The organism is Paenibacillus sp. sgz302190 (assembly GCF_059820445.1).
In genome coordinates, this window is the sequence record NZ_JBZYAO010000008.1 from 173015 (window position 1) to 229290 (window position 56276).

A 56276-nucleotide genomic window follows, 5' to 3' on the forward strand; every position below is an offset into this window, starting at 1 on the left:
ACCGCAAAAGCTAAAACCCTACATCGGGCAAATCGGCAGCATCCTCAAGCAAAAGGGCAGATGGCTCATCACTTCCTTTTTCGCCGGTTCATTAGCGTTGTTTATTTTGTTCGGCGTCCTGTTCTATTTATCCGACATCTTGGAAGGCGCGCCATACAACATTGACGGTGTGAAAAAAGGCCTTGTCCTCGCCATCCCGCTGCTGGGCATGGTCGTCACCTCGTACACAACCGGGGCGCTGATCAAAAAAAACGGCACCTTAATGCGCTGGCTGATGAACATCGGGCTTTTGATGATGACCGTATCGCTCGGCCTGACCATATTCTTTTTCTCCAACCTGTATGTATTTATCGGTTTATTGACCTTAAGCGCCGTAGGCACAGGCTTGCTGCTGCCCTGCCTGAACACGATGATTACCGGCTCGGTCGAAAAGGAGCAGCGCGGCATGATCACATCCATCTACAACAGCCTGCGGTTTATTGGTGTCGCTTTCGGGCCGCCGATTTTCGAATGGCTGATGAAAATATCGAATCAGACCGTTTTCATCACCGTTTCTTCACTCTCGCTGATCACGCTGGGCCTCGTCTTCTTCCTGATCAAACCGCAGGGCAAAATCAGCTAGGAGTATGCACAAAAGTAACTCCGTCGGACAGACTCCCAGTCAGGCTCCCCGCTCCCCCGGGAGTCTGTTTTTTTTGATGCCAACCTTGTATAATGCGTTGTATCAGGAAGGAGGGATAGCCGATGCACGTCCGCATCCAAAAAAGCTTATACGAACATCTGATCGCCACCTGCAAAAAAGCGCTTCCAAACGAAGCGTGCGGTTTCCTGACAGGCATTCGCTTGGCGCACGGCTTCGAAATTTCCTCCATCATTCCCGTCAGCAATCAAGCCCTGCAGCCTGAGCGCCGTTTTGAGATGAGTCCCGCGGAAATTATCCCCCTGCTGCTAAAACCGGATGCAAATGTTGTCGGCATCTATCACTCCCACCCCGCAGCTCCGGCCGCGCCTTCGCAAGAAGATCTGTCCACGCTATGGCATACCCTGCCTACGTATTGGATTATATCGCTGCAGGACGAACGCAAGCCCGAAATCGGCGTGTTTCAAATAAAAAAAGCCGCCCCGATCTCCTTTCACAAACTTGCGTTTGCGATCGATCAGTGATGGCTTAACAAAGCGTACAAATCTCCGAGCGTGTCGACATCTCTGGAGCGGATTTCTTCCATAAACCTGGACCACAGCTTCGCCGTCATCAAAGAATCCTCAAGCGCATGATGGCGCTGGGTAACCGGAATTTCGTACGCATCCAGCAGAGCGTCGAGGCTCAAATCTTTCCGCTTCGGCATCAGCCATTTGGCGATCATCATCGTATCCAGCACCCGGTGGGAAAGGCTGACTTTGGATGTTCTCCATAAAGCCGCATTCAAAAAGTTTTTATCATGGCCGGTCGCATGGGCGACGAGCACTTTTTGCCCGACAAACTCTAGAAAATCCCGCAAAACCTGGATCAAATCCGGCGCATCCGCGGCCATTTCATTCGTAATTCCGGTAAGCCGTATGATGTCATCCGGTATTTTTCTTTTGGGATTGACCACACTGTAAAAAGTTTGATCCTCCATAATTTGACCGCCAACTACGGATACCGCGCCAAAAGAAATAATTTCGTCCCCGTTATAGGGCGCAAAACCGGTCGTCTCCAAATCAAACACAACGAGCTCCATCGAATGAAGCGGCATATCAAAAAGAGAATTTTTCCGCTGCTCCTTGAGCATCGAGCGAATAAACGCCATCTGCTGCGCACTTTGCACATCAAACATGGACGTAATGGCAGGCGTCAGGCCTCCCATTTTATACAAATGCCACATACGACCCGCAGGGCGCATGTCCTTCATCGCAATTCACTCCTTTCCGCCTTATCCGATCCGTATATCTAACCCTTTTCTCTCTCTATTTGCGTTTCAACCGACTTTTTCACATATTTTTGCAATTCCATTCCGACCCGCAAGCACTGCTTCAGCTCCTGCTTACGCTCTTTGGTAAGCTGCTCCGCGCCCAGCTTGCTCCTTGTCGTATACAATCCGTTGTCGATTTGGAACGGCGTCAAATCCCGAAGCTTCAAAGCAATCGCAAAAGCTTCGCGCCATCCCTTGGCCGCTTCCTCCGTTACGACGCCCGCTTCCGTCAGCCGATCTATCCTCTCCAGCGTAGATGAGGGATGAACAGCGAATTGTATCGCTAACAAACGAATCCCGTTCACAATCGGAATATAGGCCCCGTATTTAATATCGAACCCGCCTGCATCTTCGCCGTAGCGCTCCGTAATTAAATGACCGAACACGCCTAACGAAATTTTGTGATGCAGCGTATTGGACAGCAAAAACCGAAGTATGGGCGGATGCGCCCCCACATAATCCAAAAACTCCGCCTTAAGCTTGTTCACCAGCGCCTCCGAGCCGTAAATGCAGCGCATATCCGCAACAATGAGCAAATACCGGACATGCTCCCAGGTCGGCTCTCCGAACCACCCGTTCAGCATGTTCACGTACTGGGACAGAGGCTTCCGCCACTGCTTGTTGCTTGACACGACATTTCCTTGACAAGGAGGATAGCCTAGCACATGCAAGCCTTGAAGGATGCAATCCACCAGTTGAGAAAAATACAGCTCCAACTCTTCCTCGGAATGTTCGGGGCTATCTTCGTAAATAAATCCGTTGTCCTGGTCGCTCCACAGCGTTTGCTCGCTTCTGCCGCCGCTGCCGAACAACATAAACGCATAAGGTACCGGAGGACGGCCCAACCCTTGATCTTCCAAAATTTGTTCAGCCAATTGAACGGTTCTGCAGATCAGGGCATCATGAACCCTGTTGATATCCATCCCCAACTGAGAGGAATAGGAGAAAAGGAGATGCTCCCGAAACATCTCATGTACCTGATCCCTGGTAATCCGCATCTCATCGAACTGTTCGGATTGATGAATGCGTTCCATGATCTGTTCCATTGAGAGATGTTTCATGTTGCATCCCCTTTGCCTAGTAAGTAATCGTTCTTTTTATACGGAAACACCGCTTTGGTTCGCTTTTTTCATTTGCTCCGGATAGCCGTAGGAACCGTGTTCCGACAAGTCCAGACCGATGATTTCTTCTTCTTCCGTTACGCGGAGGCCTACAGTGGCTTTCACGATACCCAGAATAATGAAGGAAAGTACGAGAACGAATATGAATGCGCCGAACACGCCGAGCGCTTGAACTCCCAATTGGTGGAATCCGCCGCCATAGAACAATCCGGGTCCGCCGACCGCAGCTTTTGCAGCCAGTTCCGGCGTAGCGAACAAGCCTGTGGACAGCGTTCCCCAAATACCTGCGATACCGTGTACGGAGAATGCGAAGATCGGATCGTCGATGCCTAATTTTTCAAACCATTGAGACGTGAAGAAAGTAATAATACCGGACAAGGCGCCAATTACGATAGCTGCCCAAGTATCAACGTAGGCACAAGCAGCCGTAATCGCTACAAGCGCTGCAAGAACACCGTTCAACATGCTTGGAATGTCGGCTTTTCCGAAGTACATCCAGGAGATAACCAAGGCTGCGACACCGCCTGCCGCGGCAGCCATATTCGTAGTCAGCGCTACATAGCCGAAAAAGCCGTCGCCCATTGCGCTTACAGTACTTCCTGCATTGAATCCAAACCAGCCGATCCAGAGAATAATAACGCCGAGTACGGACAAAACTTGGTTATGGCCTGGAATCAAATTGACCGTTTTATCTTTATTATATTTACCAATACGAGGTTTCAGCAAGATCGTGGCGACAAGAGCGGCAGTCGCGCCTTGAAGATGGACGACCGTCGAACCTGCAAAATCCTGCATGCCAAGTTGGGCCAACCAGCCGCCGCCCCATACCCAGTGAGCGACAATCGGATAAATGACGATCGTAAACAGGATACTAAAGATGAAGTAAACGGAAAGCTTCGCTCTTTCGGCAAAACCGCCCCAAGCGATCGCCAAAGATACGCCTGCAAAAGCTAATTGAAACAGGAACTTAATCGATACCGGAACATCGACAGCTGCCAGCGAGCCGAACGCCGCTTTCGCTTGATCTTCCAACCCGGAAACGAAAAATCCCGTTTCTCCGAAGAAGGCGTTGCCGTCGCCAAAGGCAAGACCGAACCCTACGGCCCAGAAGGCGATCGCGCAAATGCCGAAGGTCAAAATCGTTTTGCCGGCGACATGCCCCGCATTCTTCATTCGAGTCGAGCCTGCTTCAAGAAGCGCAAAACCCGCTTGCATGAAGATAACCAGAATAGCTGCCAGCATAACCCAAACTGCGTTCACCGCACTTTGCAGTTGAGGAGTAGTCGGATCTTCCGCAAATGCCAGAGTAGGGAACAACAATGCCATGATGCCAAAAGCTAACAAAAACTTCTTAACCACACGACCACTTCCTTTAATGTTAGATTAAATAACATATAATGAAATTCTTAATGTCATTATATACAGGAAGATACGGTTTGACAATAGGATTTTCTTTAAAAAAACAAAAAAAAACGAAAAATAACCTCACATCTGACATTCATAATTCGTGTTTTACCATAATATATAAAAATCAATGTTAGGGAATGTATCGAACAAGCTGTGCAGTTTTGTATATTTGATGAACTGAAGCATTACGTTTGACTGTATGGTTTGCAATCAGGTATCATATTTCTATATGGTAATTTCGAAGAAAACGTGGAGCAGAGGTGATTGATAGTGGGAAATAAGCTCTATAAAATCGGAGAATTAGCAAGACTGGCCAATGTCAGTCCCCGGACCATCGATTACTACACCAAGCTGGGATTGATCGAACCTGAAACAAGATCGGATACGAATTATCGACTATACAGCGATGAAACTTTGAACTTGCTCAAACGTATTGAAAAGATGAAGAGCGAGAAGTACAGCCTTGAGGAAATCAAAGCGAGCTTGCAGCAATTGAATAAAGTGTCTCAGGACGATACGGTGAGAGATAAGCTTACATCGATGCAGCTTCATTTGGAGCAAGTCGCCAAGGAAGCCAAAGAACTCGGACCGATCATTCAGCAGCTCAAACCGAATCAGCTGAAAAAACTTTATAAAATCTTAACGCAGCCAACTGCTGCCTGCATTGAAGCGCTTGTGATCCTGCTGGGCAAAAATCCATTCTCATAATTGAATATGGAGGAATGCGTATGTTTTTTCACCCGATGGATTTTCTCATTATAATTGCATTCGGACTTTCCTTGTGGGCTTCGTTTCGCGTAAGGGGGACGTTCAACAAGTGGTCGGAAGTTCCCGTATATTCCGGAATGACCGGCGCTCAAGCCGCCAGAAGGATGCTCGATGCCAACGGACTCTACGACGTGCCCGTAGAAGCGGTTCAGGGAACGCTCACCGACCATTACGACCCGATCGCCAGAGTAGTTCGGCTGTCGGAGCCCGTTTACTACGAAAGCTCGATCTCGGCCGTTTCCGTCGCCTGCCATGAAGTCGGCCATGCGATTCAGCACAAAGTCCACTACCCGATGCTCGTCATGAGACATCAGATGTTCCCTGTCGTCAACTTCGCTTCCGGAGTTGCGCCAATCCTGATCCTCGCCGGATTCTTCTTCCAGCAGATTCCTTGGCTTCTGGGAATCGGCATTTTGTTCTTCGCGGCAGCCGTAGCCTTCCAGTTGGTTACTTTGCCCGTCGAGTTCAATGCAAGCTCGCGAGCCCGCGAACTGATGGTTGCCGAAGGATTCATCTCCAACGAGGAAGAACACGGCGTAGCCAAAGTACTGAACGCCGCGGCGCTCACCTACGTAGCCGCAGCCCTGATCTCCGTGCTGGAGCTGCTCAAGTACATTATGATATTCAACAGCCGCAGCAATGACGATTAACAAAAAAGGACGAAGCAAAAGTTACAGCTGCTTCGTCCTTTTTTTGTGACTCCGCCGCTGGAGCTGAGCCCACCAGTTTGGCAGCACACGAAGAAATCCTGTAAGACTCCCCATGACGTCTAAGCACCACCCCGACAGTAGGCAAATAAACAGGTCTACTGCGTTCCATTTTCGTATAAAGAGCGCCCGTAGCGAAACATTTTTGCACATGTGAGACTGCCCAGCCCCCCACGTCAGAGCCGGTCGTACATTCCACCTGTTTGCACGAAAAAACCTGCAAAAGTACAGTTTTTGCTCGATGGATACGCTGCCCACGACATATTCCTGCAAATGTGCAGGCTTTTCGCGGCGAACATGGGCTCAGATCCATTTTCATTGAAAATTCCTGCACAATCGCAGGCTTTTCGCCCGAATGAACCATTTTCACGAAAAAACCTGCACTTTCGCAGTTTTTTCCTTACCAAGCCGCCCTATCCCCCCACTTCAGCTCCCGCAACCCATGCAGCAGGAAAGGTGGGTCGGAGAACAGCGGCTGCGCCTCTTCCGATTCCTCTACCCCGTCACTTTAGTAATCTCATTCTTGCGGGTGTTCTACGCGTTAATAGAGATGTGCCTCTCCAGCGTTGCGTTTTCTCAACAGCCTGGACTACGCAGGTTTTTCCGCTAATACATAGACTCAGCCCCATTCCAATTGGGGAATGCTACACCTTTATACGAAAATAAACACAGCAGGCCTGATTATTTTCATTTATGCGGGGTGACGTCCACGGCGTCTTGAGAGTTTTCGCAGGTTTTCTGTCGCAGGACGGTCATTTTGTCGCCAAAAAAAGACGCCTCCCCACAAATACGGTGGTTACGGAGACGCCTTTTGGGGCATGCTAGCGCTCTCAACAGGATAGCGCTTTATTATTTCTTGATCTGAAAATACTCGTTCAGAAACCGGCTGAACACATCGGCGACAAGCGGCAGCTTTTCCCCGCTGCGCTTTATTAAACCGACCGTCCGGGTGACCTGCGGGTCCGTAACGCGGATTTTCGCCGGCTGGAGCGCTCCGCCTTCGACCAGCGCCATGGCCGGCAGCAAGCTGACGCCCATGCCTGCAGCGACAAGACCGCGAATCGTGTCGGTCTCTTCCCCTTCAAAATCGATTTTCGGCGTAAAACCGGCTTTCAGGCACGCTTCCATTACAATCGACCTTAGCGTGTACTCTTCCTTGAACATGACGAACGATTCGTCCTTCAACTGCTCCAGCCGAATCGAGTTATATTCCGACAAAATATGGTTGGCCGGCAAAATGGCGTAAAGCTCCTCCGTCAGCAAAATTTCACCTGTTACCAGCTCGTGCGTTTCCGGGAAAGGTGAAATAAAAGCAAGATCCAGCTCGCCCTTCGTCACATCGCGAATCAGGCTGTTATATGTGCCCTGGCGCAGCCTGAACTTCACATTCGGATGATCCTTTTTAAAAGCCGCGATGACCGACGGCAGCAAATTGATAACCAGGCTGTGCGGAAAGCCGATGCGGATTTCCCCCGCTTCAGGATCGAGAAATTCGTGAATTTCCCCGACAGCGCGCTCCAAATCGGTCAAAATGCCTTCAACTCTGCTCAGAAACAACTGACCTACGGAAGTCAGATGCAGATTGCGGCCTTTTTGTACGAACAAACTTACACCCAGTTCCTGCTCAAGCAAATGAATTTGCCGGCTGACGGCAGACTGCGCCACGTGCAACTCCTCAGCGGCCTGGGTAACGTGCTGTTTTCTGGCAACTTTCACAAAATATTGCAGTTGTCTTAGCTCCACGATTTTGCTTCCCCCAAATGTAATGGCAGCATTCACTGCACGTTCCGTTCGCATACTCGGCTTTAATTATAGCCTTATAAAACCGATTGGACAACCTAACTTCAAAAAGCTTATAATGAAATAGTTGATACTTGGCATGGAAAATAAAGGAGGAAACAGTAATCATGGCACAAGAACGTACAGGTGTGGCTACCTTTAAAAGCAATCCGATTACATTGATCGGACCGGAAGTCAAAGCAGGCGACAAAGCGCCTGACTTCAAAGTCAACAAAGATCTGATGACACAAGTTTCCCTCGCGGATTATGCCGGCAAAGTGAAACTGATCAGCGTTGTTCCATCATTGGATACAGGCGTTTGCGACGCGCAAACCCGCCGTTTCAACGAAGAAGCAGCGAACCTTGGCGACAATGTTATCATTCTTACAGTCAGCGTTGACCTGCCATTTGCCCAATCCCGCTGGTGCGGAGCGGCAGGTGTAGATAAAGTAGTAACCCTGTCCGACTACAAATCCAAATCGTTCGGCGAAGCTTACGGCGTACTGATCAAGGAATTGCAGCTTGATATGCGTTCCATTTTCGTCATCGACGCTAACGACACGGTTCAATATGTAGAATACTTGAGCGAAATGACAGCTCACCCTAACTATGAAGCAGCTATCGACGCTGTGAAAAAACTTCTCTAATTTCAACATACGAAATAAATAAAAACAGCAAGGAGGCCAAGCTTCCCTGCTGTTTTTATTAACCGTCAATTTTATATGAAGCGAGCTTCCGGTCCAATTGTTTGTAAATATCAAGTATCGTACGATAGTTCGAACCGAGATCTCCCATAGAGCCGCGGGAGGCGGAATAAATATCAACAGCGGTTTTAACCGGGTTAATGGCAAACAGGGTCAGCGTAACATCCTGCGTCCTGCCGAGCATCGTTCTTCGTTCAGCGACGATCTCACCGACATTTTTCACTTCATGCAGCAGCTTGTATCCTGGCGTTTTCTTGAGCATTGCGGTAATCTCATCCCAAACCTGATCTTTGGGCAGCTTGTAATACCTTGTTTTGAGCAATGGATCTCTGGCTCTCTCTCCGGTCGTTTCGTGGCTGCGAACCAACCCAATTAAAGTTCTCTTTAGCAAAAGCCTGCTCCCCCTTCAATGAAGTGTATAGACCGCTTGCCATTTCTACACTAACCACTATCTTACCACTGATTAAGCCCAAGCAAAAGAGGAAAAATGAAAAGCAAATGAAAAAAGCAAGGATGCAAACACCCTTGCCCGATTTCTATAAATATGCGATTATCCGAAAAAAGTTCTGTAAAGCAGATAAGCATTTAGCCCTGCTATCACAATGGCTACGAACCAACTGAGCACGCGCATCCACACCGGAATGACGAGTTCGCCCATTTTCTTGCGGTCGGAAGTAAATTTGACAAGCGGGATGACGGCAAACGACAGCTGCAAAGAAAGAATAACCTGGCTAAGAACGAGCAAATCGGTAGCGCCTTTTTCGCCGGAAATGGCGATCACAATAACGGCGGGTACGATCGCGATCATGCGCGTAATCAAGCGGCGCAGCCATGGGGTTAGCCGAATATTCAGGAAGCCTTCCATCACAATTTGTCCGGCTAGCGTTCCGGTTAAGGTAGAGTTTTGCCCTGAAGCGAGCAGCGCGACTCCGAACAAAATGCTGGCGGCGCCGGTTCCAAGCATCGGGCCCAACAGCTTATAAGCGTCTTGAATTTCCGCCACTTCTTGGCCTGCCGAATGAAACGCCGCGGCGGACAAAATGAGAATAGCGGCATTCACGAACAAAGCGAGCATAAGAGCAACCGTCGAATCGATCGTTGCAAAACGAATGGCCGAGCGCTTTCCTTCCACAGTCCGTTCGTAGTCGCGGGTTTGGACAATGGAGGAGTGCAGGTACAAATTATGCGGCATCACGGTTGCGCCAAGAATGCCGAGCGCGATGTACAGCATCGCAGGATTCGTCACGATCTCGGTTGTCGGTATAAAACCGGCGGCGACGGCTTGAAACTCGGGTTTTGAGAAAATCATTTCAAATACAAAGCAGATCGTGATGACAGCCATCAGACTGATGACCATCGCTTCAATATAACGGAAGCCTTTTTTCTGAAGCATAAGTACGATCAAAACATCAACGGCAGTAATAATTACGCCGTATACGAGCGGGATGCCGAACAATAAGTTCAGGGCGATCGCCGCGCCGATCACTTCGGCCAAATCGCAGGCTGCAATAGCCAATTCGCATAAAATCCAAAGAACGAATGAAACAGGTTTGCTATAATGATCCCGGCATGCTTGCGCCAAATCCCTGCCCGTTACAATGCCCAGACGGCTGGATAAAGCCTGCAGCAAAATCGCCATCAAGTTCGATATTAAAATGACCGAAAGCAGCGTGTAGCCGAACTGCGATCCGCCGGCCAAATCGGTTGCCCAGTTGCCGGGGTCCATGTATCCGACGGCCACAAGATAGCCCGGTCCTATGAAAGCAAGCAGCTTACGAAAGAAGCCGGCCTTTTTCGGCACTGCCAAGCTTTGGTGCACTTCAGGCAAACTCGGCATAGGTGAATGTCGTTTCCATCCGCTTGACTCCTGTTTTTCAGTTTTGTAAGCCACTTCCATGTTGAATCCCTTCTTTCTCTCGACCAATAATGTTGTCCCCGGGAAACTTTCTATGGTCATTATACTACACATTTTCAAATTATGCTACAGGCAAAAACTTATGTGAATGCGAAAAAAAGTTTCCCTATGGAAACATTATTGATCTCGACAAAGGCGATCTCGGCAATGAAGCTCAATACGATCATATGAAAGGAACTGTGTTGATGTGCGAGCGGCAATTTCCTTCTTTCAAAAAGAAGGATTTCTGATGAAAAGTGCGAATATACTATACCAGTTATCTTTGTATATTCACTAAACAAACAAAGGTCGTGCAATTGAACATGACTGCACGCTTTTCCAGGAGGTATTGGCTATGCCGTATTTTTTAGGGTTGGATTTGGGAACTTCCGCGGTTAAATGCATTCTTGTCGATGACTCCGGCCGGGTTATCGCGAGCCACAGCGTCGAATATCCGCTGCAGCAGCCTCATCCGGGATGGGCCGAGCAGCATCCGGAGGATTGGTGGAACGGCACGGTGCAGGGCATCCGTGCCTTACTGGACAAGACCGGCATCCCCGGCAGCGAGGTGGCCGGAATCGGCTTCTCCGGCCAGATGCACGGGTCGGTGTTCCTTGACGAAGCGCAGCAGGTCATCCGGCCTGCGCTGCTGTGGTGCGACCAGCGCACGGCGGAGCAGTGCGCTTATATCGAAGAGGCGGTCGGCAAAGACGAGCTTGGCCGCCTCACCGGGAACCGGGCGCTGACCGGCTTTACAGCGCCCAAAGTCATTTGGCTCCGGCAGCATGAGCCGGAGCATTACGCGCGCGTGCGGCACCTGCTGCTGCCGAAGGACTACGTCCGGCTGCGCCTGACGGGCGAGTTCGGCATGGACGTCGCCGACGCCAGCGGCACGCTGCTGCTGGACGTGGCCGGCCGCCGCTGGTCGCAGACCGTGGCCGAGCGGCTCGCCATTCCGCTGGAATGGCTGCCGCCGCTCTTTGAGTCCGGCGACGTAGCCGGCCGGCTGCTGCCGGAGGCAGCCAGCCTGACCGGGCTGGCCGCAGGCACGCCGATCGTCGCCGGCGGCGGCGATCAGGCCTGCGGCGCCGTCGGCGTCGGCGTCGTGCGCCAAGGCATCGCGTCCGTGGCGCTCGGCACTTCCGGTGTCGTCTTCGTACACGACGACACCTATCAAGCCGATGAAACGTACCGGCTTCATTCGTTCTGCCACGGCGTGCCGGGCAAATGGCACCGCATGGGCGTTATGCTCGCCGCCGGGGGCTCGTTCCAGTGGTGGCGCAATCATTTTGCGCACGAGGAACTCGAACGGGCGCAGCAGGAAGGCAAGGACGTCTATGAAATTTTGACGTCCGAGGCCGCGACCGCTCCCCTTGGGAGCGAAGGGCTGATTTTCCTGCCCTACTTGTCCGGGGAGCGCACACCGCATCCCGATCCGAAAGCGCGCGGCGGCTTTATCGGTCTCAACATGCGGCACGGCAAAGCCCACCTGACCCGCGCCCTTCTCGAAGGCATTACCTTCGGGCTGTTGGATTCCATGCAGCTTATTAAGGAGTCCGGTATTGAAGTGACCGAGCTTCGCGTGAACGGCGGAGGCGCAAGAAGCCCTTTCTGGCGCCAAATGATCGCCGACATCTTCGGCATCCCCGTCGTCACCGTTAATTCGACCGACGGACCGGCTTACGGCGCCGCCATCATGGCCGCATCCGGCGTGCTCAACGAAGACATCACATCCCTTTGCGACAAATGGATCCAAATCGTCGACCGCGTCGAACCAAACGCCGAAAACCACCTGCAATACGAAGCTTACTACCAAATATACCGCAGTTTATACGGAACTTTGAAAAGCACTTTCCATCAATTAAGTGACTTGGTTCAGCAATAAGAATATCACAGCCCTTGCCTAATTTGAGCAAGGGCTTTTTTTACTAAATCTTCTTTTACAATTGTCTTGTTTCATGTACTATTAATAGATACACTCGTAAAATTAAGGAGAACTAGATGGTACAGGACGGAAAAAGAAATTACCTTATTATTTTAATTGTTTACATATGCGCAACCGTACCTACCTACTTCACTTTAAACAAGTTTATGGTCGTATATGTTCCGTTGTTTACGCTTACATTAACTATGTACCTTTTGCGTAATGAATATGTAAATCTGAGCATTAAAGAAGTTTTTTCGAAAAATTCCTTAGGCAAGTGGATACAAATAGGCATCTTAATCCCACTGACATTAGAAATTGCATTTAATTTGTTTATAACAAGCACACAAATATCTGTCCCCCATCAACTTATGCTCCAATACCCGATAATGTCTGTACATATGCTGCTAAATGCGCCAATTGTCGAGGAAGTTGTTTTTCGAAAAATTATATTTGGCCAACTCTCCAAAAGAACGAATTTCTACATTGGTTCTTCTGTCAGTTCATTACTTTTTGGCATGCTTCATAATGATTGGCAAGGTTTTATGCTTTATTTCATGATCGGCGTCATTTTCTGCCATATATACAAAAAAACAAATTCTATCATACCTTCACTGTTAGGCCATTTCGTACTGAATTTAATTTTCATATTGAACATATCTTCGCGTATGTAAACAATATGGTATTAAAATTAGTCGATTTTTGTCGTAATTTGTAGTATATTAGTACTATATTACTAATTCGTATATTAAGGCACACGTTTAGCAAAGAAAAATAGTTATTTGAAGCATCGAAACTTAATAAAACAAAATCAAATATTGAAATGACGGTGGGTGCCATTATGAATTTTGCGATAAATATCTTGTTTTCCTTTATCGAATTTTTGGCGGGTCTATCGTTCGCAGATGTTTTATTTAGATTGCCGATTGAAAAGAATAAAAGATTGAAGCATGTCATTATTTCACTTTTTCTTGCTGTAGAATCTGCTTATTTCTCTACATATTGGCACAATGCACTAATCACATTCATGTTCACGCTATTTTTATGGGTCATATCATTGGTTGTATTTTTTCAAATATCAATATGGTTCAGCATGCTGATCGGTATTATTTCAGGTCTTTTGGGCGTTGGCCTAGAGCTAGTCGGATTTATGATCGGTAATTTGATTACAACCGTAAATTTACATGAAATAACCGAGCTCACCAGAAATGTAGTTCTTTTCTCTGCCGCAGCTGCGCTTTACTTAGCTTCATTTTTTCTCAGCCGTAAAAAATTCGGATTTCTGATTCCGAACATATACAGCAACCCGCCTCTGAACAAATTATTTTTTATTGTTTCTTCTTGTATGCTAGCGTCACTAATGGTAGCTGTGTTTACTACATATTTGTATACTATGGATATAGGAATCTTCCATTTTATTATTGCAATTTGCCTGTTGATATGTATATTTTTTATTGTCTTCTATTCTTACAAATTTAATAAAAAATTGTTAAAAGACAAATACAACAGAAACGGAAATACTACATGGATATAGTGAACAAATGGATTTATCAAATTGCCGATTATTCTGTAAAAAACAATCCTCAGTCGCCTTCCAGAGAAGTAATTGTTTTTGTTTTTCAGGTGCTGGCTAACATTATTGTCAGCTTTATGGTGACTTTAATTGTTTGTAGTTTTACGGGTCATTTCAAGCAAGCACTTATTGTTATTGCTTCTACAATAATCATCAAGATGTTTATTGGAAGCTTGCACTTTAAATCTGTTGTTTTATGCATGATTTATTCGTCTGTTGTCATGATATCCTTATCACATATAGAAATTTCCAGTTTCACTTTGAAATGTGCACTATCTTTGATCGCTCTAATTTCAGTATATCTATATGCTCCCAAAAATGTTGTCGTATTTTTCAAATTTTCTCAAGAAAAAATTAAACATTTAAAGTGGATTGCAATAGTTCTCATTTTATTAAGCGTATTTTTTCCAACTCCTCTTGTTAATGCTACTTTTATTTATCATGCTATTTCTATCACTCCTTTATTTGATAAGTTATTTAAACTCGTGGAAAGGAGGACAAATATATGAAAAAACTCGCGTTAGGCGCAATCTCTCTCGTAGTCGCAGCTGTAGCTATGATCGTACCTTTGGCTGGACCTTTGAGTTGGACAGCAAACTCCCCAGAAATTCCACAAGAACTAAAAGACAAATGGAGCAACTAAAATTAAAAAGGACTATCTCCGGAAACAAGCTGGAGATGGTCCTTTTTACGTTCTCGTTTAAAATTCTTTCTGGTTCGCTTTTGCCCAGTCTGCCGTGAACTTCTCGATTCCTGCATCTGTCAGCGGATGCTTCATCATGCTCTCGATGATTTTGTAAGGCACTGTCGCGATGTCCGCTCCGAGCAGTGCTGCTTCGATGACGTGTGCGGAGTGGCGGACGCTTGCAGAAATGATTTGGGATTCGATTTTATGTACCTGGAAAATTTGGCTGATTTCTTGAATCAGATTCATTCCGATCTGGTTGATATCATCAAGCCGGCCGATAAACGGCGAAACGTAGGTGGCGCCTGCACGTGCAGCCAGCAATGCTTGCGTAGAGGAGAAAATGAGTGTCACGTTTGTCTTGATTCCCAGGCTTGTGAAGATCTTGGTTGCTTTCAGGCCTTCCGCTGTCATCGGAACTTTAATGACGATGCCTTCGCCTAATGCAGCAAGCTTTTTCCCCTGCTCGACCATCTCAGGCGCTTCAAGCGATACGACTTCCGCGCTGATCGGGATATTGCCTACAATTCCGATGATTTCTTTGAGCGTTTCAAAGAAATCTCTTCCTTCTTTTGCTACGAGCGATGGGTTTGTCGTAATCCCTGAAATGACGCCAAGTTCAAAGGCTTGTCTGATTTCACTTACGTTTGCTGTGTCGATAAACAATTTCACTGTTCTCCACCACCATTTTTCATAATATATAGGCACAAAAAAAACCCGCATATGCCGTCCGGTTTTGGCGTTTCAAACCCGCTCTCGCAGGTGGGTGACCGCAGAATCGTTTTTGAAGTCCCTTTTCGAGGGCATGACAGCCGCGCTTCTATATAGGTCTCCCTAGAAACAGTCATTGGTTCAAAACAACTTAAAACCGAGACGTACATCGCAGGATTCTTTTGTAGTTCTTATTATAGTCCCGTACCCGCGGTTTTTCAACTGGTAGGTTTACTATTTAGTCTTCTCATTTTTGTCAGGATTATGCATTTCTTCCGCTGCCGTATTTGAAAGGGCTTCCGGTCCCTCTTCATTCTCAGTCTGCTCCTGATTTTGCTGCTCTTTTTCCTCCAGCTCCTGCTGCTTCATTTGCAGCTTCGTAAAGCTGCGGTTAAACTGCCAAAAAGAGAAGGTCGCCATAACGCTGCCCATAAAAAATACGACAAGGAAAAAGTTCATCTTCGTTAAGCAAATATACAAGATAGCTCCGTTGCACAGGATCAGCACAATGGAATTGATCGGGCTGCCGATCGAAATCAGAATGGAGTTCTTCACGATTTGCAGCACTTTCATGTGAAGATGCACCATAATTGAAAAGAAATTGAAAATCGCGATGGCGATCACTACCGAGAAGGCAATGAACAGAACGGACAGCAGCCGAAGCGAACTGCCTTGTGTGATGTAAAAGCGGTAGTTCACGATAATGATCGCGATAACGATAATAAAAATAATTCCGCCAACCATGCTTTGCACATAGTTTTCTTTATAGCCGCGGAAAAATGTTTTTAGTAGAGGTACATCCTCTTCCCCGGTAACCCATTTCCGGGCCACAGTGAACATTGCAGCCGTAGCTGGAAATAAAGTAAACGGTGCCAAAATAGCTATTATGGGAAGAGTGGAAAACAATGCATCCGGAGATTGACTGATCAATCCCATAAATCCAAAAAAGAAAACCGGCACAGAGCACAAAATCCAGAGTATGTTGATCACCGATAGCCGCATGATCCATTCTGTTATTCTGTACAAACCACCCATAACTCCTCTAAACTCCAAAACTGCGCCCTCCTTAGCGGTTGTAATGATACCATTATAGCCTATTTTCGTGTGCATAGGTAGCCGTTTAGTCCCACTAGGCTTTATGACATATTATAGTATTGTCAAAGATATTTGCTCTAATCACCAGGCAAACTCAATTTTCCTTCAATTATGTAAAAGGCGAGGATCTATGAATGATCTTCGCCTTCCTTTGTTATCGTATTAAAAATTAGTTGTTAACAAGAGTTTCCTCGTTTTTGCGCGGAGTTTTAGAACGATCGCGGTTTCCGCTGTTGTTGTAGTCGCGTCCGCGGCCCGAAGAACTGCGTCCTTCACCGTTGTCGCGATAATCGCGTCCGCCGTCTCTGGAGCCGTAATCCCGGCCGCCGTCTTTACGCGGATAACGCGAGTTGGAGCCGTAGCCGCCGCCTTGACGGTCGTTTCTGCGGTCGCCGGAACCATATCCGCCGCCGCCAACGCGTCTGCCCGAGCTGCGCACGTCGAATTTTTTCTTTCTTGCGCGAATCGGTTCTTCCGGCGTAAGCTCGATATCCACTTCTTTCTTCTCGCCTGTCAGAAGCTTCATGGCTGCGGCAAGCAGATTGACGGAGTCGTATTGCTCCAGCATTTGAATTGCCAAACCTTTGAATTCGGAATGACCTTCATTTTGCATAATGTCAAGAATGCGCTCGGCCGTCATTTTTTGCTTGCCTTCGATTGCGTCAGCCAAGCTTGGAAGCGGCTTTTTGCTAATTTTATGACGAGTTACTTTCTCGATAAAATGAAGATGGTCGATTTCTCTAGGTGTTACGAAAGTCCATGCAGTACCTTCTTTACCTGCCCGTCCGGTACGGCCGATACGGTGAACGTAGCTTTCCGGATCTTGCGGAAGGTCAAAGTTAACGACATGCGTAACTCCGGATACGTCCAGGCCCCGTGCTGCCACGTCCGTAGCAACGAGGACATCGATGCTGCCGTCGCGGAATTTTCTCATGACGTTGTCGCGTTGGTTTTGGGACAAGTCGCCGTGCAAACCTTCTGCCGCGTAGCCTCTTTTTTGCAGCGCTTCGGCGAGTTCGTCGACTCTGCGTTTGGTTCTTCCGAAAATAATCGCCAGCTCCGGCGCTTCCATATCGAGCAAACGGCTAAGCGCTTCGAATTTTTGCTTTTCGTGCAATTCGATGTAGGCTTGATCGATAAGCGGCGCGCTGACTTGTTTTGGAATCACGGATACATGCTCAGGGTTGTTCAGGAACTGCTGCGCAAGCTTCTGAATGTTAGCAGGCATCGTTGCGGAGAACAGCATGGTATGACGCTCATCCGGCACCAGGCTCAAAATGGATTGGATATCTTCCATAAAGCCCATGTCGAGCATTTCGTCCGCTTCGTCCAGAATGACCGTTCTCACGTCGTCAAGCTTGATCGTTTTGCGGTTGATATGATCGAGCAGGCGTCCAGGCGTTCCGATAATAATTTGCGGTTTTTTCTTCAGCGCCCGGATTTGCTTGACGATATCCTGTCCGCCGTAAATCGGCAAAGATCGGATTCCTTTGAATCTTCCCAGCTTTTCGATCTCTTCGGCAACCTGGATCGCAAGCTCCCTTGTAGGGCACATGATCAATGCGGAAATGCGCTCTTCCGTGATGTTGATTTTGTTGACAAGCGGAATGCCGAAAGCGGCCGTTTTGCCCGTTCCGGTCTGTGCTTGACCGATTAAATCGCGGCCTTCCATTGCGAGAGGAATCGTTTTTTCCTGAATCGGGGTGGACTCTTCAAAGCCCATTTCGGTAATTGCGCGCAAAATTTTTGGCTCTAATCCAAATTCTTGAAATGTTTTCAATACATTCAATCTCCTTTTGTACAGGGCAGGCGAATGCCTTGTTTCTTTTTTACCCTTAAGTACGACTTCCTATCCGTGTCTATAGTTTTAAGTGGAATACACTTTCGATTCACATCATCCATGATCCAACCGGCCGCCCTTAAGAATATCTCGAATATTATATCACAGATTGCAAGAATATTTCCAGAGGATCTTTGCTGATGTTAACGAAACCTAACGCATACCCTAAACGTATAACATATAAGAACCTATACGATTAAGAGGAGCGTTTTCTTATGTCCATATTTAAACGAGTGAGCAACATTTTACGAAGCCAAAAACAAGAACCGGCGCCTGCCGCGTCAGCGAATCCCCTCGAAGACGCGCGCGTCGGCGATATTGTTAATGTAGATCTCGAAGAGTACGTAATTTCTGGAAAAGTTGTTTACTTTGACCGCGGATTTGCGCCTCACCGCTACGCATACTATTTACAAAGCGGCAAAAACATTCAATGCCTGATCGTGGAAAAAGGCCGCACTTACGATTGCTTTATTTGCAGCTTTATCGAGGGCGCGCTCGACGATCCGAACGATGTGCCTTCCCGTCTGGAACTTGACGGAGATGCCGTCTTTGAGCTTGAACATTACCGCGGCGATGTGTCCCGGACGGAAGGAAGCACCGATTTCCGGAGCGGCGACGACGTCATGTTCTGGCGCTATTTCGGACCTGACAACCGCTTTTTCTTCCTGCAGTGGCAGGACGGCAAATTCGTCGCCATGGAAGGCGAACGCACTCCGGGCAATCAGATCAAGTTCTTAAAATCGACGCCTTGATATTGCCGAGGCGCGGTTTAACTATACGGAAGGGAGGGATACCGGTATGAAAAAGTGGACGGCATGGGTCGCATTTGTGCTTATCATATCTCTTCTGACTGCCTGTGGAGACGCAGGAAAATACGTGAAAGACCAATATCCTCTTGTAAGTGCGGACGGTAAGGGAAGCAATCTGCAGAAGGTTTACTCGGTGGAAGGCAAGAACGTTCCCGCAGTCGCAGCCGAGCTGGCCGCTCAAGAGACCCCGAAAGAAAAGAGCAAGGAATCCGAAGATCAGATGTTCCTGCTCTATAACGATAAAGTGATTAACGTGCAAAAAGACCCGAAGGACAGCAACAACACGCTGGTTGAAGTCGACTCGGTTCAATACGCCAAGGAGCATTATGACTCCTCGTTTCTTCAGGGCTTTTTGACGGCGGCGCTGCTGCAGTCGGTAATGGGCGGCGGCTGGTTTAACAGCCACCGCGATTACGATTACCGCGGGTATACCCGGACCCCGACGTACAGCTCGGGAGGCGGCACGACTGCGAATCCGCCGACAACGGATAATTCGAAAGCGAAGCAGCCGACGACGTCAGACCGGACCGGGAGCTTCAAAACGGGTACGGGTTCTTCGGGAAGCACGTCCGGAGTGAACCCGGGCGGGGAGAACAGCGGCAGCAGCTCTACGTCGCGCAAGAACGACGGCTCGACTCAAAACAAGGTAACGAAGCCTTCCGGCAGCAAGCCGAGCACAAGCACGCGTTCAGGCTCTTTCAAAAGGCGTTGATTCATGTACCAAAGCTGCGTCTCTATTCTGAGACGCGGCTTTTTTGCGCAATGAATGATACTTGCTTGATGCCGCATACTATCGTAGAGGTGGTTGTTTTGAAAAAAGCGTTCGACGCTGTCGTCATCCTGCTCGGCGCGCTGCTGATCGCCGCGGGCTTTAACCTGTTTCTCATCCCTCACCAACTGCTGAGCGGCGGCGTATCCGGGGTAGCGATGCTGGTCGGATATGTGACGCACTGGAATATCGGGATGTTATACCTGCTGTTTAATATGCCGCTTATCATTTGGGGGCTGCTCGCGATCGGCAAAAGATTCATTGCAATCAGCGTCATCTCCGTCATTATGACGACCTTAATGATGCAGGCCGTGCCGACGAGCTCAATGGCGCAAGCGCCGATTCTCGGCGCTGTGTTCGGAGGCGTGCTGATCGGAATCGGCAGCGGCATCACGTTGAGAACCGGCGGATCCACCGGCGGCTTCGATATTATCGGCTCTATTTTGACCCGCAGATTTGATTTTCCTCTCGGTGCGGTCATCTCCTGCCTGAACGGTCTTGTCATCGTTGTGCTCGGTTATTTGAAGCAGGACTGGGATCTTGCGCTGTATTCGATGCTCGCCATTTATATCAGCGGCAAAGTCGTCGATACCATACATATCCGGTACGTTAAAGTAACTGCCTTTATCGTCACGATGCGAAAGGAAGAGCTTCTCAAACGGCTGCTGCTGCTGGCGCGGGGCGTTACACTGATTAAAACCGAAGGCGCTTATACCCATAAGCAGCACGACATGCTGATGACGGTCACGACGCGCTACGAGCTGGTTGAACTGAAACGGATCGTCAAGGAAACCGATCCGAAAGCTTTTGTCAACATCGTTGAAACGGTCGGCGTTCTTGGAGAATTCCGCAAACCCGGGTAGTTTTTTGAAACCATTGTGAAAGCAGCCTCTATCTACAAACGCAATTTTCGTGCTATAATATGAATTGTAATTTCATATAGTTCTGGTTTGATCACAACGATTCAGGCGTAAGTCATTTTCTAATCTTCTGATTGGAAGGGTGATGCTTGTGGAGACTGTCAAGTTGTCCAGGATTGTGATGAAATTAACGCCCGAGTTGTACCCCTTTCTCACCAGCAATGAGCTGGAATCCGAGATCGTACTGCGGTACGGATTAGAGGCGCTCGACGCGGAAGATGTGATGGAAATTATTCAATTCAGCATTACGGAACACCACAAAGACGCCTTTTACCACTAAGGGGCGTCTTTTTTTGCGCAATGTGCTGCGGATGTTCGAAGAAAATTTGATTTTTGCAATAAATAAAGTGTATAGTTTCCGGCAAGATCGTGGTATGATAGGATCAGACGAAATTTGGAGGTGTTATCATGGGTGCTTTTTCTCCATGGCACGTCATATTGATTGCAATTGTAGCACTGCTTCTGTTCGGGCCTAACAAGCTGCCTGAGCTCGGTCGCGGTTTCGGTAAAATGTTTCGGGAGTTCAAAGACGCAACGAGCGGAAATAACGGCAACTCTTCAGAAGAGCAGCAGCCTCGCAAAGAGATCAACCCCGCTGAAGTATCGCATTCGCAATCGCAACCCGAATCGGGACAAGTTCAAAAGTAAAGACAAACACCCGGCTTTTCTGCTATCCGGGTGTTTTTGTTTTTTTAGCGCATGTTTCTCCAAAGCTCTACAAATTTCCTCTGTGCGGAAAATCTTGCTTGCATTATAATAGTAACTAGATTGATAGATGGGAGAGGACTTATTCTTCATGGAAATTTTACTCGCTTCGCTAGTGATGCTCTGGGGCAATGTAGCAACCGCAAACCCGAATGCCGACTTTGAACAACTGGTTCAGGCTTCTCTTGATGCCAAGAACGCTGTCGTTCAAACCGCGCCGCAGCAAGGAACCGATCCCTTAATTCCCGTCAACAAGCAAGATCCGCAAAAAAACGCGCCGAAAGTAAAAGGCATTTACGCTACCGCTCACAGCGCCGGAGGCAGCCGCCTGAATACGCTCGTCAAATTGTTGGATGACACCGAACTAAATTCTCTCGTCATTGATCTGAAAGATGATTGGGGCTACATAACCTGGGAAACCGGCAATCCCGATCTGGATGCCATGGGCACAACGCAAAAGATTATTCCCGATATGCCGAAGCTGATGGGCACCCTGAACGAACATAACATTTATCCGATCGGACGCATCGTCGTCTTCAAAGACACCTTGCTGGCCAAGAAAAAACCGGAGCTTTCTTTCGTCAATCCTGACGGAACGCTATGGGGCAACGGCAAAAATCCGCCGGACAGCTTTGTCAATCCTTACATGAAAGAAGTATGGGATTACAATATTGCCGTTGCAAAGGAAGCCGTGAAAGCCGGATTTAAAGAAATTCAATTCGATTACGTGCGCTTCCCGGAAGGTTTTGAGAAAAGAGCTGATACTCTCAAGTACACGAAAGATGACCGGCAGCGCATCGAAGCTGTCGCATCCTTTGTCAAGTATGCCAAAGAACAGCTGCAGCCGTTAGGCGTCAGAGTTTCCGTAGACATATTCGGCTATGCGGCTTCCGTTCCCGCAGCGGAAGGCATCGGCCAGGATTTCGAGAAAATTTCGCAAAATGTCGATGTCATCAGCCCGATGATTTATCCAAGCCATTACAGCACCGGCTGGTTCGGAAGCAAGGTTCCGGACGCGGCGCCTTACGCCACCATCAACGGCGCTTCCATCGATACGAACAAGAAGCTGGAAGCTATCGACAAGCTCGGCCTGAAGCCGATCATCCGGCCATGGATTCAGGATTTTACCGCTTCATGGGTTCCGGGCCATATCAAATACGGCAAAAAAGAGGTGGAAGAACAGATTCGCGCCCTTAAAGACAACGGCGTCGATGAATTCCTCCTGTGGAACGCCAATAACAACTACACGCCTGACGTTAATTACTAAACGTCCAATATCAAACACCCTGAACGGCTCGCTAAAGCTTTCAGGGTGTTTTTTGCGCATTATTTCATATTGCCGGGATTCGCGATGCGACGGACGCCTCTCATATAAGGCCTAAGCGCCTCGGGCACATGCAGCGAGCCATCGGCCTGCTGATGATTCTCGATAAGCGGGATCAGAATGCGGGGCGAAGCCACCGCCGTATTGTTGAGCGTATAGGCGTACTGCAACGCGCCGTCGCGATCCCTGTAACGGATGCCACTCCGTCTTGCCTGATAGTCAAGCAAGCTGGAGGCCGAATGTGTTTCTCCGTAATGTTGGCGGCTCGGCATCCACGTCTCGATATCGAATTGCTTATAATTTTTTGCCGCCAAATCCCCTGCGCATACGGCCACGATGCGGTAAGGGAGCTCCAGCAGCCGCAGAATTTCTTCCGCGTGCCCGACCAATTGCGCCAACATTTCTTCGGCGGCGTCCAAATCATGTTCGCAGAACACCACCTGCTCCACTTTGGCGAATTGATGAACCCGGTATAAACCGCGGACATCTTTGCCCGCCGAGCCGGCTTCCTTTCGAAAGCAATTGGAAACTGCTGCCAGGCGAATCGGTCCACCGGACAAGTCGATCACTTCCCCCGCAAAATAGGAAATGAGCGGAGCTTCCGAAGTTCCTGCGAGCCATTTATTTTCATCCTTCAGCTCGTACGTCTGATCTTTGCCCGCCGGGAAAAAGCCGGTGCCCACCAGCATCTCCTCGCGAACCATCAACGGAACGTCCATAACCGTGTACCCGCGGTCCGCCAAATAATCCAGCGCCAGCTGCTGAACGGCTCTGTGCAAATACAGTCCCATCCCCTTCAAATAATAATTGCGCGTACCGGCCGTCTTTACACCGCGGGGAATATCGAACAGATCCAGTTCCTCACCAAGCCGGACATGATCTTTCGGTTCAAAATCAAAAGCCGGGAGACTGCCGACAACTTTGACGACCGTATTATCCGCATCGGATGCCCCATCCGGCGTATCTGCGGATATGACGTTCGGCGCCGTAAGCAGCCGCTCCCGCAACTCTTGCTCCAGGCTGCCCAGTCTCGCCTCATAACCGGCTAAAGTCATGTTCAGCTCCTTGACCTGCGCCTTGGCGAGCTCAGCCGGCCCGGTTTGCTTCCCGGCGAGCAAGCCCGCTATGTCGGCCGACAGCTTGTTGCGCCTGGCGCGAAGCTCTTCCACATGGACGAGCAGCTCTCTCCGCTCGTCATCCAGGGCAAGCAAAGGCTTGATCGGGAAGTCCATTCCCCTGCGCTTCGCAGAAGCCGACAATTCCTCCCGATGTTTGCGAATCCATTTCATGTCCGTCATGTACACCGCTCCTTTTCTAAAAAAGACAAAGAACGCTCCTCTCCGATTGGGACGAGGAGCGTTCTGCTCGCGGTGCCACCCAACTTGATGAACAGAATCGCGTTCTGTCATCCGCTTGGTTTCCGCGATAACGGGCGGTACCGGCTTATTTAGAGAACGGCATGAATGCGGCTGCCGTTCCGGTCATGAGCGTCTCCGAGTTGGAAGCTCTTCATTGACATAATGTCGATTTAAAAATGATTAGATTATTATAGCGGAACGCTGCCTTATTTTCAAGCTTGCTGTTGCTTATTAGTCAGTCGTTTATTGGGACAAACGTTGAGCCAACTCGTACAATTCCGTATTAAACTGCCGTTTCGTATTGACTACAAGATCGATGTCCGTCGCTACCAGTTCGCCCTTGATGACGCCGCATGCTTTGGACGAGTCGCCTTCCATCAGCTTACGGACGGCAAAGTCGCCGAGCTGGCTGGCCAAAATGCGGTCGTTATGCGTAGGCGTGCCGCCGCGTTGAATATGACCGAGCACCGTCACGCGCGGTTCGATGCCGTTGCGGTCCGTAATTTGCCGGGCGATGCCTTCACCGGTTCCGGCGCCTTCCGCAACGAGGATGATGCTGTGTCGCTTGCCGTGGGAGAAGTTCTCCTTCATCCGGCTCGCCACTTCATCGATGTCGAATGGCACTTCCGGAACGAGAATCGTCTCCGCTCCGCTGGCAAGACCCGCATACAGCGCGATCTCTCCGCAATGACGGCCCATTACCTCGACGACCGAAGAACGCTCGTGGGAAGTCATCGTGTCGCGCAGCTTGTTGATCGCGTCAACAACGATGCTGACAGCCGTATCGAATCCGATCGTGAAATCGGTGAACGGAATGTCGTTGTCAATCGTTCCGGGCAGCCCCATCGTTTTGATGCCGAGCTTGCTGAGCTTGTTCGCTCCTTGATAAGAACCGTCTCCGCCGATGACCACCAGACCGTCGATGCCCCGCTTGCGCAAGTTTTCGGCGCCGACCTGTTGGCCTTCCAGCGTCAAAAACTCCTTGCAGCGGGCCGTTTGCAATATCGTTCCTCCGCGCTGGATAATGTCGCCGACACTGCGCAAATCCATTTTGCGGATGTCATCGTTGATGAGTCCGCTGTACCCGCGCTGGACGGCATATACATCGAGCCCGTGGAACAGTGCGCTCCTGACGACGGCGCGAACGGCCGCATTCATCCCCTGTGAGTCGCCTCCGCTTGTTAATACTGCTATCGATTTTACTGCTGACATTTCTTTTCCTCCTCCGAATTATCCATCTTTCATGATGTCGTTCTTATATACATGCTATTTAGCCAGAAAAATAACCGAGTGAGCGGACTATTTTTCATAAGACGCCTGGATATTTGTTGCACTTGCCGCTGGCTCCTAACCTTCGGATCAGACAAATAGAGGGCAAGCAAGCCCTCAATTATCATACGATGAAATCGCGGATGTTCCAAGCACAAAATTTTATCCCTCGCTTCCTGGGCAATGAACGCAATGCGCTCCACAGTTGCGTCCATCGAAGCGTAATAGCTGCAGAAGTTCAGGTCCCCGCCTGCCAGATCCTCTTCCTGATCGATCAAATAATCGAGCAAAATGTGCAGCCCGCACACATAAGGAAAGTACGCCTCGCGAATATGTACGACCTCTTCCCGCTTCAAGTGAGGCTCGCAGGCAGCCAGAAAAAACATAAATACGCCGAGCGTAGATCCGGTTGCGGCGGCAAATTCATTCCAGTCCAATTGTCCGTAATCGGCCCGGTGCTTGTCCCACCAGCCCAGCAGCTCGGACTCCCGAAGATCTTTGCGAATATGCTTGTACACCTGCAAATCGCAATACAGCCCGACGAGCAGCCGAATTTGATCGGCGGCAAGCGAATAGGAAGGCAGCAGGCAAATGCACGATTGGCACGTCTTGACCAGTTCGGACAAGTATCCCCCGTCTTCTTTCTCCTTGCGGAAAGCATAGTAGTCGTGAAGCGGTGCCGACGGGTCAATCGCATCCAGCATCGACTGGTGCAGCTGCCGGAAGTCTTGGGGATCGAGCGATGTGCTGCGGTCGCACAAATTGTCCAAATAATCGCTGATCGTCTGGAAAGCGACAATTAAAGGAATTAAAATATGCCGCATCGGCAGGTTGGCTGCAGCGTACACGGCTCCGCCCTGACAGTGAAACCGCTTGGCGGCAATGCTGGCCATAGCTTGAGTACGCAGTTCCTGATCGGGAATTTGCCCGGCGGCTTGCCGCCAAATCGCGAGCTGGCCTTCCACCTCGGGCAAGATGTACCTGTACACCCTGGTCATCAGTTTGAACGGCCCTTGCGGAACTTTCCTCTTATTTCTGTCCAATTGCTTCAAGCAAACTTCCTCCACAAATTTGTTCATAGCCATACTGCAGCAGCAGCTGCATTTCGTAACGCTGGATGTGCCTTAGCCAATCTTCGACAGTCGGGTTCTGCACATGCGCCACCTGAAGCTCGACCGCGTCGGTGAACACATACGGATTCCATACCGGCGAAGTAATGAGCACTTCCAGCTTGCTTCGCAGCGCCTCATTTTCCATTTCCGCCAAATCTTTCAAAGCCAGATGATTCCTTACACAATTCGTAAGCTGGGTAAAAATAGGATGATGGCCGGCATCGTTGAACCAGTACTTCGCATTGCTGTAATCGCCTTCCATACGGTGCATCAAGCCGTGCCAGTAGCTTCCGGTAGCGTTCGTAATTTCCTGGGCAATATCGTGCGATTTGTCGAGACTTTCATTCAGCAGATGAAGGCCGGCTTTGATCGCCGGTGCGTATGAATCCTTATCTATGTGTCCTTTGGTAATTTTGTCCAATAATAACGCTTCAATACGCGTATCCAGCTCCGCATCCCACATTTCTGTCGGATAAAGAGATGGGAGATGCTCCAGCAACGGCTTCGCAATCGAGTCCAGCCAATCTTCTTCCGCTTTTTTGCTATGCATGTAAGCTACTCCTTCCTAGAACCAGCCTTGTATGAGAGGAAGTTTGCCAAATCCTGCTTCGCGGAAATGATTGGTAAATATTTCCAATTCCACAAACAAAATAGGCAAACATGAGCTTGGTAAACATAAATCCGCAGATGGGCACGCCCGGGCGATCGTCCGCCGCCATTTTGGCCGTTACAAGTGCACTTTCGTTTCCAGATCCTGATTGACCCTGAACCAGAGGTGCAGATCGTTGATCGTGCTGGCTAGCTCCGCGATCTCCGAATTCAGCCGGCAGGATGCGGGAAAATCGTCTTCCTGATCCAGCTTGTTTTGCTTCACAATAATGACCGCCTCCAGCTTATGGATCCGGTCAGGAATATAACCTCGAATCTGCTCCCATCGAAGCAATATGTGCGAGCGCTCCTCCGGCGTATAGGTCTCCCACTCGCTCTCAAGCGCAGGGATTTCAATACCCAGCCGCTCATCGTATCGAAAAAAGCAATCCATCGTCGGTCAAACCCTCCTTGCAGAAAAACTGGCAGTATATCGCTGTTCACGTTCTTATCTTTAACTGTAACACTTCAAGCTCCCGGCTTCCAGTCAAATTTGTGTGTCAACCGGATTTCATTTTCTGCTATACTAGAATAACGTTTACAAAGGGAACATATGGTTAGGAGAGATCAAAGATGTCAGCTACGTCGCAAAGCAATTCGGTCACATGGAAACAGCTCAGCTTCTTTTTTTTGCCGCTCGGCCTTTCTGCAACGCTCGTTACCCTTTCGCACGTCATCATTAACAGCACGCTGGCAAGAGCCGCCAACCCGGAATTTATCATTGCCAGTTATGCCCTGCCTTTGAGCCTGCTGGGCTTGACGGAAAAGCCCGTCGTACTGCTCAGACAGACCTGCTCTGCCCTGGTGCGCGACAGAGTCTCGTTCCGCGCCATGAGTGCGGTGAGCGCGTACGTATTTGCCGGCATCCTTATAATCGGATTGTTCATTTGCTACACACCTATTGGGGAATGGGTGTTTCTTTATTTATTCGGGGTCGAAAACGAATTGCTCGGGCCTATCATCAGCGTGTACCGGATTTTGATGTATGTGAGCATTTTCTCCGGCTTGCGCTGCTTGTTTCACGGCATCATCATTTTCAATATGCGGACCAAATGGCTGACGATCGGAATGGGGGTCAGACTGCTCGCCATGTACTTGCTGTCGCTGTATTTTATCGCCACCGATCAAGTGACCAGCGGCCGGGTCGGCGCCATCATTTTCCTCGTCGGCATGATGATCGAAGCGGCGGTCAGCATCTGGGAAGGCGGCTCCCTCCTGAAAAAAGTAATACCCGAGAAGGCGCCGCAGCATCAAATCGAAACGAAAAAGCAAATTTTCGGCTTCTATAGACCGCTCTTGTATTCATCGTGCATCGCCGTCATTATCGGCCCCGCCATCAATGCGATGCTGGGGAAAACGACTCATATTCATTTGGCTATCGCCTCGTTCGCCATTGCAAGCAGTCTGTGCCAGCTTGTGATGAGCTTTTTTTCTTATATCCATCAAATCGTGTTGAACTTTTACCGGAAAGATCCGGCAACCGTTTTTCAATTTTCGCTCGTGCTCAGCTTTATACCCGCTTCGTTAATTGCCGTGCTTGGCTACACGCCTCTCGGGCCTTGGTTTATGACCCATATCATGGGGGTTAACGCCGAGCTGATGGAGGCAAGCCTTAGCGCGCTGCGCGTTTTTATGATCATGACGCTCGTATTTCCCTGGCTGGATTACGGGAACGGGATTATTATGCTGAGGGGGCAGACGAAAGTTATGGTCGCCTCCCAATCCGCCAACGCAATCATTACCGTGCTGACCTTGATCGCGGCGATATTGTTCACTCCGGAGTGGAACGGCGTGATCGGCGCTTTGGCACAGTCCGTCGGCATGCTGGCGGAGCTTGCGGTCGTTTTGTACATGCTCAAGAAAACGGCTCCCGGCGATACGCCCTTGGGCAAAAAAAATATTTTAACGAAATCGAGTGATTTGCGTCTATGATTACGTCTATGTCTATGAAGTCCAATAATTTACTGTTAAAATTGTTCACGTTTTCCTTCTTTATGACGATGGGGATTGTCGTCACGTTTTTTCCGCTGTACTTCGATTATAAAGGCTACAGCAAAATCCAGATCGGCGTGCTCTATTCGATCGGCCCGATGATCGGCATCGCAGCCAACCTGCTGTGGGGATTCGTGAGCGACAAGTATCAGACCGTCAAGAAAATCATGATCATTCTGATCGTCGGACAACTTCTCGCCTCCGTATTCGTCTTCACTTCGGAATGGTTCGCGCTGTTGTACGTATGCCTGGCCTTGTTTTTCTTTTTCCAGCAGCCTGTGAACTCCCTCAACGACAGCCAGTTGATGCTTCACGTTCAAACGAACGGGGCAAGCTATGCTTCGTTTCGGATTTGGGGGTCCATCGGGTTCGCTTTTGCCGCGTGCTTTTTCGGCTTGCTGCTGAAAACTTACGGTTCGGGCCTGATGCCTGCGCTCTGCGTAATGACGATCATCGCTTCTCTCGTACTTGCCATCCTGCTCAAAGATGTCCGGAGAAACGGCAAAAAGATGGAGTTCGGCGGGATGGTCCGCATCATCCGTTCGCGGAGATTCGTCTGGTTCCTGACGCTCATTGTCGTGATGTCGGTCGCGCATCGCTTTAACGACGGATTTTTGGCGCTGTATATGCGGCAGCTCGGAGCTTCCGATTCGATTATCGGCTATGCATGGACGGCGTCGGCGCTGAGCGAAATTCCCGTTTTCTTCTTTCTCAGCAAGCACGGGCACAGGTTCAAGGAACTGCCACTGCTCGCTTTCGCGGGCATCGTGTATACGATTCGCTTCCTGATGATGGGCTTTGTGCACAATCCGACATGGATTATCGGCATACAGGTGCTTCACAGCCTGACATTCGGCATTTTTCTGTTTACGGCCATCCGCTACTTGCAGCAAATAATCCCAGACGAATACCGCGCTTCCGGCCAGGCGATCTTTGCAACTACATGGTCGAGTGTCGCAGGGATCATCAGCGGAACGTTCGGCGGCTGGATATTCGGGCAATGGGGCGGAAGCACCCTTTATATCGCGGGAGCGTGCATGTCGTTTTTGGCGGGAATCGGATTTCTGGGCACGCATTTGCTGCAAAACGACAACATCCCCTCTGACGGTAACATGGCTTCGCAGTAAGTACCGGGGCCGGATTCGTCCGGCATCCAATCACGTAGGAGGTTGATCAAGTGTTAGCCGTTGAACGGTTGTCTCACAGCTTTCGGACCGGTATGGAGGAAACGGCGGTTCTTCACGAGCTTAACTTTCGGGTGCAAAAAGGGGAAATGGTCGCGCTTCTCGGCAGTTCGGGCTCGGGCAAATCGACGCTGCTGAATCTCATGGCAGGGCTGATGAAACCGACCAAAGGAAGCATTCTCATAGCCGGACAAGCGATTGAGCGAATGAACGAAAACCGCTTGGCGGAATTCCGCAGAACTCATATCGGTTTTATTTTCCAATCTTATGAATTAATTCCGCATTTAACCGTGAGAGAAAATGTCGAGCTTCCGCTTGTCTTTCAAAGCTTCGCGCCCAAGGCCAGAAAAGAAAGAGCGATGGAACTGCTGCATCACGTCGGCATCGGCGACAAATCCGAGCTGTTCCCTTCGCAGTTGTCCGGCGGCCAGCAGCAGCGCGTCAGTATCGCCCGGTCGCTTATTACGAGTCCGGCGATCGTATTTGCGGACGAGCCTACCGGCAATCTGGATACGAAGACGGAGACGGAAATCATCGATCTGCTGATCCGCTTAAACCGGGATTCGGGCATCACTTTCGTCATCGTCACGCACGAGCACGAGGTCGCCAGCCGGACGCAGCGCATTTTGCAGCTCCGCGACGGGTATATGATTGAGGACGGTCAGGACGGTGCGGACGGATGAAAATGAAAGATTATGTTCGTCTCGGCTGGGATCAGTTGCAGCGGCGCAAGGTAGTTACCGCCCTGTGCGCGGTCGGCATCGCGATCGGGTCCGCGTCCATTATGGTCGCCCTCGCTTTCGGCGAGTCGATCCAGCATTACAGCCAGAAACAGATGAGCTATTATTTGAAAACGGACGAAATTACGGTTACCGACCAGTCCGACGATCCGAACAGCCCGGCCAAAATTACGAAAGCGAAGCTCGATCTGATCCGCACGTTTCCGCATGTAAAATCGGTGGCAAGCTTTCAGGACTTGCAGCAGTTTCAATTTACGGTCGATGACGGCAAGCAGGGCTGGAATCTGACAATCGTCGCTACGGAGCTCGATACGCTGCAAGATTTTGACGCCAAGTTTCAACAGGGCGGCGTGTCCGACCGCGATAACGGCATCATCCTGGGCTACAGCGCCACGCTTGGCGTTTTGGATGAAAAAGCGCAAAAAGCCCGCGCTAAGCTTTTGCAGCAAAATCCTTCGCAGGAAACGTTCGATACAATAAGAAAAATGGAGACTATTCCGTACCCGCTTTATCAAAAGCAAATCGTCATCAAAAATACGAATTTCCAAAACGACAGCCAGGGCAATACGGGAGCGGCCGCCAAACCTGCCGTCGAAATACCATTGCGCGTAGCCGGGGTGCTGAAAAAACCGGAAGGGCTGCCCGATTACATTCTGTTAGGCGAAAAGTTGGCCTATGTTTCGCCTGAAATGGGCCGCAAAATTTTGCAGATGACCGGAAAAACTTCCGTGAGCAACGCTTACTCCTATTCCAAGGTTAAGGTAAAAGTCGACAGCAGCTCCAATGTCAAAGAAGTGGAAGATCTGATCAAGAAGCTGCGCCTGCAAACCCAATCCAATTTGTACCAGGAAGACCGCATGAAGGGCCAATTCGCGATCATCCGGCTGCTTTTGACCGGTGTCGGCTTATTTGTGCTGCTGGTAGCCTCCATTTCCATCGTTGTCGCCATGACAATGTCTACGCACCAGCGACGCCGTCAGATCGGCATCATGAAAGTGCTCGGAGCAAACTTAAAACAGATCCGCAACATGTTCATCGTGGAGTCGTCTCTGCTCGGCATGCTTGGGGGCACGGTCGGCATCGTGCTGTCGTACTGGGTCATCTGGGGGATCAATCTGATCATAATCAAATTCCAGAGTGGGGGATCGCCCGAACAGGCGGAAATTTTGTTTATCAATTTTTGGATTTTGCCTGTGGGGATGTTTTTCGCCATTTTGACCGGGGTTCTTTCCGGGTTGTACCCTGCCGTTAAAGCGTCGCGGACCGATGCTTTGACTGCGATTAAACGAGAATAGGAAAATAGGAGAATGACCGCAATGAAAAAAAAGAAAATCGGCGCGCTGATCGTCGCCGCCGTCGTGATCTGCGGGATCAGCGGCTTTTTATACATATCCAGCCATCCCGGATCGGCGCCAAACGGCGGAGCCGGCCAGGCCGCTGCCGGCACTCAGCTGCAATTCAAGGTGACTAAAGAAGATTTGAGCAACAGCATCGAAGTAAAAGGGAAATCTTCTTACCAGAAAGAAACCCGAATCTACGCGCCTTTTACCGGCGAAATTAAAACCTGGAACGTATCGGAGGGATCGCAGATAAAAAAGGGCGAGCAAATGTTCGAGCTTGACGCGACGCCGCTCCTGAGCGAAATTTCCTCTCTGCAATCGAGCATCAAAAAACAGCAGCTGGAGTCGGAGCTCGCCAACTTCAAAGCTTCCGGCGACCCGGCTTCCGCAGCTTCTACGGTCAGCGAGGCTGAAGCCAGACAGCGCTACGCCGACGCCGAAAGCCTCAAAATACAAAACCGGCTTAACGCGGTAAGCACGGAATCGGCGCAGCTTCAACTGAACAAAAAGCTGGAGAAAGTGAAGCAGGCGGCATTCATGGCCCCGGAAGACGGTATTTTCCTGTTCGACGATTCGGCCAAAATCCCGCAGTCGGTCGAGGAAAGCGTCCGCATCGGCAAAATCGTCGACATCACCAAGCTGCAGCTTGTGAGCACGATCGGCGAGTTTGATGTGTTTCGCATTAAACCCGGCATGCCGGTTCAAGTGAAAGTCGACGCGTTGAAGCAGACGAAGCTGCAAGGAAAAGTGGAAAAAGTGTCCAAGTTCGCCAAATCCGGAACCGATCAAGGCACAGGTTCGGCGCAGTTCGAAGTCACGATTTCGCTGGAGCCTCACGATCAGTTGATCGCCGGGCTCAGCTTATCGGGCACGATTGAAACCGAGAAAAAGCTCGGCGCTATCGTAGTACCGACGCTGGCCATCCAGCAGGAAAAAGATACATACTACGTCATGCTGCAAACTGCGCAAGGAATCGAACGGCGCGACATCGCGATCGGCATGGAGACGCCGGAGAAGACGGAAGTTCTGCAAGGGCTTGGCGAAGGCGACACGGTTGTGCTCCAGTAGCTGCTGCCTTATAATAAGATATAGTCTTAGTACCAAGTAATAAAATTCAAAGGCGGTTGCACTTTTTATGAGCTATGATGATTTCAAGAAAATTGTTGTGGAAAGACGGAGCATTCGGAACTTTACTGACCAGGAGGTCGCTGTCTCCGATATCCTGGAAATTATTGACTGCGCGCGCTTTGCGCCGAGCGATACGAATTCGCAGACGTGGAAATTCATTGCGATTCGCAATAAAGAAAAGATCAAACATATTGAGCAGCTCACTTGGGACCAACTGCATCTCAAAGCGGCGGAAGCCGAGCAAAAAGGACTGAGCCGCGAAGCCCGGATGCTGGTCAGATCTTTCGGCCCTTACGCTACGGCGTTTGCCGACGCGCCTGTTCTTATTATTTGCCTTGCTACACCGTACGCGTCCAAGTTTCGCGACAAAATTTTCGATCCGATCGCATTGGTCGGCGAAGAAGTGTGGGCTGAGGAAGGCATCAAAAGCTCCTGCCTCGCTGCCCAGAATCTCATGCTGGCCGCTCATGCCAAAGGGCTCGCTACATGCCCGATGACCGGGCCGGTACTGCTCGCACAGGAGCAGCTTCGTACTTATTTGGATATTCCGCAGGAATTCCAAATCAACATGGTCATTTCGCTCGGCTACCCCAAAGAGCAGCCAGGCAAAATGCCGCGAAAAGAAGTCGACGAGATTTTGCAAATCATCGACTAAGCCGATCCGGCTTCAGCGTCGACAGCATGAAAAACGCGAACAGGGAGCTTCACCGCATTGTGCGAGTGAAGCTCCCCGTTTGCGGTACGGCGCTGCTTGACGGCGGTCGGTCGACCACACGGTATGCGGACCCTTGTTTCGCACCGTGTGTGCGTGAAGCTCCCCGTACGCGGCTCGCTGCTGCATGACGGCGGTCGGTCTCGAGCACATAACACGTACTTGAGGCAGCACATCCGCTTGACCATGCGTAGAAAACCTGCACACCCACTCTTCCCCAGCCAACGCCTTTCCTGCACGGTGCGCAGCTGATGTGGGGGGACACAAGGCGACTTGGTAGCGAGAAAGCCTGCAAAAGTGCAGGCTTTTTCCTTAAAAAGGGTTCATTTTGGAGAAATTCCTGCAATTGTGCAGGAATTTTCGATGAAAATGAACCTAAGCCCCAGTCCACGGCGAAAAGCCTGCACAATTGCAGGAATTTTTCGTGGCCAGCGTAACAGCCGAGAAAAAAACTGTACTTTTGCAGGTTTTCCTCGCGCAACCTGTGCAACCAGCTCTGGATTGTGGCCGTTGGGGATTCTGGGCAGCCTGCACAATCGCAGGCTTTTCCGCCAAACGGATCGCTCATACGAAAACCTGCGCTTTCGCTCACTTTGCAGGTTTTTCGTCTATCTGAACCGCTTATTTTATGGCACCTACTTCAAAGTAAAGACCTCCTACCGGCTAACCGAACAGAGTGTCCTGCGATTTTCTCAACACTCTGATTGCAAAACGCCGTTCTGCCACGCTACGGTTTCTTCCCCAAGCCGGATGACGATGGATTCACTTCCGTTCAGCAGGTGAACCGTCACTTCTTTGCCCGCTTGATCCACTTGACAAGCCTGAAGCTTGACGGCTCGTTCCTCCTCGACCTCCGCCGCCGGGATGAATACGGCCGCTATCGCCAAATCTCCCTTCATCGTCCCATTGAAGGAAAGTACTGTCGAGCTTGTTTTGGAACCGTAACATTCGGAAATCCACCCCTCCTCGGCGCAAGCAGCAAAACCGGCTCCCTGCGAGCCGCCGGCGGCCGCTGCAGTCCAGCCGATTTGCAGGCGCGCTTTGGACAGCGTGTCCGTAATTTCGGCGCTGTTGGCGTCGTCCCCGATGTGCAGGCGCGCTTCGGGATGAAGCTGGAACCTCTGCTCGATACGGTGCTCGCCCTCGCCTTCCAGCCAATCGACGACGATCAGCACGTCTGATCGTTTGCCTAGCAGCAGCCATCTGCGGTGGCGAACCGGCGCCGCCAAACGCTCGTACCCGTTATGCGAAGCATCGATCAAATGATAATGCTCCGTCTCCGCCCAACGATGCAGCATCGGCTCTGCCGCAGGGCTTCCCCATTGCTGCGTGGCCAGATAAGGCGTTTGGTCCTCACCGTCCACCGTCACCGTATTATGAGCCCTCGTGCTTTTGAAATAATGCCGCCAATAACCTTCTTCATACGTATAGCGCCCCGGATCGACGAACCAGAGACACTGCTTCCACATCCATTCAAAAGCAAGCACATCGGCATGACCGTGTGCGCCACCCATGGAAGCCGCGTCGAAAAACAAGTAGTTCCGCTCGTTTTTCATCACATAGTAACCTGTCTCGGGAAACGCCTTCGATTCCGTACCGGGTGCCGAATGGGCGAACTTTTGCTCAAGCTCCGTAAACTTGTCGGCCCCGATCAACCAAAGCAGTTCCTCGCCGCACCGTCCCATCCGGATGAACCGTTCCTCCTCAAGCAGTACGCCCAGAAACCCAAGTTCCTCCGCCGCATAACCGATCCAGTCCGAATCCCCTGCAGCTGTAGAAGCCAAATCCGGGCGTATGAGTGCTTCGGTAAAATCCCCCATTTTGCCCAGCTTTTCTGCATACCATTCACTTACCGGGTAACCCGTGCGCTGCGCCAGCAAAAAAGGCGTGCCCAGCATGCTGATGCTGCCGTTATGATAATGCGTGGTCAGCTCCTTCTGAATCCCGTCGTTGCCGAATTGATGAAGGATGCATAGCTCAAGCCGCTCCATCGCAATTTGCCGCCAGGACGGGGCATCCGGATGCTCATGGCAAAACGTTCCGATCATGAACAAGCCCTGCATATGCATCGTCGCATGATTGATCTCCGTGCTGCCCCAATAACGGGTTAAATAAGCGGCATGCTCGCTTAGCCCCTGTCGCAGCTCGTCCCGAAAATCTTGGGTCATCGCTTCGCAGCCCTCCATCAGCTTGGCGGCCCAAATCCAGGACTGCACGCGAAGCCCCACCTCCAAAAGCCTCCACGGCCCAGGCTGCTGAAAATAAGTCGCCACCTCATAGCTTAATCCTGCGGGAACCGGATTTTGCTTGCGCCAAGAGCGGATATGCCTCATAAATGTACGGACATACCGCTCATCGCCGGTCAGCAAGTAGGCGATCCCCAACTTTTTCATATACCAATGGCGATTGAGCTCCCATGTGAACTCAAGATCCGCCGTAGGGTTGTGCAGCCAATCTACGGGATCGCCCATATCGACAAAACGATCCGCCACCATGGTGAACGGCACCTTAAAGCGGTTGCGGCAAGCTTCTTCCGCATACTCCAGCGTTTCGGCCGCAAGCAGCGGGAATCGGGTTCCGTACAACTCCGCTGCTGCCTGCAGCTCTTCTAAAGTCAAATAAAAATTTCTCATGCCGCTCTCCATCCTCTTCCGGAAAATTGGTCAGGCCAAAGTACAAGTTCATCCAAAATATTACAATCCATGCGCCATCCACTTGTCCGGATAGCTTGATTTTCATTATAAAGGAATGAATGGAACAGGCAGGAGCGGCAATCCGATTTTTCAGGATGGGTTATTCGGCTTAATTATGCCATACGGGCGCAAACGAAAAGAACCGCCAGAGAACACTCTGACGGCTCAAAAAAGACAGCCCCGGGAAAACCCGAGAACTGTCTTTATTGTTTGTGCTATGACACTATTTATAAGTGGGATACCCCATTAATCTTATAATTTGGTGACGTTAGCTGCTTGAGGACCACGGTTTCCTTGAGTAATATCGAACTCAACTTCTTGGCCTTCTTCTAAAGTTTTGAATCCTTCGCCTTGGATAGCGGAGAAATGTACGAATACGTCGTCTCCACCGTCAACTTGAATGAATCCGTAGCCTTTTTCTGCGTTGAACCATTTTACTGTACCTTTCAAGTGAACAACCTCCTAAAAATATCGCCATCTGTGACGAATACCATAATTATATCACCATCGGTTTTATAAATCAACTTGCAAACCGAGTCTGATCCAACAAAAATGTTTGTTTTATCTACAGTTTGTACTTATACGGCCGCAGGTTTGACGATCGACAAAAGGTGCGTTGAATTCGGTAAAAAGGGAAGGTAAGACGGCTTTCGCCGGACATCGCACCCTGCTTGCGCAAGCTCCGCCATGAGTTCTTCCATCCTGCCGTATTCTTTGGTCTGAAAATTCAACAGCGGATAAATGCGCACTTCGCCTCCGGGCTTGCACACGCGAACCAGCTCTTTGACCGCGGCTAGGTGAAACGCGAAATCGAACTGCGCTTCATACAAAAATAAAAAATGGCTGCATAGCACAAGATCGAATGCCCCGTCCTCAAAAGGAAGCTGCGGCAGCATTGCCGCGCGATACTTGGCTCTGGCTGCCGGATCCGCGTAGTCGGCGAGAAAAAGCTCAAGCGCTTTCTCCCGGATTGCCTTATGCTTGTCAACAGACCCGTAATAGTCCCAGTTGTAAACGTCAATGAGCTTTGCCATTTTGGCCGCAACCGTGTGAACTTCATCTCTTCCGACAGCTGCGATCGCTTCAAGGGGCTCGGCGTACATGGGATCTGCCGCTTCCGACAAAATTCCCAGCCCCCCGGACTCCGCAGTAAAAGACGAAGCCCCTCCGGACACATCCAGGACGCGTTTGCCCCGCAACTGCTCCGTTTCCAAGCCGAACATCTTCTCGTACTCCGCGTACGAGCGCGAGGTCACAGCAACCCCTGTCTGCTCATAATAATTGCGCTCTTGCATATTCATCTCTCCTCTGCTCTGCTCAACTCATCTCGACTGACTGCTCCGCTCCTCCCTCTATGGAAGGGCTTGGAAGGATTTTATCATCCTTTCCGCGCTCTTGCAAGCCGCAATTCTTGATTTCGCAACCGCCTTAAGGTATGATGGCATCAACTTATACGATTAGGGAGCAGGGTCATGATAAAAAAACATACGATATACAAGAAAGATAAATGGAACATGATGAATGTCGAAGTTCAAGGGACCAAAATCGTCCTCACGGAAATTTCCGATCAATGGGGGGAAGAATGCCATACCTTTATCGGCAGACCCGCCATGATGCATTGGGCCAAGGAACGGTTTGCGAAAGAGCGGTTTGACGGTACGGAGGAAGAATGGGACGCTATCATGAAGGCGTTTGAGGAAGTGTAACTGTCCGGGCCGATTCCTTTTACGGAAAAAAATGCCTTGACTTCAGGCTTGTCTTCCTTTTATAATGAGCGTATAAATTCATAGTTTCCACTCCAAAGGGGAGTAGCTGCTACAGTAAAGTCGTCAATTCGGGTTCTCATCAAACCCCGGCTTTATTGGCAACGTTCACGTTGTTAGCAAGACCTTTGCCATTTATCTGGTAAAGGTCTTTTTTTGATGGAAGAAGAGCCTTCACCAGATCCGTGGTGCTGGGCTCTATTTATTTTCATCAGAGAAAGCGTCGGCAGACGAGTTATTCTCAAAACTTTCAAAGGAGTGTTTCGTATGGATTGGTTGTCAGTCGGATTTTTGACCTCATTAATCAGCATCGTCCTCATTGACTTGGTGCTCGCGGGGGACAACGCCATCGTCATCGGTATGGTCGCCCGCAATCTGAAGAAAGAAACGCAGAAAAAAGTGATTATTTGGGGAACCGTCGGCGCAGTCGCCATTCGCGCTCTGGCAACCCTCGCCGTCGTAAGCCTGTTGAAAATTCCCGGCCTGCTGCTGGCCGGAGGAATCGTGTTGCTGTGGATCGCCTACAAGCTGCTTGCCGACAAAAAAAATCATGAAGACATCAAAGCCAAAGATAGCATATGGGCGGCCATTCGCACGATCATTATAGCGGACGCCGTCATGGGGCTGGACAATGTCATCGCCGTCGCCGGAGCCGCTCACGGCAGCTTCGCCCTTGTCGTTATCGGACTCTTGGTCAGCGTCCCGATCGTCGTCTGGGGCAGCACATTGTTCATCACCTGGGTTGAAAAATATCCGTCCATCATATACATCGGTTCCGGCGTGCTCGCCTTGACCGCCGGCAAAATGATTACCGGCGAATCGTTCCTCGCCCCGTATTTTGCAGCGAATCCGCTCAGCAAATGGCTGCTCATCGCACTTCTGATCGCTGCGGTGCTTGCCGCCGGGAAATGGTCCAAGGTGGCTGGCTATCTCGTTGAAGTGGGAGACCGCGGACAGCTCAAGCTGCCGAAGGAATTGAGCGAACAAGCCCAGATCGAGCCGGAAGACCGGTTCACGGTAAAGATGGACGCCCGCGGCAAGCTGGTGCTCGTCAAAACCGGCTCCGTCCAAGAACCCGACGACGGCATGCCGCATGCAGGCTAGAACATAACAGCCCCCTCGGTCCCGCTGTCAACCTTTTGCTTCTCTCAAAACGGCTGAGGCTATCCGGCGAGAAGCGGCCTTTAATGGAATCCGCTGCGTCTTGAGCAAGCCTCCGCCGCCCCCATGGGCTTGACGTATTGCTCCGTGCTGCTCATATCACCGGGCTGAAAAAGGAATTTGCCTGCGGACAGCGAACATACTTTAAGGAAAAGATATCCTTATTACATTCCAATTACAGACAAGGATGATTCCTTATGACCGAATCAGGCTCGATCCTCACTTTTGTGATCGTTTCCTTCTGCCTGGCGATTATATTGATTATGACAAAAGATACGCTGCCGGCCCGGATGAAAAGAGCCCTGGCGCTGCTTGCGATCGTCATGGTGTCCGCATCGTTCGTGCTCATCATGCTAAGTTTTTTTGGCGTCGGCATGTAAATTTACATCTTTCCAGCTTTTTCTTATAATCATATTTACATAGGCTAACGGTCATACTAGGTGAAAACCATCTTATGGGAATTTGCGTAAGGCAATCCTGAAGGTGGAACTATCCCGGGAGCGTGACCGCTATGCGCTGGATTTGTGTGACTGCGGCCGTGGGGCTCCTTTTGGGCGCCGTGCCTGCAGCCGATTCACCCGCTTATGCTCTGGATTTACCCCATTTTTTACATAAGGACAGGAGGGCTCCGATGAATCAAGTACTGGAACGTAAAGATGTGCCGGCCGAGCACCGATGGAATTTGGAGGATTTATTCCCTAATCAGCAGGCCTGGGATCAGGAATTTCAAAAAGTGAAGGATTCTCTTGGCAAAATCAGCGCCTTCCAAGGCAAATTAAACGATTCGTCGGCTGTGAAGCAATGCTTTGAGCTGGAAGACGAAGTTTCTTTAATGACGGAAAGGCTGTACGTATACGCCAACATGAAGCATCATGAAGATACGGCAGAGCCTACCTATCAGGCTTTATCCGATAAAGCGAAAAAAATCAGCGTCGAAGTGGGAGAAGCGCTTTCGTTCATTTCGCCGGAGATTTTAAGCTTAAGCGAAGATCAGTTGAAAAAGCTGGTCAATGATCCGGCCCTCGCTTTTTACAAAGACACGCTCGATGAAATGATCCGTCAAAAGCCGCACACGCTTTCCAAAGAGCAGGAAGCTCTGCTTGCCCAAGCGGGCAATATGGCCGGCGCGCCGAGCACGATTTTTGGCATGCTGAACAATGCGGATATGAAATTCCCGAAAATCAAAAACGAAAACGGCCAGGAAGTCGAACTGACCCACGGCAGTTACATCCAATTCCTGGAAAATCGCAACCGCGACGTGCGAAAAAACGCTTTTGAGGCCGTATACTCGACCTACCGCAGCCAAAAGAACACGATTGCCGCGACGCTCAGCGCGAACATCAATAAAAACATTTTTTACGCAAAAGCCCGCAAATACCCTTCCGTACTGGAATCGTCCTTGTTTGGCGACAACATCAAGAAGGAAGTTTACACGAACCTGATCAGCACGATCCACGACTCCCTGCCGCAGCTGCACCGTTACCTGAAACTGCGCAAAAAGCTGCTGAAAGTCGATGAGCTGCACATGTACGACTTGTTCGCCCCTCTGGTCGAAGAGTTCAAGATGGACATCACGTACCAGCAGGCGAAGGAAGAAATCATGAAAAGCCTGGCTCCGCTCGGCGACAATTATTTGCGCATCCTGCAGGACGGCTTCGACAACCATTGGATCGACGTGTACGAGAACAAAAATAAACGCAACGGCGCTTACAGTTGGGGCGCATTCGGCACGCATCCTTACGTTTTGCTGAATCATAAGGATAACCTGAACAGCATGTTCACATTGACGCATGAGATGGGGCACGCGATTCATTCGTATCTGTCGGATGAGAACCAGGCTTACCGTTATGCGCAGTACACGATTTTCCTCGCGGAAGTCGCATCTACGCTGAACGAAGCGCTGCTGATGGACTATTTGCTGAAAAAAGTAACCGATCCGAAGGAAAAGCTGTACCTGCTCACCTATTATGCCGATCAGTTCCGGACGACCGTGTTCCGTCAGACGATGTTTGCCGAATTCGAAATGATTACACACGATAAGGCGGAGCAAGGCGAATCGCTCACTCCGCAGGAATTCAGCGAAATTTATTACGGCCTCAACAAGCTGTATCACGGCAGCGACATGGTCGTCGATCAGGACATCGAGATGGAATGGGCCCGCATCCCGCATTTCTATAACAGCTTCTACGTATACAAATACGCGACGGGCTTTTCTGCGGCGACGAGCTTTGCCAAGCAAATTTTGGATGAAGGGCAGCCTGCCGTAGATCGCTACCTCGGTTTCCTGAAAAGCGGAGGCAGCGACTACTCCTTGAATATTTTGAAGCGCGCGGGCGTCGATATGTCGACTCCGGAGCCGATCAAGCAGGCTATGAGCGTATTCAGCTCCCTCCTCGATCAAATGGAAGAACTGACCAAATAATAATTAAAAAGGTTGAAGGCAGCAGCTTTCAGCCTTTTTCTCTACGGAGAGGAAGAGAAGCCGATGAAAACGCAGTGGGTACTGATTTGCATGCTCATTTTTGCCCTTATTACGGCTATTTTTGCCGTAATCAATGTAGGTTCGGTCGAAGTGAACTTTTTGTTCGCCCAGACGAGCGTACCTTTGATCATTGTTATTTTAACGTCCACTCTGCTTGGCGGCTTTATCGTCGGCCTGTTCGGCATCATCCGCCAATACAAGCTGCAGCGGAAAGTCAAGCAGTTGGAGAAGCAGTTGCTGGAAAGCACGGCGATTGCAGCCGCACCCGCAGCGGGAGAAGCACTGCCGGAACAAGCGCTGCCGGAAAGCGCCAGTCCGACGATTCATTAGGAGTCTGCCCGACGGACGCGGAGTTCATCGGACAGACCTCCGAACACAAACAACCCTGCCTCCGGATGCGGAAAATAGGGTTGTTTTGTTTGTATGCGTGAATTACAATGTACAAAGGAACGATGCCCACTTTTGGAAAGCGAGGAAACTCATGACTGCCGTCATTGTCGTATCTATTCTAATCGTATTAGGGATGCTGGGCCTGCTCATCTGGGTCCTGAATAAAGCCTACTCCCGCAAGGACGAATAAATATCGCACCTTCACCATAGCGCAAATAACACCAGAGAAACGGCTCCTCCAGCTAACGAACTGATGGCATTCACAGCATCGTTCGTCATCCAGCGTATGCCGCGGGCATGATCGGCTTTTCGCTCGCAGTGGATATGTTTTTCCATAACTTGTCCGCAGACGGTGCAGCGATACATCACTTGCAGTACTGCACCAAGCCAAGAGTCAGCTAGCGAACCGAGCAGCCCGGAGACGGCGCCGATCCCCGACAAAGCCAGCAGCGGACCTGCGCTGCCGCCCGGCAAGTGATGCTGCCCGCCGTACGGCTCGCCGAATCCCGCCAGCAGCGCGGCAACCGCCCCAATGAACAAGCCTCCCAATACGGAAGCGCCCAGCCCAAGTCCTGTAATGCCGCCCGAAGTGCCTGCCGCAACCCGTTTGCCGGTAATGATCGAACGCGGCCGTGCACGGCTTAACCCTCCGATTTCCGTCGCCCAAGTATCGGCGTTGACGGTCGCCATCACACCGACGAACAAAGCCCACCACATCGGATCAGGCCAAATCGCGTTGGCCATGCAAAGCAGCAAGCCCAGCCCTCCGTTGGCCGCAACCTGCCCGGCGTCTCTGCGGCCGCTTTTGGCATAGCCGCTCTCTGCCGCTGCTTTGCGGGCCCGCTTCAGCTTGGACAGCAGCGTGGAAGAGAGGAAAAATGCGATCAGCGTCCCAAACCACGCCGCGTTCCCGAGCGCATACATTACGGTTCCGAGCGCAACCGCAGCCAGGAAGCCGGAGGCGGACAAGGAACGCTTCCAGTAAGCCGCCCCCGCTATAACAAAGCTGCCGGCAAGCCCCAACGCCCACTCCACAATCATGTGCGAATCTCCTTTATTTTCAATATCCATTAATTCATTTACACACATTGTAGCATACGCGCTCATCATTCTGCATGCCAAGAGAGCGCAACCTGTTATTCGACAAAATCTTTCCAAACTTATTGAAACGACGGCAGGAAGTTCGCTGCCCTATGAGGAATATATGTTAGACGACGAAGGGGATGGCAAGGAGGTCACCATGGAACACGAACGATTCGATTCGGGAACCCGTTTGAAAAGAGATTTGGAGCCGCAGGAGATGCTCCGCGTTATTTTTGATTATGCGGCCAAAATAGCGAACGAAAGAAGCCTGGACAATATGCTGATGCTGATGGCGGATATGGGCCGTGAGATGATCGTCTCCGACCGCTGTACGGTATGGCTTCTCGATAAAAATAAAGATGAGCTGTGGTCCAAAGTCGCCCACGGCGTCGACGAAATTCGCGTTCCCGGAACGGCGGGACTCGTCGGCTACGCGGTTACATACGGCAAAGCGGTATTCATCGACGATGCTTATACGAACGAAGAATACAAACAATTTCTTGTGAACGGCGCCCTGCGTACGGACAAACAAACGGGGTACCGGACTAAAGCGCTTATGGTTATCCCTTTCCGGAATAACGATGGCGAGATTATGGGCGCTTACCAAGCGATCAACAAGCTGACGCCCAGCGAGCAATTTTCCGATAAAGACATGGAATATTTGACGCTCGCCGCCTCGTACGCCGGCAAATCCCTGGAATCTGCGCTGCTTGCGCACGAAATCGAGGAGACGCAAAAGGAAATCATTTTCACGATGGGCGAAATCGGCGAAAGCCGTTCCAAAGAAACGGGCAACCATGTCAAACGGGTCGCGGAATATTCCTATATTCTCGCGCAGGGGCTCGGAATGAGCACGCTTGAAGCCGAGCTGCTGAAAATGGCATCCCCGATGCACGATATCGGCAAAGTGGCCATCCCGGACGAGGTGCTCAAAAAACCGGGAAAGCTGACGGACGAAGAGTTCAAGATCATGCAATCGCACACTAACATCGGCTATAACCTGCTGAGAAACTCCAAGCGGCCTATTCTGCAAACGGCTGCGATCGTCGCTTACGAGCATCACGAAAAATGGAACGGAGCCGGTTATCCGCAAGGGTTGAAGGGCGAGGACATTCACATCTACGGCAGAATTACCGCGGTTGCGGACGTCTTCGACGCTTTGGGGAGCGAAAGGGTCTACAAAAAAGCGTGGGATTTGGAGCAGATTTTAAATCTGTTTAAAGAGGAGCGCGGCAAACATTTCGATCCGCTGCTCGTAGACGTTTTATTCGAGCAGCTGCCTTCCATTTTGCACATCCGCGCTCTTTATTCGGACACCAATCCGGTTAACGGATCGGATTAATCGCGGTGGCGGCGCACCAAGTCAGGTCCCGTGCGTACACGCATGCGGCTTGGCAGCACCTGGCAGCCCGGAAACGCGCGAAAAACAACTCGGTCGCCGAGAGCTGACGAATCTGCTTCTACTTGGCATCGTGGAACAGCTGCCTTCACGCAGTGCAGTACTACGCGCTGGGCGCTACGCGCGGTGCGTCGCAGAAAAGACTGCAAAAGTCAGCGTGTTGAAAAAGCCGCCCGGCGGAGCGGGTGTATCCGCGTCAACGTGTGAGAAAACCTGCAAAATACATCTTTTTGCCGCTTGATGCCCGCATTCGGAAAATTCCCGCAAATCTGCAGTTTTTTCAGCCAACACTTAGGGTTTAGCCGCCCTATGGTGGAAAATTCCTGCACTTTTGCAGGCTTTACCCTAAAACGAAGCGATATCGCCGAAAAAGCCTGCACTTTTGCAGGCTTTTTGAACATTATTAGTGATGTGGGAGCCCCAACAGGCTTTCTAAACGTTATCAGAAATGTGGGGGGCACAGCAGACTTTCTAAACGTTATCAGCGATGTGGGAACCCCAGCAGGCTTTCTAAACGTTATCAATGATGTGGAACCCCAGCAGGCTTTCTAAACGTTATCAACGATGTGGAGCCCCAGCCGGTGGTGGTCCGGATCGATGGACAGACTGCAGCGGTGGTATTGAGACCGTCGATTGTCGAATCACGAAAATTTTGCCGTTTTGCCGCTCTGAGTGATTCGAAAGTCTCCAAAATGCCGCTGCACCCGCGTCCCCGAGCCCAAGCCCTTCCGCCAAATTGCAATCGGACTCTATTCCTTTGTCGTTACTGTAATGGCGCCGAACGATTCTTCTCCCCACAGCAGCTCCAGGCGGTCGCCGTTATGTACGGGGCCGACGCCCTCCGGCGTGCCTGTGTAAATAATGTCGCCCTCTCCGAGCCCGAAGTTCCGGGCGATGAAATCGACGATCGTCTGCAGATCGAAAATCATTCTGTTTATATTGCCGTTTTGCACGGTGCTGCCGTTGATCCGAAGCTGGAAATTCGTTTCCCGCAACGCGCCGACTCCCGGAAACGGTCTGAATTCGCTGATCGGCGCAGATCCGAGGAACCCTTTTGCAGGCAGCCATGGGGCTCCTTTTTTCTTGATCACGCTCTGCACGTCTCGGAGTGTAAAATCGATGCCCAAAGCGTAACCGTCCACAAGCTCGTCCACGGTGATCCCCTGCACGTACGGCTTGCCGATATGTATGACCAATTCCGCCTCGTAATGAATTTCCCCTTGATTGCCCGGAAGCTGAACTTCGCCTGCGGACAGTTCGACCAAAGCATGCGTCGGCTTCGTAAAAATCATCGGCTGATCGGGAATGTCGTTGCCCAGCTCAGCTGCGTGCGCTACATAATTGCGCCCGACACAGTATACATTGCGGACCGTATTTTTCATCTTGCATGCTCCTCTTTCTATTTTTGGATCACATTGCCCTGCTCGTCAACTTTGGTTCGCAGCGTCTTCGATATTTGCGTAAGCCGCTCGAACAGCTTGGCCCCGTCCATGGCATTCATCGGAGTGGGCAGCGCGCCTTTCGTAAGCACCGGCACCAAATGGACGTCGCACTGCTTGTCTTTGGAGCAAGACGCTTCAAGAATCGCGGTTTCCCACGTTTTTGAAATATCGTTGGTCGTAAAAACAAAATTGCCCAAGCTGTAAGCGATCCACTTGCCATTGTAATTCTCAAAGCCCTGCATAACGTGCGGGTGGCTGCCGACGACCAGATCGGCCCCGGCATCGATGTAGCGATGGGCCAGATCCTTTTGATTTTTGTCCGGGTTGTCCGCCCGTTCTACGCCCCAATGCGCGACGACGACGACCAGATCCGCCTGTTCCTTGGCCTTTTGAATGGCTTCCACAGGCAGCGTGTAGCTGTAGGTTTCAGCGACGCCCGCATGATCGGACCCGGCTTTCCATGAAGCCTCCGGAACGACACGGCTAAAACCGAGAAATGCGATTTTCATTCCCTGCTTTTCGACAATGACCGGCGCGTATGCTTCCTCTGCGTTTTTGCCCGCTCCGACGCGCTTCAAGCCTGTCTGGTCCAACGCATCCAGTGTGTCGAGCAAGCCTTCTTGCCCGTAATCCATGACGTGGTTGTTCGCCAAGTTGACGAGGTCGACGCCCGAATCCTTAAGCGCAGGGAGCGCGTCCGGAGACGACCGGTATACGAAATCTTTGGACTGAGCGGTGCCTCGGATCGTAACGGGCGTTTCCAGATTGGCAATCGTATAATCGGCTTTGCTCAAATAGTCCTTTACGTTCGTATATGGATAATTATAGCCATTTTGCTTTAAAATCTCTTCCACATTGCCGGCCATCATCACATCGCCGACGAAGGCGAGCTTTACACCCGAGCCTGCCGAAGAATCGTCCGGCTTGACGGAGGCGGCGGCAGAAGGAGCAGCGGAAGCCGCAGGAGACGGAGATGCGGCATCGGCCTTCTGCGCAGGCTGCGCTTTCGGCGCTGCGCTTGCCGCCGTATCGGCAGCAGTTCGTGGCGCAGCCGTACTCACGGGCGTAGAAGCCGCTTCCAATTGCTGCTCGTGAGACGTTCGCGAGGTAATGTAGGCCGCCCCTACGCCGACAGCCAAACAGGCCACAGCGACGAGCGTTAATCCGGCGATCATTTTCACCGGTATCGGTTTGCGTTCAGACGGCCGCTGCTTTTGTTTACGGTGACGTTCTGATCTGGGTATCAAATGAGCATTCTCCTTTCCCATTACAAATTATATCAGAACAAGCCCGCTCTGGGTACCGACAACAGCTTGCACTACCACATCGGCGCTCCGATATGTTATAACAGAAAGAGTGGAATCGATCAGAACGGATAAGCGGAAAGGAACCATGACACTTGGAAAAAATTGCAATCGTATCGGACATTCATGGAAATATGCCTGCACTGGAAGCCGTACTGAGCGATATCGAAAAGCGCGGCATCAACAGAATCATTTGTCTCGGGGATCTAGTAGGCAAGGGACCGGACTCGGCGGACGTGGTCGACCGCATCCGGGAAACGTGCGAGACGGTCATCCAGGGGAATTGGGACCTCGGCATCACGTATACGCAGGATTCGGAAATCGGGCTGTGGCAGCAGCGCCAGCTGGGCGCTCAGCGGCTCGCTTATTTGGAGCAGCTGCCTTTTTCCGTTGACCTGCCGTTAAGCGGCAAGCTGCTGCGTCTGTTCCACGCTTCCTCGAAGAGCATCTTTCACAGAATAAAGCGGAAATCGTCCAAGGAAGAGCGTCTGGCCATGTTTCAAAATACGGAAGCGACCGGAGCTCCGTCCGGTTCCAGAACGCCGGACATCGTCGGTTACGGAGATATCCACGTACCGTATTTGCTGACGATGAAAAACCCTTCCGAGGAACAATCCGCCGGACGGACGGATGATGGGCTGCTGCTGTTCAATATCGGCAGCGTGGGATGCCCCTATGACGGCATACCGCAGGCCAGCTATGCGGTCGTAGAAGGCCAGGGAAGCGGATCGGACGAGCAAACGGGCAGCGCCGCCGGATTTTCCATACAGTTTATAAGAGTACCCTACGATATCGAACGTGCTGTGCGGCTAGCCTATGCGGCGGAGATGCCGGGCGTGCGGAGATACGAGCTTGAGCTCTCCACAGCCTTGGTTCATAAGGACGTCGACAAATGAAATAACCCATCGGACTTCCGCTGCCGGCAGGAGTCTGATGGGTTTTATGCTTTATGCAAAAGCAGTCTACATGTAGCCCGCCTGCTGCTGGACAGGCTGAAACGTATGCAGCAGCGTTTTGGCCGTATGGTCGTTCATCGTCGGCACCTGGTACTGACCCTGCTGATTCATCAGCAGGAACGTGTCGTATGCGTGCTGATTCGCTGCAATCGCCCCATTCAGCAGCATTTGCCGCACGTTCGGGTCGGCGCATTCGAGCGATGCCTGCATGCCGTTTTTGGCGCAGTTTTTATGGCAGACGAGCACCGCGCTCAAAATCTGCTGATCGTTCAACCGCCCCTGCATGCCGGGAGCCGTCTGCGCCGGTTGATGCAGCCCGTACTGGATCTGCTGGGGCGTGGCGCCGCCGAAAGCCTGCATGCCCTGCGCTGCGCCGCCCTGACGGTTAGCCGCACTGTAGTCGTGCGTATAGGCGACCAATTGATCGTAGTGCTGGATCTCCGATTGCAAATGGTTCTGGATCAGATTGCGGACCTGCGGATGCTGAGCCTGCTCTGCATACAGCGAGAAATGATTGATCGTATTGATTTTTTCACACAAAATTTCATGAACTTCAACAGCTTCATGCGCACCGAACGGCATAATTTGATTTCTCCTTTGAGTTGGGGTAGTTTCTAAGGGACGAATAATCGCCAACCGTAACTTCCCCACAATTTGGAAATTATATACATGCTCAGTCACAATTACAGCTTGAAAAGAGGGATTTTTATGGTTCGCTGGCAAGTCAATTTAACCGTGCTTTGGCTAGGTCAATTTTTGGTTATGGGCGGAATGACGATGATTATGCCGTTCCTCCCTCTGTATTTGCAGGAAATGGGGATGCAGGACCCGCACCAGGTGGCGACTTGGGCCGGCATTATTTTCGCAGGCAATTTTGTCACCTCGTTCCTGTTCCAACCGATTTGGGGCGGTTTGGCGGACCGTTACGGCCGTAAGGTCATGCTGCTCCGTTCCGGCTTCGGCATGGCCGTCGTCATGACTTTGATGGGCTTTGCCACCAGCGCCTGGCAGCTGTTGATTTTGCGGATGCTGAACGGAACGATCTCCGGGTATGCGCCGGCCGCCGTCGCACTGATGTCCACCAATACGCCCAAAGATAAAATGGGCTTTGCCATGGGAACTTTGCAATCCGGGGCCGTCGCAGGAACGATTCTGGGACCGTTCATTGGCGGGCTGCTGGCGGAGTGGATCGGCTACAGATACATTTTTTATATAACCGGGATTTTGCTTTTTGCCGCTTCGCTGTTGACATCCTGGCTGGTGAAAGAAAAATTCGACGTCAAGAGCGCTTCCGCCAAGCCGAAAGTTTCCGTTATCCAAGGCTTCGGACAGCTCAAACATATCAAACAGCTGCCCGCCCTTTACGCCGTCACCTTCGTCATTCAATTCGCCATGCTCAGCACGATGCCGCTTATGCCTTTATTCGTTGCAGAGCTGCACGGACAAACGGAAGGGCTGGCCTTCTTCGCCGGATTGGTCAGCTCCATCACCGGCTTTTCCAATATGGTCGCCTCGCCGGTGCTCGGCAAGCTGTCGGACAGGATCGGTCCGGAACGCATTTTGGCCATATGCCTTGTCGGAGCAGCCGTTCTCTTCGTACCGCAAGCGATCGTGCACAATGTATGGCAGCTGTTTGCCGCACGGTTCGGGCTCGGCATTTTCATGGGCGGCCTGCTCCCGACCGTCAATGCGCTTATCCGCAAGTATACGCCCGACGGCATGGAAAGCCGCTCCTACAGCTTCAATACAAGCGCCTTAAGCCTCGGCAATATGACGGGGCCGGTGATAGGCGGCGCGCTCTCCGGGCTGCTGAATATCCGCGAAATTTTCATCGCTTCGGCAATTGTGCTGTTCCTGAATGCTTTGTGGGTGTATAAAACGCTCTACAGTACGCAAAAAGGCTTAAAAAACGATAGCCTTTGATTCCACATTATGGTAAAATGAATTGACTGTATATTTTAGAAAGGAAGCCGTCAATGAAGCTGAACTGGCGAAAAATCGTATTTATTGTACTTTTCGCGGAACTGCTGATGGTTTACTGGAACAGCCTCGGCGGGGTTCAGACGAAAAAGCTGCCGTCTGTCAAACCCGTCGCAACCCGGCAACCCGCTCCCAATTTTACAAAAATCGAACCATGGAGTCCGAACGACCAAACCGATACAGAAATGAAACAAGCGTCTTAAAATGAAAAAAGCGCCTCTTGCAGTGGAAATTCCATAGCTGCCAAAAGGTGCTTTTTTTATTCGCAAAACCTATGATATCTCCCAGTCCGTCCGCCAGACTCCTCGACAGACTCCCGGGCGCTGGCCTATCTCATTTAACTCTTGCCAAGGCAAGGCCGTCATAAGCCGGCAAAATCGTACTCTCCAAACGCGAATCCGTTGCGATCAGCCGGTTGAATTCGCGCATCGCCTGAACGGAGGCTTTGTTCTCGTTCGGATTGACCACTTTGCCGCGCATCAGCGTATTGTCGCCGGCAATAATCGCCCCCGGGTTGGCAAGCGCAATCGCCTGCTCCAAATAATTCGGATAATTGACCTTATCCGCATCGATAAAGAAAAAATCAAATCGCGAGCCTTCCTCGCGCAGCTGCGCCAAATGGTGCAGCGCCTCGCCGATCCGATACTCCACCTGCCCGCCAAAACCCGCCTCTTCGACATGCCGCTTCGCCACATCCGCAAACTCCTGTTTCAGCTCCAAAGAAACGAGCTTTCCGTCAGCTCCCAAGCCTCTGGCCAGACAAATGCCGCTGTATCCTCCCAGCGCCCCGATTTCCAGCACGCGCTTTGCACCGGTAATGTTGACCAGCATGGTAAGCAGTCTTCCGTAACCCGGAGCGATCGAGATTTCAGGCATATTGTGCGAACGGATCCCCTCTTTTACCCGCTCCAGCTGCGCATCTTCTTCGTACAAAGCCTCCATGTAATGTTCGGCTGCGTTCGTTTCCATTGGGTGGTCCTCCTTTTGCAAGCGGGAGCTGCTCGCTTCCCACTTCTCGCCGTGTGTGCATTTTTTGCGTTTGTAAGTATGTACCGTTTGCCCTATACTTGATAATTGTATGAGTTTTTTAGCCAATATACAACTTGCCCCCGAATCTGTCCGTTTGCGGCTCCGCTCGGCAGACCCGCGGCCGGCATTCAAGAATAGAAAGGAATAACCGCATGTCACAACTACAACTTATTGCCACTTGCCCGATGGGGCTTGAAGCCATTGTCGCACGGGAAGTCCGCGATCTCGGCTATAACGAGGTGACGATCGAAAACGGCCGTGTACTGTTCAAGGGGGACGCGCTCGCGATTTGCCGGGCCAATCTGTGGCTGCGCACCGCCGACCGCATTCTCGTGCTGATGGGCCAATTTCCCGCGCTCACCTTTGACGAGCTGTTCGAAGGCACCAAAGCGCTGCCTTGGCCGGATTTCATCCCCGGCGACGCGGAGTTTCCGGTCGAAGGCCGCTCGCATAAATCCCAGCTTTCCAGTGTGCCCGCCTGCCAAGGAATCGCGAAAAAAGCGGTCGTGGAAAAAATGAAGCAGCGCTACGGCACCGAATGGTTTGCCGAAACCGGCGCGCGCTACGTGATCGAGGTCGCGCTGCTGAACGACGTGGCGACGCTGACTATCGACACGACCGGCCCAAGCCTCCACAAGCGCGGCTACCGCAAGCTTGTGACCGAGGCGCCGCTCAAGGAGACGATGGCTGCAGCGATGGTGCTGCTGAGCCGCTGGCGGCCTGAGCGGCCGCTCTACGACCCGTTCTGCGGGTCGGGCACGATCCCGATCGAGGCTGCGATGATCGGCTGGAACATTGCGCCGGGCCTCAGGCGCAGCTTTCCCAGCGAGGCGTGGGACATCGTCCCGCCCGAACTGTGGGAGCAGGCCCGCGACGAGGCCTACGACGCTGTCCGCGACGATGTCCCGCTGGACATCGTCGGCAGCGACATCGACGGCGCAGCCATCGATGTCGCCCTGGCCGCCGCCAAGGCGGCCGGGCTGGCCAAGGAGCTCCGCTTGCGCGTGGAGCCTGTGGCCAAAGCCCGCCCGCGCGGCGACTATGGCTGCGTGATCACCAACCCTCCCTACGGGGAGAGGCTTGGTGATCCGAAAGAAGTCGAGCTGGCGCTGCGCCAGCTCGGCTCGATCACGGGGCAGCTGCCCACGTGGAGCGTGTTCGTGCTGAGCCCGAGCCAGCAGCTCGAGCACTACATGAGCCGCCGCGCCGACAAAAAGCGCAAGCTGTTCAACGGCCGGATCGAGTGCAACCTGTTCCAGTATCTGGGGCCGCTACCGCCGCGAANGCAGCTGCCCACGTGGAGCGTGTTCGTGCTGAGCCCGAGCCAGCAGCTCGAGCACTACATGAGCCGCCGCGCCGACAAAAAGCGCAAGCTGTTCAACGGCCGGATCGAGTGCAACCTGTTCCAGTATCTGGGGCCGCTACCGCCGCGAAAACCCGCCGGATCGTTGTAACCGCCGCCGGACACGATGCAAGCCGGCGCTTGCAAAAAGACGCCTCCAAAGCGCAACCGTGCACGCAGTTCCTAGCGCTCAGATTTGCGCTGCATGACGGCGGTCGGCCGACCACCAAGTCTGCGGCGATGGGGCGTCTTTCCAGCGGATATGCCCAGCTTCGCTTTCCCGGCAATCCGCACCCGTGCTGCTGCACCGCAAGCACAATCGGGCCGCTGGCTTGCCGGCAGCGTGCGCAGGCTTTTCTCAGCCGAAATGCAGCTCCTGCTGTTCGTTGAAAATAAAGTTCTAGACTGGAGTTGTTGATCTAATGTGGTTTTTCAATTATTAATTTGGCAGCCTTCGCAAAATAAGTTTTAGACTGTTCCAATAAAGTAAGCAGCGGCGGACTAAGACGTGAAAATAAAGTCTTAGACTGCCGCTGCTGTTTCAGCCTGATATTGAACTAACATTCCCCAGTTTGCGTAACGATTAGTTAATCGAACTCTCAGTTAACATTTGATTTCGACGGAAAGTGATTGTTCCTAATGTTAAGTCAACAGAAACTCTACTACTTCAGCCTTCAGCGTTTCGTGAAATTGCACGCGATCAAAGCCGGGAGGGTCTTGCGAGGGGGGAAAGGCTGGTGAAATCATCTCAGCTGGGAAAGGAGTCAGGAAGGAATAATGTCCGGCATTCTCCACCGTCCGATAGCGAATCATTTGCGGTTCAGCAACACCATTCATGATGATCTGCGCGTGAAAAGGAAGTGCGTAAGGGTCTCGCTCGGCATCCAACATGAGAATGGGGAGCCGAACGTTGTTTAATGCTCCCTCATTACGGAACCAAACGGACGCCGGGGCTAGCAAAATCAGGGACCGGATGCGTGAATCATGAGGGATATCGATCTGCTGCGGCTTCCCATCCGGGCTCTCAGTAGGGAAGGAGGTCGGGATACCGCCAGCTGCTGCAAGCGCGGTGTAGCCCCCCATGGAATGCCCGATGACCGAATAGCCTCCCGGCTGTAGAAGACCCTTAAACCTCTCATCTTCAAAAAACCAGTCGGCTGCCATGCGAAGGTGCCGGGGGCGATAGGTGAGGTTTTGGACAGTACCTTCCAAACTATTATCATTGCGGTTATTAAATGGATGTTCGAGAAGGCCAACGATAAAGCCGCTGCGCGCCAAATGCCGAGCGAGCGACCGGTACACAAGCGGTGAACCGCCTGTACCGTGTGAAATGAGGACTAGTCTAAACTTTCCCTCCAGCGGCGCTGCGTCTCTGGCCACCTCCAACGAGTACGGCCCTAACCTATCAGTCTGTTCCGGTGCATCTGTCGGATACATCACGATCATGGGAACGGTCACCTTCAATGCGTTGTCGGTAATTTGTACCTCACAGCAACCTGCATATCCTTCAACAATGTCTTCTATTTTGTTCATCTTGATTTCTTCCTCTCCTTGAGCTACATACTCCTAATATGGCGAGCCTACGGGAATATAGATGTCTAATACCGAATCCTCGTTCATCGGTCCTAGATATCGATGGTCGTAACGCACAAACTCCGGGTAATTCGTACGAACGCTGCCTGAATGGGGTAACCAGGTTTCATAAATGTACTGGAACGTATCGTTGAGTCTCGATAATGTCCCCTTATGAGTAAAAACCGCATAAGTTACAGCTGGGAGCAGCTTAGCGACCATTCCCAAGGGAACTACACTCTCCTCGCTAGCCACCTCGACACAAGCGATATACGTGACTTCCCATTGCCTACCTGTAAGTTCAATGACCGCATAAAATATGTCTTCCGTATCCGGCTTTCGCTCAATTTCAAACAAACGCTGCCTAAAGCTCCGCCATAGCTTTCCGACTTCGTCCGAATTGACACCCGGTATCGACATGCCGACCAGATGCAGCTTATTCAGGCAGACAATAGCTGGCACGAGGGAGACGCTCTCATTCAAATGCTGTAGCCCCACTTCATCCAAAGGAAGCTTCTCCATTGCCCGGAACAGCGTGTCCTTCATGTCCCTTTGCTTTCGAAATTGTCCAGGCGAGATGGAGAACATTTTCCCAAAGGCTCGGGCGAAGGATTCCTGAGACTCGAACCGGTACAGGATGGCAATATCTATGATCCTTTGGTTGGTATAAAATAAATCGTATGCTGCTTGTGTCAATCTCCGCTTGCGTATGTACTCCGAGACGGAGTTTCTCGTAACCGATAGGAAGATCCGGTGAAAATGGTACGGCGAATAGCCCGCAGCCTCCATAACCTTGGTGCTTAATCTCTCATCGGTCAGATGATCCTCAATATAGGTAATGGCCTTGATTACCAAATCCTTGTAATTCACTTTAATGCCTCCATATCGATATACTCACTTTACGACAGATGGAACGCTCTGTTTTGATATTTTTTGCGGAATTTCACTTTACTCAACAGCTAACATTACTTTCCAAGCGCAGATAGTTTCCTGATCAGCCACACTCTTCGGTTCGCCAAAAGAGCGATCTCTGGAAATTGCTCAGTCTCGCTGGTTTTAAACAAATCTGCCCGTCCCTCGGTTAATGATGCATCGTTAGTCTAAGACTTTATTTTCCTGGTCTACATCTTTATTTTCTTAGTCTACAACTTTATTTTTCAGTCTAATACTTTATTTTCTTTCTACACCTGCGCGATTTTTCGCCGTCCGAATGAGCGCAGAGCAGAACTCGCCGGACCGGTGCACGACGGTTCACATTCCAGCCGTTCGTTAACTGGAGTTGCTGCTGTAAAAACTGCAAATGTGCAGGTTTTTTCGGCGAAAACCGCCAGTTTTGGAGAAAAACCTGCAAATGTGCAGGAATTATCCGCTCTGAGAGGGCTCAACCCGCAACGGTGGCGGAAAAAACTGCAGATTTGCAGGAATTACACGTGGGCAGCATATTTAGCAGCAAAAAGATGCACTTTTGCAGGTTTTCTCCACACATTGCCAATGATGCTCGAACTCTGAC

The 56276-nt window shown here is 50.9% G+C and carries 55 protein-coding genes, 1 other RNA gene and 2 pseudogenes (1 of these 58 cut by a window edge); 33 read left to right on the top strand and 25 right to left on the bottom strand.

What is annotated here, in order from left to right; genetic code table 11:
- On the top strand, positions 1-622 hold the 3' portion of the coding sequence (locus tag AC6RNO_RS12180) for an MFS transporter (protein ID WP_497105590.1). 683 nt of this gene lie to the left of the window's left edge; 622 of the gene's 1305 nt are visible here — the last part of the coding sequence; its start codon lies beyond the left edge, outside the window; its stop codon occupies positions 620-622.
- A gap of 122 nt (positions 623-744) precedes the next feature.
- Complete coding sequence (locus AC6RNO_RS12185) at positions 745-1164, top strand: M67 family metallopeptidase (RefSeq protein WP_474679427.1); 420 nt, start codon at positions 745-747, stop codon at positions 1162-1164.
- On the opposite strand, the gene AC6RNO_RS12190 is transcribed toward AC6RNO_RS12185, so the two are convergent.
- Genes AC6RNO_RS12190 through AC6RNO_RS12200 form a run of 3 tightly spaced genes read right to left on the bottom strand, consistent with a single transcriptional unit; the run spans position 1158 to position 4399 of the window.
- Positions 1158-1892, bottom strand: a complete 735-nt coding sequence (locus AC6RNO_RS12190) for an exonuclease domain-containing protein (RefSeq protein WP_474679428.1) — start codon at positions 1890-1892, stop codon at positions 1158-1160. The two genes, AC6RNO_RS12185 and AC6RNO_RS12190, sit on opposite strands and share 7 nt — an antisense overlap.
- Positions 1893-1930: 38 nt before the next feature.
- Entirely contained in the window at positions 1931-3013 is a 1083-nt protein-coding gene (locus AC6RNO_RS12195; RefSeq protein ID WP_497105591.1) for a DUF294 nucleotidyltransferase-like domain-containing protein, read from the bottom strand.
- Positions 3014-3049: 36 nt separating this feature from the next.
- Complete coding sequence (locus AC6RNO_RS12200) at positions 3050-4399, bottom strand: ammonium transporter (RefSeq protein ID WP_474679839.1); 1350 nt, start codon at positions 4397-4399, stop codon at positions 3050-3052.
- A gap of 348 nt (positions 4400-4747) precedes the next feature.
- Here AC6RNO_RS12200 and AC6RNO_RS12205 point away from each other — a divergent pair, with 348 nt between their 5' ends.
- The gene (locus AC6RNO_RS12205) at positions 4748-5188 is read left to right on the top strand and encodes a MerR family transcriptional regulator (protein WP_474679840.1); all 441 of its coding nucleotides are present in this window, start codon (positions 4748-4750) and stop codon (positions 5186-5188) included.
- 20 nt (positions 5189-5208) lie between these two features.
- A complete protein-coding gene (locus tag AC6RNO_RS12210) occupies positions 5209-5898 on the top strand; it encodes a zinc metallopeptidase (protein ID WP_497105592.1) in 690 nt (229 codons plus the stop codon).
- 906 nt (positions 5899-6804) lie between these two features.
- Here the strand turns inward: AC6RNO_RS12210 and gltC are convergent.
- Entirely contained in the window at positions 6805-7698 is an 894-nt protein-coding gene (gltC, locus tag AC6RNO_RS12215; protein ID WP_474679431.1) for a glutamate biosynthesis transcriptional regulator GltC, read from the bottom strand.
- Between the two features lie 164 nt (positions 7699-7862).
- Here gltC and tpx point away from each other — a divergent pair, with 164 nt between their 5' ends.
- The gene (tpx, locus tag AC6RNO_RS12220; RefSeq protein ID WP_474679432.1) at positions 7863-8381 is read left to right on the top strand and encodes a thiol peroxidase; all 519 of its coding nucleotides are present in this window, start codon (positions 7863-7865) and stop codon (positions 8379-8381) included.
- A gap of 58 nt (positions 8382-8439) precedes the next feature.
- Here tpx and AC6RNO_RS12225 read toward each other — a convergent pair whose 3' ends face one another.
- Complete coding sequence (locus tag AC6RNO_RS12225) at positions 8440-8829, bottom strand: DUF1499 domain-containing protein (RefSeq protein ID WP_474679433.1); 390 nt, start codon at positions 8827-8829, stop codon at positions 8440-8442.
- 159 nt (positions 8830-8988) lie between these two features.
- On the bottom strand, positions 8989-10335 hold the full coding sequence (locus tag AC6RNO_RS12230) for an Nramp family divalent metal transporter (protein WP_497105593.1): 1347 nt from the start codon (positions 10333-10335) through the stop codon (positions 8989-8991).
- Between the two features lie 352 nt (positions 10336-10687).
- Between AC6RNO_RS12230 and xylB the strand changes: the two genes are divergently transcribed.
- The 5 genes from xylB to AC6RNO_RS12255 all read left to right on the top strand — a co-directional run bounded on the left by xylB (position 10688) and on the right by AC6RNO_RS12255 (position 14472).
- Positions 10688-12217, top strand: coding sequence for a xylulokinase (gene xylB, locus AC6RNO_RS12235; RefSeq protein ID WP_497105594.1), 1530 nt, complete (start codon positions 10688-10690; stop codon positions 12215-12217).
- A gap of 428 nt (positions 12218-12645) precedes the next feature.
- On the top strand, positions 12646-12930 hold the full coding sequence (locus AC6RNO_RS12240) for a CPBP family intramembrane glutamic endopeptidase (protein ID WP_474679841.1): 285 nt from the start codon (positions 12646-12648) through the stop codon (positions 12928-12930).
- Positions 12931-13097: 167 nt separating this feature from the next.
- Positions 13098-13790: a hypothetical protein gene (locus AC6RNO_RS12245; protein WP_497105595.1), complete on the top strand. Its 693-nt coding sequence runs from the start codon at positions 13098-13100 to the stop codon at positions 13788-13790.
- Complete coding sequence (locus tag AC6RNO_RS12250) at positions 13781-14338, top strand: accessory gene regulator B family protein (RefSeq protein ID WP_497105596.1); 558 nt, start codon at positions 13781-13783, stop codon at positions 14336-14338. Before AC6RNO_RS12245 ends, AC6RNO_RS12250 begins: the two co-directional genes overlap by 10 nt.
- A complete protein-coding gene (locus AC6RNO_RS12255; RefSeq protein ID WP_497105597.1) occupies positions 14335-14472 on the top strand; it encodes a hypothetical protein in 138 nt (45 codons plus the stop codon). The genes AC6RNO_RS12250 and AC6RNO_RS12255 overlap by 4 nt, the downstream gene beginning before the upstream one ends.
- A gap of 57 nt (positions 14473-14529) precedes the next feature.
- On the opposite strand, the gene fsa is transcribed toward AC6RNO_RS12255, so the two are convergent.
- From fsa to cshA, 4 genes are all read right to left on the bottom strand, one after another.
- Positions 14530-15186: a fructose-6-phosphate aldolase gene (gene fsa / locus AC6RNO_RS12260; protein WP_497105598.1), complete on the bottom strand. Its 657-nt coding sequence runs from the start codon at positions 15184-15186 to the stop codon at positions 14530-14532.
- A gap of 38 nt (positions 15187-15224) precedes the next feature.
- Positions 15225-15406, bottom strand: a non-coding RNA gene (gene ssrS / locus AC6RNO_RS12265) — 6S RNA.
- 53 nt (positions 15407-15459) lie between these two features.
- Positions 15460-16260: a DUF624 domain-containing protein gene (locus tag AC6RNO_RS12270; protein ID WP_497105623.1), complete on the bottom strand. Its 801-nt coding sequence runs from the start codon at positions 16258-16260 to the stop codon at positions 15460-15462.
- A gap of 229 nt (positions 16261-16489) precedes the next feature.
- Positions 16490-18100, bottom strand: coding sequence for a degradosome RNA helicase CshA (gene cshA / locus AC6RNO_RS12275; RefSeq protein ID WP_474679440.1), 1611 nt, complete (start codon positions 18098-18100; stop codon positions 16490-16492).
- 275 nt (positions 18101-18375) lie between these two features.
- Here cshA and AC6RNO_RS12280 point away from each other — a divergent pair, with 275 nt between their 5' ends.
- The 6 genes from AC6RNO_RS12280 (at position 18376) to AC6RNO_RS12305 (ending at position 22630) form a co-directional block, all read left to right on the top strand.
- Positions 18376-18912, top strand: a complete 537-nt coding sequence (locus AC6RNO_RS12280; RefSeq protein ID WP_474679441.1) for a DUF4178 domain-containing protein — start codon at positions 18376-18378, stop codon at positions 18910-18912.
- Between the two features lie 46 nt (positions 18913-18958).
- Positions 18959-19681, top strand: coding sequence for a DUF4247 domain-containing protein (locus AC6RNO_RS12285; RefSeq protein WP_488434832.1), 723 nt, complete (start codon positions 18959-18961; stop codon positions 19679-19681).
- A 68-nt stretch (positions 19682-19749) separates the two neighbouring features.
- On the top strand, positions 19750-20601 hold the full coding sequence (locus AC6RNO_RS12290; RefSeq protein ID WP_497105599.1) for a YitT family protein: 852 nt from the start codon (positions 19750-19752) through the stop codon (positions 20599-20601).
- 163 nt (positions 20602-20764) lie between these two features.
- Complete coding sequence (locus AC6RNO_RS12295) at positions 20765-20938, top strand: hypothetical protein (RefSeq protein WP_497105600.1); 174 nt, start codon at positions 20765-20767, stop codon at positions 20936-20938.
- A gap of 128 nt (positions 20939-21066) precedes the next feature.
- On the top strand, positions 21067-21306 hold the full coding sequence (locus tag AC6RNO_RS12300) for a twin-arginine translocase TatA/TatE family subunit (RefSeq protein WP_497105601.1): 240 nt from the start codon (positions 21067-21069) through the stop codon (positions 21304-21306).
- A 148-nt stretch (positions 21307-21454) separates the two neighbouring features.
- Positions 21455-22630, top strand: coding sequence for a putative glycoside hydrolase (locus AC6RNO_RS12305; protein ID WP_488434834.1), 1176 nt, complete (start codon positions 21455-21457; stop codon positions 22628-22630).
- A 59-nt stretch (positions 22631-22689) separates the two neighbouring features.
- On the opposite strand, the gene serS is transcribed toward AC6RNO_RS12305, so the two are convergent.
- The 5 genes from serS to AC6RNO_RS12330 form a co-directional block, all read right to left on the bottom strand.
- Positions 22690-23985 carry a serine--tRNA ligase gene (gene serS / locus AC6RNO_RS12310; protein ID WP_497105602.1) on the bottom strand — a complete coding sequence of 432 codons (1296 nt, stop codon included), beginning with the start codon at positions 23983-23985 and terminating at the stop codon, positions 22690-22692.
- Positions 23986-24288: 303 nt separating this feature from the next.
- Entirely contained in the window at positions 24289-25257 is a 969-nt protein-coding gene (pfkA, locus tag AC6RNO_RS12315) for a 6-phosphofructokinase (RefSeq protein WP_474679448.1), read from the bottom strand.
- Between the two features lie 29 nt (positions 25258-25286).
- Entirely contained in the window at positions 25287-26312 is a 1026-nt protein-coding gene (locus tag AC6RNO_RS12320) for a tetraprenyl-beta-curcumene synthase family protein (RefSeq protein ID WP_474679843.1), read from the bottom strand.
- 31 nt (positions 26313-26343) lie between these two features.
- Positions 26344-26976, bottom strand: coding sequence for a hypothetical protein (locus tag AC6RNO_RS12325; RefSeq protein ID WP_474679449.1), 633 nt, complete (start codon positions 26974-26976; stop codon positions 26344-26346).
- A 177-nt stretch (positions 26977-27153) separates the two neighbouring features.
- Positions 27154-27468, bottom strand: a complete 315-nt coding sequence (locus tag AC6RNO_RS12330; RefSeq protein ID WP_474679450.1) for a hypothetical protein — start codon at positions 27466-27468, stop codon at positions 27154-27156.
- A gap of 179 nt (positions 27469-27647) precedes the next feature.
- Between AC6RNO_RS12330 and AC6RNO_RS12335 the strand changes: the two genes are divergently transcribed.
- From AC6RNO_RS12335 to AC6RNO_RS12360, 6 genes are all read left to right on the top strand, one after another.
- A complete protein-coding gene (locus tag AC6RNO_RS12335; RefSeq protein WP_497105603.1) occupies positions 27648-29006 on the top strand; it encodes a multi antimicrobial extrusion protein MatE in 1359 nt (452 codons plus the stop codon).
- Positions 29003-30193, top strand: a complete 1191-nt coding sequence (locus AC6RNO_RS12340) for an MFS transporter (protein ID WP_497105604.1) — start codon at positions 29003-29005, stop codon at positions 30191-30193. The genes AC6RNO_RS12335 and AC6RNO_RS12340 overlap by 4 nt, the downstream gene beginning before the upstream one ends.
- Positions 30194-30243: 50 nt before the next feature.
- Positions 30244-30933 (top strand): ABC transporter ATP-binding protein, encoded by a 690-nt coding sequence (locus AC6RNO_RS12345; RefSeq protein WP_474679453.1) that lies wholly within the window; start codon positions 30244-30246, stop codon positions 30931-30933.
- Positions 30930-32285, top strand: a complete 1356-nt coding sequence (locus AC6RNO_RS12350; protein WP_497105605.1) for an FtsX-like permease family protein — start codon at positions 30930-30932, stop codon at positions 32283-32285. Before AC6RNO_RS12345 ends, AC6RNO_RS12350 begins: the two co-directional genes overlap by 4 nt.
- A 21-nt stretch (positions 32286-32306) precedes the next feature.
- Positions 32307-33398 (top strand): efflux RND transporter periplasmic adaptor subunit, encoded by a 1092-nt coding sequence (locus AC6RNO_RS12355; RefSeq protein WP_474679455.1) that lies wholly within the window; start codon positions 32307-32309, stop codon positions 33396-33398.
- A 67-nt stretch (positions 33399-33465) separates the two neighbouring features.
- Positions 33466-34113, top strand: coding sequence for a nitroreductase family protein (locus AC6RNO_RS12360; RefSeq protein ID WP_497105606.1), 648 nt, complete (start codon positions 33466-33468; stop codon positions 34111-34113).
- Positions 34114-34862: 749 nt separating this feature from the next.
- On the opposite strand, the gene AC6RNO_RS12365 is transcribed toward AC6RNO_RS12360, so the two are convergent.
- From AC6RNO_RS12365 to AC6RNO_RS12375, 3 genes are all read right to left on the bottom strand, one after another.
- Positions 34863-36803, bottom strand: coding sequence for a heparinase II/III domain-containing protein (locus AC6RNO_RS12365; protein WP_497105607.1), 1941 nt, complete (start codon positions 36801-36803; stop codon positions 34863-34865).
- Positions 36804-37115: 312 nt separating this feature from the next.
- On the bottom strand, positions 37116-37313 hold the full coding sequence (locus tag AC6RNO_RS12370) for a cold shock domain-containing protein (protein ID WP_188174947.1): 198 nt from the start codon (positions 37311-37313) through the stop codon (positions 37116-37118).
- Between the two features lie 128 nt (positions 37314-37441).
- Entirely contained in the window at positions 37442-38158 is a 717-nt protein-coding gene (locus AC6RNO_RS12375; RefSeq protein WP_497105608.1) for a methyltransferase domain-containing protein, read from the bottom strand.
- A gap of 177 nt (positions 38159-38335) precedes the next feature.
- Here AC6RNO_RS12375 and AC6RNO_RS12380 point away from each other — a divergent pair, with 177 nt between their 5' ends.
- The 5 genes and pseudogenes from AC6RNO_RS12380 (at position 38336) to AC6RNO_RS12400 (ending at position 42599) form a co-directional block, all read left to right on the top strand.
- Positions 38336-38569 carry a hypothetical protein gene (locus tag AC6RNO_RS12380; RefSeq protein WP_474679459.1) on the top strand — a complete coding sequence of 78 codons (234 nt, stop codon included), beginning with the start codon at positions 38336-38338 and terminating at the stop codon, positions 38567-38569.
- Positions 38570-38893: 324 nt separating this feature from the next.
- Positions 38894-39532, top strand: a pseudogene (locus tag AC6RNO_RS12385) (TerC family protein); the annotation flags it as partial.
- A gap of 452 nt (positions 39533-39984) precedes the next feature.
- A complete protein-coding gene (locus AC6RNO_RS12390) occupies positions 39985-40167 on the top strand; it encodes a hypothetical protein (protein ID WP_474679460.1) in 183 nt (60 codons plus the stop codon).
- 251 nt (positions 40168-40418) lie between these two features.
- Positions 40419-42209, top strand: coding sequence for an oligoendopeptidase F (pepF, locus tag AC6RNO_RS12395; protein ID WP_497105609.1), 1791 nt, complete (start codon positions 40419-40421; stop codon positions 42207-42209).
- A gap of 63 nt (positions 42210-42272) precedes the next feature.
- Entirely contained in the window at positions 42273-42599 is a 327-nt protein-coding gene (locus AC6RNO_RS12400) for a LapA family protein (protein WP_474679462.1), read from the top strand.
- A 261-nt stretch (positions 42600-42860) separates the two neighbouring features.
- Here AC6RNO_RS12400 and AC6RNO_RS12405 read toward each other — a convergent pair whose 3' ends face one another.
- The gene (locus AC6RNO_RS12405) at positions 42861-43700 is read right to left on the bottom strand and encodes a DUF92 domain-containing protein (RefSeq protein WP_497105610.1); all 840 of its coding nucleotides are present in this window, start codon (positions 43698-43700) and stop codon (positions 42861-42863) included.
- 199 nt (positions 43701-43899) lie between these two features.
- Between AC6RNO_RS12405 and AC6RNO_RS12410 the strand changes: the two genes are divergently transcribed.
- Together AC6RNO_RS12410 and AC6RNO_RS12415 are read left to right on the top strand one after the other, a co-directional pair.
- Positions 43900-45084: an HD domain-containing phosphohydrolase gene (locus tag AC6RNO_RS12410; RefSeq protein WP_497105611.1), complete on the top strand. Its 1185-nt coding sequence runs from the start codon at positions 43900-43902 to the stop codon at positions 45082-45084.
- Positions 45085-45450: 366 nt separating this feature from the next.
- Positions 45451-45693 carry a hypothetical protein gene (locus AC6RNO_RS12415; RefSeq protein WP_497105612.1) on the top strand — a complete coding sequence of 81 codons (243 nt, stop codon included), beginning with the start codon at positions 45451-45453 and terminating at the stop codon, positions 45691-45693.
- Between the two features lie 197 nt (positions 45694-45890).
- On the opposite strand, the gene AC6RNO_RS12420 is transcribed toward AC6RNO_RS12415, so the two are convergent.
- Entirely contained in the window at positions 45891-46523 is a 633-nt protein-coding gene (locus AC6RNO_RS12420; protein WP_497105613.1) for a fumarylacetoacetate hydrolase family protein, read from the bottom strand.
- Between the two features lie 17 nt (positions 46524-46540).
- Positions 46541-47830, bottom strand: a complete 1290-nt coding sequence (locus tag AC6RNO_RS12425) for a CapA family protein (protein WP_497105614.1) — start codon at positions 47828-47830, stop codon at positions 46541-46543.
- A 152-nt stretch (positions 47831-47982) separates the two neighbouring features.
- On the opposite strand from AC6RNO_RS12425, the gene AC6RNO_RS12430 reads away from it, so the two are divergent.
- Positions 47983-48783, top strand: a complete 801-nt coding sequence (locus AC6RNO_RS12430) for a metallophosphoesterase family protein (RefSeq protein WP_497105615.1) — start codon at positions 47983-47985, stop codon at positions 48781-48783.
- Between the two features lie 66 nt (positions 48784-48849).
- Here AC6RNO_RS12430 and AC6RNO_RS12435 read toward each other — a convergent pair whose 3' ends face one another.
- Positions 48850-49425, bottom strand: coding sequence for a spore coat protein (locus AC6RNO_RS12435; RefSeq protein WP_474679468.1), 576 nt, complete (start codon positions 49423-49425; stop codon positions 48850-48852).
- 126 nt (positions 49426-49551) lie between these two features.
- Between AC6RNO_RS12435 and AC6RNO_RS12440 the strand changes: the two genes are divergently transcribed.
- Positions 49552-50766: an MFS transporter gene (locus AC6RNO_RS12440; protein ID WP_474679469.1), complete on the top strand. Its 1215-nt coding sequence runs from the start codon at positions 49552-49554 to the stop codon at positions 50764-50766.
- A gap of 53 nt (positions 50767-50819) precedes the next feature.
- Positions 50820-51026 (top strand): hypothetical protein, encoded by a 207-nt coding sequence (locus AC6RNO_RS12445; RefSeq protein WP_488434847.1) that lies wholly within the window; start codon positions 50820-50822, stop codon positions 51024-51026.
- A 130-nt stretch (positions 51027-51156) separates the two neighbouring features.
- On the opposite strand, the gene AC6RNO_RS12450 is transcribed toward AC6RNO_RS12445, so the two are convergent.
- Positions 51157-51792, bottom strand: coding sequence for a class I SAM-dependent methyltransferase (locus AC6RNO_RS12450; protein ID WP_497105616.1), 636 nt, complete (start codon positions 51790-51792; stop codon positions 51157-51159).
- Between the two features lie 212 nt (positions 51793-52004).
- Here AC6RNO_RS12450 and AC6RNO_RS12455 point away from each other — a divergent pair.
- Positions 52005-53135, top strand: a pseudogene (locus AC6RNO_RS12455) (THUMP domain-containing class I SAM-dependent RNA methyltransferase); the annotation flags it as partial.
- A gap of 701 nt (positions 53136-53836) precedes the next feature.
- Here AC6RNO_RS12455 and AC6RNO_RS12460 read toward each other — a convergent pair.
- The gene (locus AC6RNO_RS12460) at positions 53837-54727 is read right to left on the bottom strand and encodes an alpha/beta hydrolase family protein (protein WP_474679473.1); all 891 of its coding nucleotides are present in this window, start codon (positions 54725-54727) and stop codon (positions 53837-53839) included.
- Between the two features lie 33 nt (positions 54728-54760).
- Entirely contained in the window at positions 54761-55636 is an 876-nt protein-coding gene (locus tag AC6RNO_RS12465) for a GyrI-like domain-containing protein (protein ID WP_474679474.1), read from the bottom strand.
- Between the last annotated feature and the right edge of the window lie 640 nt (positions 55637-56276).

Excerpts from the sequence above, each read along its gene's own strand:
- AC6RNO_RS12185 (WP_474679427.1), top strand. The coding sequence starts at position 745 with ATGCACGTCCGCATCCAAAAAAGCTTATACGAACATCTGATCGCCACC.
- AC6RNO_RS12190 (WP_474679428.1), bottom strand. The coding sequence starts at position 1,892 with ATGAAGGACATGCGCCCTGCGGGTCGTATGTGGCATTTGTATAAAATG.
- AC6RNO_RS12195 (WP_497105591.1), bottom strand. The coding sequence starts at position 3,013 with ATGAAACATCTCTCAATGGAACAGATCATGGAACGCATTCATCAATCC.
- AC6RNO_RS12200 (WP_474679839.1), bottom strand. The coding sequence starts at position 4,399 with ATGGCATTGTTGTTCCCTACTCTGGCATTTGCGGAAGATCCGACTACT.
- AC6RNO_RS12210 (WP_497105592.1), top strand. The coding sequence starts at position 5,209 with ATGTTTTTTCACCCGATGGATTTTCTCATTATAATTGCATTCGGACTT.
- tpx (WP_474679432.1), top strand. The coding sequence starts at position 7,863 with ATGGCACAAGAACGTACAGGTGTGGCTACCTTTAAAAGCAATCCGATT.
- AC6RNO_RS12230 (WP_497105593.1), bottom strand. The coding sequence starts at position 10,335 with ATGGAAGTGGCTTACAAAACTGAAAAACAGGAGTCAAGCGGATGGAAA.
- xylB (WP_497105594.1), top strand. The coding sequence starts at position 10,688 with ATGCCGTATTTTTTAGGGTTGGATTTGGGAACTTCCGCGGTTAAATGC.
- AC6RNO_RS12240 (WP_474679841.1), top strand. The coding sequence starts at position 12,646 with ATGTCTGTACATATGCTGCTAAATGCGCCAATTGTCGAGGAAGTTGTT.
- AC6RNO_RS12245 (WP_497105595.1), top strand. The coding sequence starts at position 13,098 with ATGAATTTTGCGATAAATATCTTGTTTTCCTTTATCGAATTTTTGGCG.
- AC6RNO_RS12250 (WP_497105596.1), top strand. The coding sequence starts at position 13,781 with ATGGATATAGTGAACAAATGGATTTATCAAATTGCCGATTATTCTGTA.
- AC6RNO_RS12255 (WP_497105597.1), top strand. The coding sequence starts at position 14,335 with ATGAAAAAACTCGCGTTAGGCGCAATCTCTCTCGTAGTCGCAGCTGTA.
- AC6RNO_RS12270 (WP_497105623.1), bottom strand. The coding sequence starts at position 16,260 with ATGGGTGGTTTGTACAGAATAACAGAATGGATCATGCGGCTATCGGTG.
- AC6RNO_RS12280 (WP_474679441.1), top strand. The coding sequence starts at position 18,376 with ATGTCCATATTTAAACGAGTGAGCAACATTTTACGAAGCCAAAAACAA.
- AC6RNO_RS12285 (WP_488434832.1), top strand. The coding sequence starts at position 18,959 with ATGAAAAAGTGGACGGCATGGGTCGCATTTGTGCTTATCATATCTCTT.
- AC6RNO_RS12290 (WP_497105599.1), top strand. The coding sequence starts at position 19,750 with ATGCCGCATACTATCGTAGAGGTGGTTGTTTTGAAAAAAGCGTTCGAC.
- AC6RNO_RS12300 (WP_497105601.1), top strand. The coding sequence starts at position 21,067 with ATGGGTGCTTTTTCTCCATGGCACGTCATATTGATTGCAATTGTAGCA.
- AC6RNO_RS12305 (WP_488434834.1), top strand. The coding sequence starts at position 21,455 with ATGGAAATTTTACTCGCTTCGCTAGTGATGCTCTGGGGCAATGTAGCA.
- serS (WP_497105602.1), bottom strand. The coding sequence starts at position 23,985 with ATGACGGACATGAAATGGATTCGCAAACATCGGGAGGAATTGTCGGCT.
- pfkA (WP_474679448.1), bottom strand. The coding sequence starts at position 25,257 with ATGTCAGCAGTAAAATCGATAGCAGTATTAACAAGCGGAGGCGACTCA.
- AC6RNO_RS12320 (WP_474679843.1), bottom strand. The coding sequence starts at position 26,312 with ATGACCAGGGTGTACAGGTACATCTTGCCCGAGGTGGAAGGCCAGCTC.
- AC6RNO_RS12325 (WP_474679449.1), bottom strand. The coding sequence starts at position 26,976 with ATGCATAGCAAAAAAGCGGAAGAAGATTGGCTGGACTCGATTGCGAAG.
- AC6RNO_RS12330 (WP_474679450.1), bottom strand. The coding sequence starts at position 27,468 with ATGGATTGCTTTTTTCGATACGATGAGCGGCTGGGTATTGAAATCCCT.
- AC6RNO_RS12335 (WP_497105603.1), top strand. The coding sequence starts at position 27,648 with ATGTCAGCTACGTCGCAAAGCAATTCGGTCACATGGAAACAGCTCAGC.
- AC6RNO_RS12340 (WP_497105604.1), top strand. The coding sequence starts at position 29,003 with ATGATTACGTCTATGTCTATGAAGTCCAATAATTTACTGTTAAAATTG.
- AC6RNO_RS12350 (WP_497105605.1), top strand. The coding sequence starts at position 30,930 with ATGAAAATGAAAGATTATGTTCGTCTCGGCTGGGATCAGTTGCAGCGG.
- AC6RNO_RS12355 (WP_474679455.1), top strand. The coding sequence starts at position 32,307 with ATGAAAAAAAAGAAAATCGGCGCGCTGATCGTCGCCGCCGTCGTGATC.
- AC6RNO_RS12360 (WP_497105606.1), top strand. The coding sequence starts at position 33,466 with ATGAGCTATGATGATTTCAAGAAAATTGTTGTGGAAAGACGGAGCATT.
- AC6RNO_RS12365 (WP_497105607.1), bottom strand. The coding sequence starts at position 36,803 with ATGAGAAATTTTTATTTGACTTTAGAAGAGCTGCAGGCAGCAGCGGAG.
- AC6RNO_RS12375 (WP_497105608.1), bottom strand. The coding sequence starts at position 38,158 with ATGCAAGAGCGCAATTATTATGAGCAGACAGGGGTTGCTGTGACCTCG.
- AC6RNO_RS12380 (WP_474679459.1), top strand. The coding sequence starts at position 38,336 with ATGATAAAAAAACATACGATATACAAGAAAGATAAATGGAACATGATG.
- AC6RNO_RS12390 (WP_474679460.1), top strand. The coding sequence starts at position 39,985 with ATGACCGAATCAGGCTCGATCCTCACTTTTGTGATCGTTTCCTTCTGC.
- pepF (WP_497105609.1), top strand. The coding sequence starts at position 40,419 with ATGAATCAAGTACTGGAACGTAAAGATGTGCCGGCCGAGCACCGATGG.
- AC6RNO_RS12400 (WP_474679462.1), top strand. The coding sequence starts at position 42,273 with ATGAAAACGCAGTGGGTACTGATTTGCATGCTCATTTTTGCCCTTATT.
- AC6RNO_RS12405 (WP_497105610.1), bottom strand. The coding sequence starts at position 43,700 with ATGATTGTGGAGTGGGCGTTGGGGCTTGCCGGCAGCTTTGTTATAGCG.
- AC6RNO_RS12410 (WP_497105611.1), top strand. The coding sequence starts at position 43,900 with ATGGAACACGAACGATTCGATTCGGGAACCCGTTTGAAAAGAGATTTG.
- AC6RNO_RS12415 (WP_497105612.1), top strand. The coding sequence starts at position 45,451 with ATGGTGGAAAATTCCTGCACTTTTGCAGGCTTTACCCTAAAACGAAGC.
- AC6RNO_RS12420 (WP_497105613.1), bottom strand. The coding sequence starts at position 46,523 with ATGAAAAATACGGTCCGCAATGTATACTGTGTCGGGCGCAATTATGTA.
- AC6RNO_RS12435 (WP_474679468.1), bottom strand. The coding sequence starts at position 49,425 with ATGCCGTTCGGTGCGCATGAAGCTGTTGAAGTTCATGAAATTTTGTGT.
- AC6RNO_RS12440 (WP_474679469.1), top strand. The coding sequence starts at position 49,552 with ATGGTTCGCTGGCAAGTCAATTTAACCGTGCTTTGGCTAGGTCAATTT.
- AC6RNO_RS12445 (WP_488434847.1), top strand. The coding sequence starts at position 50,820 with ATGAAGCTGAACTGGCGAAAAATCGTATTTATTGTACTTTTCGCGGAA.
- AC6RNO_RS12450 (WP_497105616.1), bottom strand. The coding sequence starts at position 51,792 with ATGGAAACGAACGCAGCCGAACATTACATGGAGGCTTTGTACGAAGAA.
- AC6RNO_RS12460 (WP_474679473.1), bottom strand. The coding sequence starts at position 54,727 with ATGAACAAAATAGAAGACATTGTTGAAGGATATGCAGGTTGCTGTGAG.